This is a genomic window from Streptomyces sp. PA03-3a, from assembly GCF_033792735.1.
Taxonomy (GTDB): domain Bacteria; phylum Actinomycetota; class Actinomycetes; order Streptomycetales; family Streptomycetaceae; genus Actinacidiphila.
This window is the reverse complement of record NZ_JARAVM010000023.1, coordinates 56787-113288: the sequence shown is the minus strand read 5'-3', so window position 1 is coordinate 113288 and position 56502 is coordinate 56787. Positions and strand designations below refer to the sequence as shown.

The 56502-nt window shown below is 71.9% G+C and carries 55 protein-coding genes, 5 tRNA genes and 1 pseudogene (2 of these 61 running past the window's edge); 48 read left to right on the top strand and 13 right to left on the bottom strand.

The genetic code is table 11. The annotated features are described in order from the left end of the window. Window positions 1-1514, bottom strand: partial view of a nitrate- and nitrite sensing domain-containing protein gene (locus PV342_RS26285; RefSeq protein ID WP_500318819.1) — the 5' portion only. The gene continues 2017 nt to the left of window position 1, outside the view; only the first 1514 of its 3531 coding nucleotides appear in the window; the start codon lies at window positions 1512-1514; its stop codon lies off the left edge, out of view. A gap of 563 nt (window positions 1515-2077) precedes the next feature. On the opposite strand from PV342_RS26285, the gene PV342_RS26280 reads away from it, so the two are divergent. The 10 genes from PV342_RS26280 to PV342_RS26235 all read left to right on the top strand — a co-directional run bounded on the left by PV342_RS26280 (window position 2078) and on the right by PV342_RS26235 (window position 6903). Continuing rightward, a complete protein-coding gene (locus PV342_RS26280) occupies window positions 2078-2266 on the top strand; it encodes a hypothetical protein (protein WP_354795788.1) in 189 nt (62 codons plus the stop codon). Window positions 2267-2351: 85 nt separating this feature from the next. After that, entirely contained in the window at window positions 2352-3143 is a 792-nt protein-coding gene (locus PV342_RS26275) for a fumarylacetoacetate hydrolase family protein (RefSeq protein ID WP_329185548.1), read from the top strand. Further along, entirely contained in the window at window positions 3136-4620 is a 1485-nt protein-coding gene (gene gltX, locus PV342_RS26270) for a glutamate--tRNA ligase (protein WP_500318816.1), read from the top strand. The genes PV342_RS26275 and gltX overlap by 8 nt, the downstream gene beginning before the upstream one ends. Window positions 4621-4689: 69 nt before the next feature. Then, window positions 4690-5649 (top strand): pseudouridine synthase, encoded by a 960-nt coding sequence (locus PV342_RS26265; protein ID WP_400802344.1) that lies wholly within the window; start codon window positions 4690-4692, stop codon window positions 5647-5649. Between the two features lie 9 nt (window positions 5650-5658). Beyond that, window positions 5659-6378: an HAD family hydrolase gene (locus PV342_RS26260; protein ID WP_400802346.1), complete on the top strand. Its 720-nt coding sequence runs from the start codon at window positions 5659-5661 to the stop codon at window positions 6376-6378. Window positions 6379-6466: 88 nt separating this feature from the next. Next, window positions 6467-6538: transfer RNA gene (locus PV342_RS26255), tRNA-Gln, on the top strand. A gap of 17 nt (window positions 6539-6555) precedes the next feature. Beyond that, window positions 6556-6628: transfer RNA gene (locus tag PV342_RS26250), tRNA-Glu, on the top strand. 27 nt (window positions 6629-6655) lie between these two features. Beyond that, window positions 6656-6728, top strand: a tRNA-Glu gene (locus tag PV342_RS26245). 12 nt (window positions 6729-6740) lie between these two features. Then, window positions 6741-6812 (top strand) — tRNA-Gln (locus tag PV342_RS26240). 18 nt (window positions 6813-6830) lie between these two features. Beyond that, window positions 6831-6903, top strand: a tRNA-Glu gene (locus PV342_RS26235). A 77-nt stretch (window positions 6904-6980) separates the two neighbouring features. Here PV342_RS26235 and PV342_RS26230 read toward each other — a convergent pair. Further along, complete coding sequence (locus PV342_RS26230) at window positions 6981-7625, bottom strand: MerR family transcriptional regulator (protein ID WP_500318813.1); 645 nt, start codon at window positions 7623-7625, stop codon at window positions 6981-6983. Between the two features lie 82 nt (window positions 7626-7707). Here PV342_RS26230 and PV342_RS26225 point away from each other — a divergent pair, with 82 nt between their 5' ends. Next, entirely contained in the window at window positions 7708-8208 is a 501-nt protein-coding gene (locus tag PV342_RS26225; RefSeq protein ID WP_392613087.1) for a DUF4188 domain-containing protein, read from the top strand. Window positions 8209-8224: 16 nt separating this feature from the next. On the opposite strand, the gene ndgR is transcribed toward PV342_RS26225, so the two are convergent. Continuing rightward, complete coding sequence (gene ndgR / locus PV342_RS26220) at window positions 8225-8941, bottom strand: IclR family transcriptional regulator NdgR (RefSeq protein ID WP_500318810.1); 717 nt, start codon at window positions 8939-8941, stop codon at window positions 8225-8227. Between the two features lie 161 nt (window positions 8942-9102). Here ndgR and leuC point away from each other — a divergent pair, with 161 nt between their 5' ends. The 4 genes from leuC (at window position 9103) to PV342_RS26200 (ending at window position 12222) form a co-directional block, all read left to right on the top strand. After that, window positions 9103-10524, top strand: a complete 1422-nt coding sequence (leuC, locus tag PV342_RS26215; RefSeq protein WP_018562073.1) for a 3-isopropylmalate dehydratase large subunit — start codon at window positions 9103-9105, stop codon at window positions 10522-10524. A gap of 5 nt (window positions 10525-10529) precedes the next feature. Then, the gene (gene leuD / locus PV342_RS26210) at window positions 10530-11123 is read left to right on the top strand and encodes a 3-isopropylmalate dehydratase small subunit (protein WP_386994572.1); all 594 of its coding nucleotides are present in this window, start codon (window positions 10530-10532) and stop codon (window positions 11121-11123) included. 133 nt (window positions 11124-11256) lie between these two features. Further along, complete coding sequence (locus PV342_RS26205; protein ID WP_361012465.1) at window positions 11257-11490, top strand: SCO5555 family protein; 234 nt, start codon at window positions 11257-11259, stop codon at window positions 11488-11490. A 123-nt stretch (window positions 11491-11613) separates the two neighbouring features. Further along, window positions 11614-12222, top strand: coding sequence for an HU family DNA-binding protein (locus PV342_RS26200; protein WP_361012463.1), 609 nt, complete (start codon window positions 11614-11616; stop codon window positions 12220-12222). A gap of 73 nt (window positions 12223-12295) precedes the next feature. Here the strand turns inward: PV342_RS26200 and PV342_RS26195 are convergent, their stop codons facing one another. Both PV342_RS26195 and cofC read right to left on the bottom strand, forming a co-directional pair. After that, window positions 12296-12514 (bottom strand): hypothetical protein, encoded by a 219-nt coding sequence (locus PV342_RS26195; RefSeq protein ID WP_018562077.1) that lies wholly within the window; start codon window positions 12512-12514, stop codon window positions 12296-12298. A gap of 10 nt (window positions 12515-12524) precedes the next feature. After that, a complete protein-coding gene (gene cofC / locus PV342_RS26190) occupies window positions 12525-13238 on the bottom strand; it encodes a 2-phospho-L-lactate guanylyltransferase (RefSeq protein WP_400802508.1) in 714 nt (237 codons plus the stop codon). Window positions 13239-13528: 290 nt separating this feature from the next. On the opposite strand from cofC, the gene PV342_RS26185 reads away from it, so the two are divergent. The 3 genes from PV342_RS26185 to PV342_RS26175 are packed head-to-tail and all read left to right on the top strand — an operon-like array spanning window position 13529 to window position 16416. After that, on the top strand, window positions 13529-14254 hold the full coding sequence (locus PV342_RS26185; protein ID WP_500318807.1) for a lysophospholipid acyltransferase family protein: 726 nt from the start codon (window positions 13529-13531) through the stop codon (window positions 14252-14254). Next, complete coding sequence (locus PV342_RS26180; protein ID WP_018562080.1) at window positions 14251-15252, top strand: NAD(P)H-dependent glycerol-3-phosphate dehydrogenase; 1002 nt, start codon at window positions 14251-14253, stop codon at window positions 15250-15252. The genes PV342_RS26185 and PV342_RS26180 overlap by 4 nt, the downstream gene beginning before the upstream one ends. Before the next feature lie 27 nt (window positions 15253-15279). After that, entirely contained in the window at window positions 15280-16416 is a 1137-nt protein-coding gene (locus tag PV342_RS26175) for a D-alanine--D-alanine ligase family protein (protein WP_500318805.1), read from the top strand. A 34-nt stretch (window positions 16417-16450) separates the two neighbouring features. Here PV342_RS26175 and PV342_RS26170 read toward each other — a convergent pair whose 3' ends face one another. Together PV342_RS26170 and PV342_RS26165 are read right to left on the bottom strand one after the other, a co-directional pair. Further along, entirely contained in the window at window positions 16451-16915 is a 465-nt protein-coding gene (locus tag PV342_RS26170) for a DUF3515 domain-containing protein (protein ID WP_018562082.1), read from the bottom strand. Window positions 16916-16965: 50 nt separating this feature from the next. After that, window positions 16966-17199 carry an Lrp/AsnC family transcriptional regulator gene (locus PV342_RS26165; RefSeq protein ID WP_018562083.1) on the bottom strand — a complete coding sequence of 78 codons (234 nt, stop codon included), beginning with the start codon at window positions 17197-17199 and terminating at the stop codon, window positions 16966-16968. Window positions 17200-17354: 155 nt separating this feature from the next. Between PV342_RS26165 and PV342_RS26160 the strand changes: the two genes are divergently transcribed. Together PV342_RS26160 and thiD are read left to right on the top strand one after the other, a co-directional pair. Further along, window positions 17355-18314, top strand: a complete 960-nt coding sequence (locus PV342_RS26160) for a thiamine-phosphate kinase (protein WP_018562084.1) — start codon at window positions 17355-17357, stop codon at window positions 18312-18314. A 22-nt stretch (window positions 18315-18336) separates the two neighbouring features. Further along, window positions 18337-19125, top strand: a complete 789-nt coding sequence (gene thiD / locus PV342_RS26155) for a bifunctional hydroxymethylpyrimidine kinase/phosphomethylpyrimidine kinase (protein WP_500318803.1) — start codon at window positions 18337-18339, stop codon at window positions 19123-19125. Window positions 19126-19280: 155 nt separating this feature from the next. Here the strand turns inward: thiD and rpmB are convergent, their stop codons facing one another. Continuing rightward, a complete protein-coding gene (rpmB, locus tag PV342_RS26150; RefSeq protein ID WP_014628431.1) occupies window positions 19281-19466 on the bottom strand; it encodes a 50S ribosomal protein L28 in 186 nt (61 codons plus the stop codon). Window positions 19467-19735: 269 nt separating this feature from the next. On the opposite strand from rpmB, the gene PV342_RS26145 reads away from it, so the two are divergent. From PV342_RS26145 to PV342_RS26095, 11 genes are all read left to right on the top strand, one after another. Next, window positions 19736-21433 (top strand): DAK2 domain-containing protein, encoded by a 1698-nt coding sequence (locus PV342_RS26145; RefSeq protein WP_500318801.1) that lies wholly within the window; start codon window positions 19736-19738, stop codon window positions 21431-21433. A gap of 101 nt (window positions 21434-21534) precedes the next feature. Continuing rightward, window positions 21535-23733 (top strand): ATP-dependent DNA helicase RecG, encoded by a 2199-nt coding sequence (gene recG, locus PV342_RS26140; protein WP_037732671.1) that lies wholly within the window; start codon window positions 21535-21537, stop codon window positions 23731-23733. Between the two features lie 95 nt (window positions 23734-23828). Next, window positions 23829-24374 (top strand): hypothetical protein, encoded by a 546-nt coding sequence (locus PV342_RS26135; protein WP_500318799.1) that lies wholly within the window; start codon window positions 23829-23831, stop codon window positions 24372-24374. Window positions 24375-24443: 69 nt separating this feature from the next. Continuing rightward, window positions 24444-25025, top strand: a complete 582-nt coding sequence (gene rsmD / locus PV342_RS26130; protein WP_361011208.1) for a 16S rRNA (guanine(966)-N(2))-methyltransferase RsmD — start codon at window positions 24444-24446, stop codon at window positions 25023-25025. A gap of 35 nt (window positions 25026-25060) precedes the next feature. Next, a complete protein-coding gene (gene coaD / locus PV342_RS26125) occupies window positions 25061-25540 on the top strand; it encodes a pantetheine-phosphate adenylyltransferase (RefSeq protein WP_018562090.1) in 480 nt (159 codons plus the stop codon). Window positions 25541-25550: 10 nt separating this feature from the next. Beyond that, window positions 25551-26636, top strand: coding sequence for a F0F1 ATP synthase subunit B (locus tag PV342_RS26120; protein WP_400802361.1), 1086 nt, complete (start codon window positions 25551-25553; stop codon window positions 26634-26636). Window positions 26637-26814: 178 nt separating this feature from the next. Then, entirely contained in the window at window positions 26815-27354 is a 540-nt protein-coding gene (locus PV342_RS26115; protein ID WP_361011203.1) for a YceD family protein, read from the top strand. A 2-nt stretch (window positions 27355-27356) separates the two neighbouring features. After that, complete coding sequence (gene rpmF, locus PV342_RS26110) at window positions 27357-27530, top strand: 50S ribosomal protein L32 (RefSeq protein WP_026251550.1); 174 nt, start codon at window positions 27357-27359, stop codon at window positions 27528-27530. Window positions 27531-27549: 19 nt separating this feature from the next. Next, a complete protein-coding gene (gene rnc / locus PV342_RS26105) occupies window positions 27550-28299 on the top strand; it encodes a ribonuclease III (RefSeq protein ID WP_051102195.1) in 750 nt (249 codons plus the stop codon). Between the two features lie 94 nt (window positions 28300-28393). Then, window positions 28394-29293 (top strand): bifunctional DNA-formamidopyrimidine glycosylase/DNA-(apurinic or apyrimidinic site) lyase, encoded by a 900-nt coding sequence (mutM, locus tag PV342_RS26100; protein ID WP_396347420.1) that lies wholly within the window; start codon window positions 28394-28396, stop codon window positions 29291-29293. A gap of 88 nt (window positions 29294-29381) precedes the next feature. Further along, window positions 29382-30254, top strand: coding sequence for an aminoglycoside phosphotransferase family protein (locus PV342_RS26095; protein ID WP_500318798.1), 873 nt, complete (start codon window positions 29382-29384; stop codon window positions 30252-30254). 1471 nt (window positions 30255-31725) lie between these two features. Here PV342_RS26095 and PV342_RS26090 read toward each other — a convergent pair. Then, window positions 31726-32067 (bottom strand): UTRA domain-containing protein, encoded by a 342-nt coding sequence (locus PV342_RS26090; RefSeq protein ID WP_500318797.1) that lies wholly within the window; start codon window positions 32065-32067, stop codon window positions 31726-31728. A gap of 243 nt (window positions 32068-32310) precedes the next feature. Between PV342_RS26090 and PV342_RS26085 the strand changes: the two genes are divergently transcribed. Then, window positions 32311-32754, top strand: coding sequence for a site-specific integrase (locus tag PV342_RS26085; RefSeq protein WP_500318796.1), 444 nt, complete (start codon window positions 32311-32313; stop codon window positions 32752-32754). Between the two features lie 9 nt (window positions 32755-32763). Then, window positions 32764-33060: pseudogene (locus PV342_RS26080) on the top strand (tyrosine-type recombinase/integrase); the annotation flags it as partial. A gap of 23 nt (window positions 33061-33083) precedes the next feature. Here PV342_RS26080 and PV342_RS26075 read toward each other — a convergent pair. Further along, window positions 33084-33992 (bottom strand): CAP domain-containing protein, encoded by a 909-nt coding sequence (locus PV342_RS26075; RefSeq protein WP_500318795.1) that lies wholly within the window; start codon window positions 33990-33992, stop codon window positions 33084-33086. A gap of 124 nt (window positions 33993-34116) precedes the next feature. On the opposite strand from PV342_RS26075, the gene PV342_RS26070 reads away from it, so the two are divergent. The 3 genes from PV342_RS26070 to smc all read left to right on the top strand — a co-directional run bounded on the left by PV342_RS26070 (window position 34117) and on the right by smc (window position 38732). Continuing rightward, a complete protein-coding gene (locus PV342_RS26070; RefSeq protein ID WP_026251710.1) occupies window positions 34117-34398 on the top strand; it encodes an acylphosphatase in 282 nt (93 codons plus the stop codon). A gap of 412 nt (window positions 34399-34810) precedes the next feature. After that, entirely contained in the window at window positions 34811-34999 is a 189-nt protein-coding gene (locus PV342_RS26065) for a hypothetical protein (RefSeq protein WP_018562974.1), read from the top strand. Window positions 35000-35174: 175 nt separating this feature from the next. Continuing rightward, window positions 35175-38732, top strand: a complete 3558-nt coding sequence (smc, locus tag PV342_RS26060) for a chromosome segregation protein SMC (RefSeq protein ID WP_500318794.1) — start codon at window positions 35175-35177, stop codon at window positions 38730-38732. A gap of 19 nt (window positions 38733-38751) precedes the next feature. On the opposite strand, the gene PV342_RS26055 is transcribed toward smc, so the two are convergent. Next, entirely contained in the window at window positions 38752-39741 is a 990-nt protein-coding gene (locus PV342_RS26055; protein WP_400802378.1) for an LLM class flavin-dependent oxidoreductase, read from the bottom strand. A 100-nt stretch (window positions 39742-39841) separates the two neighbouring features. Between PV342_RS26055 and ftsY the strand changes: the two genes are divergently transcribed. After that, the gene (gene ftsY, locus PV342_RS26050) at window positions 39842-41068 is read left to right on the top strand and encodes a signal recognition particle-docking protein FtsY (RefSeq protein ID WP_018562971.1); all 1227 of its coding nucleotides are present in this window, start codon (window positions 39842-39844) and stop codon (window positions 41066-41068) included. Between the two features lie 76 nt (window positions 41069-41144). Here the strand turns inward: ftsY and PV342_RS26045 are convergent, their stop codons facing one another. Next, the gene (locus PV342_RS26045; RefSeq protein WP_400802380.1) at window positions 41145-41819 is read right to left on the bottom strand and encodes a bifunctional DNA primase/polymerase; all 675 of its coding nucleotides are present in this window, start codon (window positions 41817-41819) and stop codon (window positions 41145-41147) included. Window positions 41820-42052: 233 nt separating this feature from the next. On the opposite strand from PV342_RS26045, the gene nsdA reads away from it, so the two are divergent. The 7 genes from nsdA (at window position 42053) to ftsH (ending at window position 52406) form a co-directional block, all read left to right on the top strand. Continuing rightward, window positions 42053-43567: a transcriptional repressor NsdA gene (gene nsdA, locus PV342_RS26040; protein WP_400802382.1), complete on the top strand. Its 1515-nt coding sequence runs from the start codon at window positions 42053-42055 to the stop codon at window positions 43565-43567. Window positions 43568-43959: 392 nt separating this feature from the next. Further along, entirely contained in the window at window positions 43960-45318 is a 1359-nt protein-coding gene (locus PV342_RS26035) for an ammonium transporter (RefSeq protein ID WP_026251708.1), read from the top strand. Beyond that, window positions 45315-45653 (top strand): P-II family nitrogen regulator, encoded by a 339-nt coding sequence (locus PV342_RS26030; protein ID WP_018562967.1) that lies wholly within the window; start codon window positions 45315-45317, stop codon window positions 45651-45653. The genes PV342_RS26035 and PV342_RS26030 overlap by 4 nt, the downstream gene beginning before the upstream one ends. Window positions 45654-45744: 91 nt before the next feature. Beyond that, window positions 45745-48222, top strand: coding sequence for a [protein-PII] uridylyltransferase (locus PV342_RS26025; protein WP_500318793.1), 2478 nt, complete (start codon window positions 45745-45747; stop codon window positions 48220-48222). Window positions 48223-48306: 84 nt separating this feature from the next. After that, window positions 48307-49845 (top strand): signal recognition particle protein, encoded by a 1539-nt coding sequence (gene ffh, locus PV342_RS26020; protein WP_500318792.1) that lies wholly within the window; start codon window positions 48307-48309, stop codon window positions 49843-49845. 74 nt (window positions 49846-49919) lie between these two features. Then, window positions 49920-50435 carry a GNAT family N-acetyltransferase gene (locus tag PV342_RS26015; protein ID WP_329185508.1) on the top strand — a complete coding sequence of 172 codons (516 nt, stop codon included), beginning with the start codon at window positions 49920-49922 and terminating at the stop codon, window positions 50433-50435. A gap of 36 nt (window positions 50436-50471) precedes the next feature. Beyond that, window positions 50472-52406 (top strand): ATP-dependent zinc metalloprotease FtsH, encoded by a 1935-nt coding sequence (ftsH, locus tag PV342_RS26010; RefSeq protein ID WP_500318791.1) that lies wholly within the window; start codon window positions 50472-50474, stop codon window positions 52404-52406. Window positions 52407-52448: 42 nt separating this feature from the next. Here ftsH and PV342_RS26005 read toward each other — a convergent pair whose 3' ends face one another. Beyond that, the gene (locus tag PV342_RS26005) at window positions 52449-53288 is read right to left on the bottom strand and encodes a class I SAM-dependent methyltransferase (protein ID WP_329185506.1); all 840 of its coding nucleotides are present in this window, start codon (window positions 53286-53288) and stop codon (window positions 52449-52451) included. A gap of 217 nt (window positions 53289-53505) precedes the next feature. Between PV342_RS26005 and proS the strand changes: the two genes are divergently transcribed. From proS to PV342_RS25985, 4 genes are all read left to right on the top strand, one after another. Next, the gene (proS, locus tag PV342_RS26000) at window positions 53506-54918 is read left to right on the top strand and encodes a proline--tRNA ligase (protein WP_386994624.1); all 1413 of its coding nucleotides are present in this window, start codon (window positions 53506-53508) and stop codon (window positions 54916-54918) included. 190 nt (window positions 54919-55108) lie between these two features. Continuing rightward, a complete protein-coding gene (locus tag PV342_RS25995) occupies window positions 55109-55699 on the top strand; it encodes a hypothetical protein (protein ID WP_400802391.1) in 591 nt (196 codons plus the stop codon). A gap of 228 nt (window positions 55700-55927) precedes the next feature. After that, window positions 55928-56359, top strand: a complete 432-nt coding sequence (gene rpsP / locus PV342_RS25990) for a 30S ribosomal protein S16 (RefSeq protein ID WP_018562959.1) — start codon at window positions 55928-55930, stop codon at window positions 56357-56359. 2 nt (window positions 56360-56361) lie between these two features. Beyond that, window positions 56362-56502 carry the 5' portion of an RNA-binding protein gene (locus PV342_RS25985; RefSeq protein ID WP_018562958.1) on the top strand. 99 nt of this gene lie beyond the right edge of the window, so only the first 141 of its 240 coding nucleotides appear in the window; it begins with the start codon at window positions 56362-56364; the stop codon falls past the right edge of the window.

Sequence of the window (56502 nt, the reverse complement as noted above, 5' to 3'; positions counted from 1 at the left end):
TCGGCCTCGCGGGACTCCAGTTCGGAGATCAGGCTCAGCTGACGCTGGATCAGGCCCTGGCTGCGGCGCGAGAGGTTGGTGAACATCGCGTTGACGTTCCCTCGCAGCAGCGCCTGCTCGGCGGCGAGACGGACCGCCTCGCGGTGGACCTCGTCGAACGCGCGGGCCACCTGCCCGATTTCGTCGCGGGTGTGGATGCCGATCGACTCGACCGAGGTGTCGACGTCCTGCGGGTCGGACTCGGAGAGCTGCTTGACCAGCTCGGGCAGTCGCTTCTGGGCGACTTCCTGGGCGGTGTCCTGCAGCCGGCGCAGCGAGCGGACCATGGACCGGGCGACGACGAAGGCGCCGACGACCGAGATGCCGAGGACGAGGAGGATCAGGGCACCGCTGAGGATCGCCTCTTGCTGGGCCTCGTCCCGCAGCGTCAGGGCCTTCTGCTGCATCTGCTGCAGCAGGGTCTGCTCGATCTGGCCCATGACCTGGAGCTTGGTCTTGGCGTCGTCGTCCCAGTCCAGGTACGAGGTGCCCTTGAAGTTCTGGATGCTGGACTCGGAGGCCGTGATGCGTTCGACCTGGTCGTCGACCTTGGTGACGATGTCGTTGCCGCCGTTGAGGCCCTTGAGCAGGTCAGCGGCGTTCGCCCGGCCGTAGATCTGGCTGAACTGCTTCAGCTCCGTGTTCTCGGACCGGTGGACGCCCGAGAGGTAACGGAAGTCGGCGGAGCTGAGCTTGCGGTCGTCGGCGAGCGCGGCACTGACCACGGCGCGCTGGATGGAGTCGTACTCCTTGGCGGCCGAGAAGGCCGCCAGCGCGCGGGTGCTCGCGATCATGTCCGAGTTACCGGTCGCCTCGGCCAGTTCCTGGGAGAGGTCGATCAGCGACTGGATGATGTCGTTGTAGTCGCTGACGGTCTGCGAGATGTAGCCGTGATCCTCGTACGCACGCTCGCGGATGGAGTTCAGCTCTTGGAGGTTGCGGCCGATCACGGACAGCGAGGCGTTGACGCCCGTGAGGTCCGGCGAGACCTCGTTGGCGGCGGCGATGTAGGCCGTACGCGCCAGCTTGGTCTTCGCCTGGGATGCCTTGATGTTGTCGTCGTCAAGGTCCCTGGGCGTGCTGGACAGCGGCCCGGCCGAGGCGTCCCGCTCCTCCTGGAGCGCGGCGGCGAGCTTGGTCGCCTGCTCCGTGAGGTCGGTCAGCGAGGTCATGGCCTCCAGTTGCTGCACGTTCTCCAGCGAGCTCTGGATGCGAAGCGCACCCAGCGTGGTCGCGGCGACCACCGGCAGCGCGAGCAGCGACACCAGTCGAGTGCTGATGCGCCAGTTGCGCATGGCCATTCGAGAGCCGTGCTTCGGGCCGGTGCGCACACCGATTCCCGGCGTGACGTCGCTCTGCGCGCCCGCGGTTCCGGCGTCTGCGGTTTCATCCCGGCGGGCGGGACCGTGTTCGGCCCCACCGCGCTGCTCCGGGTCGCCCGCAGCGCCGCCATCCCTCTTGAAACGTCCCTGCACTAGCGTCGCAACCTCTGGACCAGGCGTCCCCCGCACGGGCGGCAGGACGGTGTCGAGTCTTCGGAGTACCGCCCCCCGGCGGATACCCATTGGCCGCCGCCGCTCGGCGATCGCACGCTCCCCCCTGCGCGCCGGCATCTGTTGATACGGCGGTCCGGGGAATTCCAGCACAGTGCCGGACGTGCAACAAGGGCCGACAGGTTTCGAGTGGAATACGTGACTCAGCGCGTCCGGTGGATCACGCGGTGTCGGTGTCCTTTCGGATTTCTTCCGGCAATACGGGCTTTCTCCAGGGGGGTTGGGGTTGCCCGTCCGGCGCCCGGCTGCTGCCAACCGGGGGTGAAGAGTCCGGATAGGCCGGGATGTCGGATTGAGGGGCATCGGCCGGGCGACCGATTCGCCCCGCTTGTCCCTGCCTTCGTGAGCAAAATCACAGGCCGTCAGTTGTATTGGGCATCCGGATCGGGGAACAGGCGCCGATAGATTGACGTTTGACACAGCCGTGTATTACGTCAACCGCGCCTTGCGGGGCGCCCGGTACAACACGAGGTTCTGACCGGCCCATGAAGACGACCATGATCATGCGACCCATAGCCAACCCGCGCCGCACCACCCTCGCGCACCTGACGGACGCCGAGGACACGCGGACCGCAGAGGTCGCGCCGGCCGTCGAGGGAGCGGAGGCCGTCGTGCTGCCCCGCCAGACCGCCAACCCCCGCCGCACCGTCCTGACGGAGCTGCCGACCGCCTGAGGCGCGGCTCGGCGGGCGGGGCCGGGAGCCACCCCCGGGATAACCTGGAGCGTCAGTCTCCGGCCAGTGAGGTGAGCTGCTTCCCGTGCGCATCGCCAGGTTCTCCATCGACGGCAATGTCGCCTTCGGCGTCGTCGAAGGCGACGAGTCCGTCCCGGACGGACTCGTCCTCGACATCATCAAGGGCATCCCGTTCGCCGAGTACGAGCGCTCCGGCACCAAGGTGCCGCTGAGCAAGGTCCGGCTGTTGCCGCCGGTGCTCCCCAGCAAGGTCGTCGCGATCGGCCGGAACTACGCCGAGCACGCCGCCGAGCTGGGCAACGAGGTGCCGGAGGTCCCGGTCGCCTTCTTCAAGCCGTCCACCTCGGTGATCGGCCCCGGCGACCCCATCGTGTACCCCTCCTTCTCACAGGAGGTGCACCACGAGGCCGAGCTCGCCGTCGTCATCGGCCGGATGTGCCGCGAGGTCCCGCGCGAGCGCGTCGCCGAGGTCGTCCTCGGCTACACCTGCGCCAACGACGTCACCGCGCGGGACGCCCAGAAGGCCGAGAAGCAGTGGGCGCGCGCCAAGGGCTTCGACTCCTCGTGCCCCATCGGCCCCTGGATCGAGACCGGCCTCGACCTCGCCGCCGCGAACGACCTCGCCGTCACCGCGACCGTCAACGGCGAACTGCGCCAGTCCGGCCGCACGAGCCAGATGATCCGCTCCATCGAGGACCTGATCGTCCACATCTCCGAGGCCATGACGCTGCTCCCGGGCGACGTCGTCCTCACCGGCACTCCGGCGGGCGTCGGCCCGCTCCACGTCGGCGACGAGGTCGCCGTCTCCATCGAAGGCATCGGCACTCTCACCAACAAGGTGATCAAGCGTGACTAGCGCAGCTCCCGTACGCGTACGTTTCTGCCCCTCGCCGACCGGCAACCCCCACGTGGGCCTGGTCCGCACCGCCCTGTTCAACTGGGCGTTCGCCCGGCACCACCAGGGCGCCCTGGTCTTCCGCATCGAGGACACCGACGCCGCCCGCGACTCCGAGGAGTCGTACGAGCAGCTGCTGCAGGCCATGCGCTGGCTCGGCTTCGACTGGGACGAGGGCCCCGAGGTCGGCGGCCCGCACGCGCCCTACCGGCAGTCGCAGCGCATGGACGTCTACAAGGACGTCGCCGCGAGGCTGCTGGAGTCCGGCCACGCGTACAAGTGCTACTGCACCACCGAGGAGCTCGACGAGCGCCGCGAGGCCGCCCGCGCCGCCGGCCGCCCCTCGGGTTACGACGGCCACTGCCGCGACCTCACCGCCGAGCAGGTCGACGCGTACGAGCGCGAGGGCCGCGAGCCCATCGTCCGCTTCCGCATGCCCGACGAGACGATCACCTTCACCGACCTGGTCCGCGGCGAGCTGACCTTCACGCCGGACAACGTCCCCGACTACGGCATCGTCCGGGCCAACGGCGCTCCGCTGTACACGCTGGTCAACCCGGTCGACGACGCGCTGATGGAGATCACGCACGTGCTGCGCGGCGAGGACCTGCTGTCCTCCACCCCGCGCCAGATCGCGCTCTACCGCGCGCTCGCCGAGATCGGCGTCGGCAACGGCACCACCCCCCACTTCGGCCACCTGCCGTACGTCATGGGAGAGGGCAACAAGAAGCTCTCCAAGCGCGACCCGCAGTCCTCCCTCAACCTCTACCGGGAGCGCGGCTTCCTCCCCGAGGGCCTGCTGAACTACCTGTCGCTGCTCGGCTGGTCGCTCTCCGCCGACCGCGACGTCTTCAGCGTCGAGGAGATGGTGGCCGCCTTCGACATCGACGCGGTCAACGCCAACCCGGCGCGCTTCGACCTGAAGAAGGCCGAGTCGATCAACGCCGACCACATCCGCATGCTGGACGTGAAGGCGTTCGTCGAGGCCTGCGGCCCGTGGCTGAAGGCCCCGTTCGCCCCCTGGGCGCCCGAGGCGTTCGACCAGGCCGCCTTCGAGGCGATCGCGCCGCACGCGCAGACCCGTCTGACCGTGCTCTCCGACATCACCGACAACGTCGACTTCCTCTTCCTCGACACGCCGGTGGAGGACGAGGCGTCCTGGCAGAAGGCGATGAAGGACCCGGCCGCCGCCTCGGCGCTGCTCGCCACCGCCCGGGAGAACCTGGCGGCCGCCGACTGGAACGCCGAGGCGCTGAAGGACGCCGTGCTCGCCGCCGGCGAGACCCACGGCCTCAAGCTCGGCAAGGCCCAGGCGCCGGTCCGGGTCGCCGTCACCGGCCGCACCGTCGGCCTGCCGCTCTTCGAGTCCCTCGAAGTGCTCGGCCGTGAGCGCACCCTGGCCCGCGTCGACGCCACCCTGGCGAAACTGGCCGGCTGACCGCGGTACGCCGATCCGCCCCGGGCACTCCGCCAGGAGCCCGGGGCGGCACGCTTCCCGGACGACGTCATGCGCCGCAGGACCCGGCCCCCGATCCCCCCGCTGCCCCAGCGCCGCGGGGTGGATCCCGTACGCGTGCGGCTGCCCGGCACCGGGACCTGGGCGACGGTCCGCGACCACCTGGTGGACCGCCTCGGCGCGGCGGTGCCCCCGGAGCGGGTGGACGCCATGTTCGCGGCGGGGGAGGTGCATGGGAGCGACGGCCCGCTCGCGCCTGACGCCGCCTTCCGCCCGGGCGGCCACGTCTGGTTCCACCGGGAGCTGCCGGAGGAGGTCCCGGTGCCCTTCGGCATCGAGGTGCTCCACCGGGACGAACGGCTGCTCGTCGTCGACAAGCCGCACTTCCTCGCCACCATGCCGCGCGGCGGCCACGTCGTGGAGACCGCGCTGAGCCGGCTGCGCCACGACCTCGCGCTGCCCGAGCTCAGCCCGGCCCACCGGCTCGACCGGCTGACCGCGGGCGTGGTGATGTTCGTGATCCGCCCCGAGCTGCGCGGCGCCTACCAGACGATCTTCCGCGACCGCCTGGTGCGCAAGGAGTACGAGGCCGTGGCCCGGCACGACCCCGCCCTGGCGCTGCCGCGCACGGTGGAGAGCCGGATCGTCAAGGAGCGCGGCGAGATGGCGGCGCGCGAGGTCCCCGGCGAGCCCAACGCCCGCAGCCACGTCGACCTGCTGGAGCACCGCGACGGGCTGGCCCGCTACCGGCTCCGCCCCGAGACCGGCCGCACCCACCAGTTGCGGGTGCACATGAACAGCCTGGGGGTGCCCATCCTCGGCGACCCCGTCTATCCGCACGTCCTGCCGCCGGCCGCGCCCGGCGACTTCACCCGCCCCCTGCGGCTGCTGGCCCGGGTGCTGGAGTTCGACGACCCCGTGACGGGCGACCGGCACCGTTTCGAGAGCCGCCGGACGCTGTTCACCCGCAGGCCGCCGGGCCCCGGCGCCCCGGACGGAGCACCGGGCTAGAGTCGGCATATGCCGATCCGCGCCGTGCTCTGGGACATCGACGACACGATCTTCGACTACTCGGGCGCCGAGCGGACCGGCGCGCTGCGTCATCTCGAGGCCGAGGGTCTGCTCGGTGCGTTCGGCGGCGAGGAGCGGGCGCTGGGTACCTGGCGCGAGGCGATGGAGACGCACTACGCGCGCTTCCTCACCGGGGAGCTGGACTTCACCGAGCACCGCAGGGAGCGTGCCCGGGCCTTCCTGGGGCCCTCGGTGAGCGACTCCGCGGCCGATGCCTGGTTCGCGGCCTACTACGTGCACTTCGAGGCCGCCTGGTCGGTCTTCCCCGACGTGGTGCCGGCGCTGGACGCCCTCACCCCCGGCTACCGGCACGGCCTGCTGTCCAACTCCAGCGCCGCCCACCAGGAGCGCAAGCTCACCCGGCTGGGGCTCCGCGACCGCTTCGAGTGCCTGGTGTGCTCGCTGGAACTGGGACACGCCAAGCCCGCCCCGGAGGCTTTCCTGGGAGCGTGCGAGGTCCTGGGGCTGCCGCCGGAGGAGGTCGCCTACGTCGGTGACAAGGCCGACACCGACGCGCGCGGCGCCGACGCGGCGGGCCTGTACGGGGTGTGGCTGGACCGTACGGGTTCCGTCACCGCGCCGGACCTGCGGCGGATCACCGGGCTCGCGGAGCTGCCCGCACTTCTGGCGGCGGATACTCGTTTTGGAGCCCCGTCACCGATCGGGTAATGTTCTTCCTGCGCCGCCCGGGCGGGCCGAAATGGCCGGTACGGGGAGCGCGGCCAAACAAAACCCCCCGCGGGGGGTTGAGTTTTGGTGGGGTATGGTGTAATTGGCAGCACGACTGATTCTGGTTCAGTTAGTCTAGGTTCGAGTCCTGGTACCCCAGCGCAGATCTTCTGCAAAGCCCCCGTTGTGTAGCGGCCTAGCACGCTGCCCTCTCAAGGCAGTAGCGCCGGTTCGAATCCGGTCGGGGGTACTGATCTCTCTCGCAGGGATCGCTAGGGCCCCCGTTGTGTAGCGGCCTAGCACGCCGCCCTCTCAAGGCGGTAGCGCCGGTTCGAATCCGGTCGGGGGTACTTGACACACCATGGGGTATGGTGTAATTGGCAGCACGAGTGATTCTGGTTCATTTAGTCTAGGTTCGAGTCCTGGTACCCCAGCGCATTTCCTCAAGGCTTGCCCCCGTTGTGTAGCGGCCTAGCACGCCGCCCTCTCAAGGCGGTAGCGCCGGTTCGAATCCGGTCGGGGGTACATCGAGGAGAGGCCCTCCGCTTCGGCGGGGGGCCTCTTCCGTTTTCCCCGTTCACCCCCGATCCGGGCGTTCGGGCTCACTCAACTCCGAAGCGGCGACGGGACTCCTCGGCCTCGGCGAGCCGGCGCAGGCTCAGCAGCACCGGCTCGTAGAGCACCGTGAGCGTCACGGCGGCGGCCGCCTGTTCCAGCGGGGTGTCGTAGGTCTCGACCAGATCCAGGTCGTGGACGGCCTGTTGGGCGGCGAGCCGTGCGTAGGGCGCCAAGTGCCGTGCGCTGCTGGGGTATCCGAGGCGGGTCAGGGCGGCGACCGCCGTGACGAGCATCCGGTACGCGGGGGAGGGGCCGTACCTCCCGCTGCCCTGGCTCCAGCCGAGTTCGGCCATCAGCCCGTCCACCTTGCGGCGGGCCGTCCCCGTTGCCGGGTCGTCCTCGTCGGGTTCCGGGCCGTGCGGCAGGGCGAAGGTGGCGGCGCCGAGCCGCGTGTGCTGGTTGAGCGACTCGTCCTCGACCGCGGCGAGCACCTCGCGGGCGGTGGCCACCGGCACCTTGCCGACCTGGATCAGCGCCCGGACGAACCGCAGCCGGCGCAGGTGCTCCTCCCCGTACTCGGACTGCGTGGCCGTGACGCGACGGCCCGGCGGGAGCAGGCCCTCGCGCAGGTAGTACTTGATCGTGGCCGTGGCCACGCCGCTGCGTTCACTCAGCTCCGCCAGTCGCATTCCCTTGCGCCCTCCCTTGGATAGTGGCACTATCCAAGCATGGATAGTGCCACTATCCAACATGACCGACAGGGGGCTCCTCATGTCCGCGCAGGTGATTCCGGGCCGCAACACCGCCGCCGCCGAGGGCGGCATCGTCGTGTTCCTCATCGGGATGCGGATCAACCGCTTCCTGGCGCTCGGCAGCTGGCTCCCGGTGTTCCGCGCCATGCCGCGCATGTTGCGCGAGCTGTCGCGGGACGAGGGGAGCGGGTTCCTGGGCCACCGGCTGCTGTTCGGCGGGCCCCGGGTGATCTACGTCGTCCAGTACTGGAAGTCCACGGAGCAGCTGTTCGCGTACGCGTCCCAGCAGGACAAGCAGCACCGGCCCGCGTGGGCGGCGTTCAACCGCCGCGCGCGGGCCGGCAAGGGCCGGGTGGGTTTCTGGCACGAGACCTACGCCGCGCCGGCGGGTGCCTACGAGTCCGTCTACGTCGACATGCCCGCCTTCGGACTGGGCGCCGCGACGGGCGTCGTCCCGGTGGGACGCCGCGGTGAGACGGCTGCGCAGCGGCTGAAGACGGGCGAAGGACGGGCGGCCTGAGGCCGGCGCTCCGGGCTCAGCCGGTGCGGCGCAGCGCCTCGGACAGGCGGCCGGCGGCGTCCACGACGGCCTGGGCGTGCATGCGCCCGGGGTGTCGGGTGAGCCGCTCGATGGGACCGGAGACGGACACCGCCGCCACTACGCGGTTGGACGGGCCGCGCACCGGGGCAGAGACGGAGGCCACACCAGGTTCGCGCTCGCCGATCGACTGGGCCCAGCCGCGGCGCCGCACGCCGGAGAGCGCGGTGGCGGTGAAGCGGGCCCCCTGCAGCCCCCGGTGGAGCCGCTCCGGCTCCTCCCAGGCGAGCAGGACCTGGGCGGCGGAACCGGCCTTCATCGGCAGCGTCGAGCCGACCGGGACGGTGTCCCGCAGTCCGGACAACCGCTCCGCGGCGGCCACGCAGATGCGCATGTCGCCCTGGCGGCGATAGAGCTGGGCGCTCTCGCCGGTCACGTCGCGCAGATGCGTGAGCACCGGCCCGGCGGTGGCCAGCAGGCGGTCCTCGCCCGCCGCGGCGGCCAGTTCGGACAGCCGCGGGCCGAGGATGAAGCGCCCCTGCATGTCGCGGGCCACCAGCCGGTGGTGCTCCAGGGCGACGGCGAGGCGGTGCGCGGTGGGGCGGGCGAGGCCCGTGGCGCCCACGAGACCGGCCAGGGTGGCCGGGCCGGACTCCAGTGCGCTGAGCACCAGAGCCGCCTTGTCGAGAACGCCGACGCCACTACTGTTGTCCATGCAACGATACTCGCGTCTCACTCTGTGAAACGCAAGTTCAATTTTCCGGTGAACGCGGCACGCTGGAATGCACAGGCCGCTGCGGCCACTCCCCACAAGGGAGCGGATACACAGGGCAACGACGAAACAGGCCGGCAGAGCGGCCGGTCGGAGGGAATGCGATGGCAAGGACACTCGCGGAAAAGGTCTGGGAGGATCACGTCGTACGGCGCGCCGAGGGCGAGCCCGACCTCCTCTTCATCGACCTTCACCTGCTCCACGAGGTCACCAGCCCGCAGGCCTTCGACGGTCTGCGGATGAACGGCCGCCCGGTGCGCCGGCTGGACCTCACCATCGCGACCGAGGACCACAACACCCCCACCCTCGACATCGACAAGCCGATCGCCGACCCGGTCTCGCGCACGCAGCTGGAGACGCTGCGCAAGAACTGCGCCGAGTTCGGGGTGCGGCTGCACCCGCTGGGCGACGTCGAGCAGGGAGTCGTGCACGTCGTCGGCCCGCAGCTGGGCCTCACCCAGCCGGGCATGACGGTCGTCTGCGGCGACAGCCACACCTCCACCCACGGCGCCTTCGGCGCGCTGGCGTTCGGCATCGGCACCAGCCAGGTCGAGCACGTGCTGGCCACCCAGACCCTGCCGCTGGCCCCGTTCAAGACCATGGCGATCACCGTCGACGGCGAACTGCCCGACGGCGTCACCGCCAAGGACCTGATCCTGGCGATCATCGCCAGGATCGGCACCGGCGGCGGTCAGGGCTACGTCATCGAGTACCGCGGCTCGGCCATCGAGAAGCTCTCGATGGAGGCCCGGATGACCATCTGCAACATGTCGATCGAGGCGGGCGCCCGGGCCGGCATGATCGCCCCCGACCGGACCACCTTCGACTACCTGCAGGGCCGCGCGCACGCCCCGCAGGGCGAGGACTGGGACGCCGCGGTCGCCTACTGGGAGACGCTCAGGACCGACGAGGACGCCGTCTTCGACCACGAGGTCGTCATCGACGCCGCCGCGCTGTCCCCGTTCGTCACCTGGGGCACCAACCCCGGCCAGGGCGCCCCGCTGAGCGCCTCCGTGCCGGACCCGGCGGGCTTCGAGGATCCCAGCGACCGCCTGGCCGCCGAGAAGGCGCTGGAGTACATGGCCCTGGAGCCCGGTACGCCGCTGCGTGAGGTGAAGGTCGACACCGTCTTCGTCGGCTCCTGCACCAACGGCCGCATCGAGGACCTGCGCTCCGCCGCCTCCGTCGTCAAGGGCCGCAAGATCGCCGACGGTGTGCGGATGCTGGTCGTCCCCGGATCGGTCCGGGTGGCGCTGCAGGCCGTGGAGGAGGGCCTGGACAAGGTCTTCAAGGAGGCCGGAGCCGAGTGGCGGCACGCGGGCTGCTCGATGTGCCTGGGCATGAACCCCGACCAACTGGCCCCCGGTGAGCGCTCCGCGTCCACCTCCAACCGCAACTTCGAGGGACGGCAGGGCAAGGGCGGCCGCACCCACCTGGTGTCGCCGCAGGTCGCGGCCGCGACCGCGGTCACCGGCCACCTCTCGTCCCCCGCCGATCTGCCCGGCGCAGCCGTCCTGGAGGCCTGAGAACGATGGAAGCTTTCACCACGCACACCGGCCGCGCCGTGCCGCTGCGCCGCAGCAACGCCGACACGGACCAGATCATCCCGGCGCACTGGCTGAAGAAGGTCACCCGCAACGGCTTCGAGGACGGCCTGTTCGAGGCCTGGCGCAAGGACCCCGAGTTCGTCCTCAACCGGCCCGAGCGCCAGGGGGCGACCGTCCTGGTCGCCGGCCCCGACTTCGGTACCGGCTCCTCCCGCGAGCACGCGGTGTGGGCCCTGCAGAACTACGGTTTCAAGGCCGTCATCTCCTCCCGCTTCGCCGACATCTTCCGCGGCAACTCGTTGAAGAACGGCCTGCTCACCGTGATCCTGCCGCAGGAGACGGTCGAGGAGCTCTGGCAGCTGACCGAGGCCGACCCGACGGCTGAGATCACCGTCGACCTCCAGGCCCGCGAGGTCCGCGCCGAAGGGATCACCGCCCCCTTCGAACTGGACGACAACGCCCGCTGGCGGCTGCTCAACGGCCTGGACGACATCAGCCTCACCCTGCAGAACGAGGCCGACATCGCCGCCTACGAGGCCGAGCGCCCCTCTTACAAGCCGCAGACCCTGCAGGTCTGAGAGGCCCGGCGGCCCTCGCGGCCGCCCGCCCGCCCACCTCCGCAGCGCCCCCCGCCCCCACCGGGCGGGGGGCGCTGCGGCGTGTTCGGCTCCACACCTCGTGACAACTCACCGCAGATGACACAATCGGCACATGGAACACGATGGCCAACTCGAGCTGTACGGGTTCCTCGCTGCCAGGTTGAAGCAGGCCCACACCCGGGTGGCGGGTCTGCAAGTGCCGGAGGACGTCAGGATGCAGTTGACCCGGCGGCTGCTCGTCATCACCGCTGCCGCGAAGCACGATCTCGCGGGTGCGGCAAGGCGTCTGGAGGAACTGATGAAGGACCTCGACGAAGGCCGATTCCCCGATCAAAGGCCTTCCTGAGTCCCGAGTTCGTTGCGGCACAAGGGTGATTCGCCCGTTTCGTATTTGATTTGCGGTATATATCCGCCTAGCGTGCGAAAAAGCCCGAACTTCATCGCCGGGCAAGTTTCCGAAGGGGAAGACGTGAACAAGGCGCAGCTCGTTGAAGCGATTGCCGACAAGCTCGGCGGCCGTCAGCAGGCCGCGGACGCGGTCGACGCCGTCCTGGACGCGATCGTCCGCGCGACGGTGAGCGGGGACCGGGTTTCGGTCACCGGCTTCGGCTCGTTCGAGAAGGTGGAGCGTCCCGCCCGCTACGCCCGCAACCCCCAGACCGGGGAGCGGGTCCGGGTCAAGAAGACCTCCGTCCCGCGCTTCCGCGCCGGTCAGGGCTTCAAGGACCTGGTCAGCGGGTCGAAGAAGCTCCCCAAGGCCGGAGAGGTCTCCGTCAAGAAGGCGCCCAAGGGCAGCCTGAGCGGAGGCGTCACCGCCAAGGCCACCACGAAGAAGGCGGCCGCGAAGAAGACCACCGCGAAGAAGGCCGCCACCAAGGCCGCCGCGGCCAAGAAGACCACCGCCGCCAAGACCACGGCCAAGAAGTCCACCGCGGCCCAGGCGACGACGGCGAAGAAGGCGACCGCCAAGAAGACCACGGCGAAGAAGGCGACCGCCAAGAAGACCGCCCCGGCCAAGAAGGCGCCCGCCAAGTCGGCGGCCCGGAAGACCGCCACCAAGCGGGCCGCGAAGCGGTAACGATTCGGCGGCCCCGCACACGCCGACGGGCCGGACACCCCGACTCAGGGGTGTCCGGCCCGTCGGCGTGTGCTCAGGCCCCCGGGTCGGGGAAGGTCTGCAGCGTCACGAACACCACCCGGCGCCCGTCCCCGCTGCCCTCGGTGCGGATGCGCACCCGCTGCCCGGGCCGCAGCAGCCGCAGGCCCCCGGCGTCGAACGCCGCCGCGTCGAACGGCAGCGGCGTCCCGTCGTCCAGCAGCACGCTGCCGGCGCGGGTCTCGGGGTCGTAGGTGTACGCGGTGGCCTGCATGGGCCTCAGCCTATCGGGCACCGCCGCCCGGGGCCGGTGCGCCCGCGGCCGGGCAGCCGGCGGGCCCGGGCCCCGCGGCCCCGTCCCGCGGCACCGCCCGAAGTGCGGGCCGCAGCAGCGCCCGCGTGTGCGGCCCGACCCCCAGCAGCAGGGCGGCGGCCAGGTCCTCCCCCGTATCCACGTCCCGGCGTACGGAGTCCACGTCCGGCAGGGCGATCTCATGGGCGCCGGAGGCCCGGTGGCGGGCCCGTGAGGGCCCCCCGAAGGCCGGCGCGAGGGCGGTCCCGGCGGTGGCCGCCAGCAGCGTGGTGCCGATTCCGGCCGCGTCGGCCAGAAACGACCGTCCTGGGCTCCGCGCGGCCGCGCGGAGCACCGCGGCCAGTTCGAGGGGCCGCAAGGCCGGGAGATCGGCGTTCAGGGCCGCCACGGCCGCCGCGGGGTGACGCCGCAGGACCGCGTCGGCGCCGTGCCGCAGCGCCGCGTTGAGGCCGGCGGCCGGGGAGTCGGCCTCGACGCGCGCCCCGAGGGCCGCCAGCACGGACCCGGCGAGCGGGTCATCGGTGACGACCGTCACATCTCGTACCGCCTCGCAGGCGAGTGCGGCGACCACCGTGTCCTGCGCGAAGGCCAGCGCCAGCCCCGGCCGCACGGGGCCGACGGCCTCCGCGAGGCGGCTCTTGGCGGCGGACAGCGGCTTCAGCGGGACGACGAGCGTCCATTCCACGGGTGGCGACACCGAACTATTGTGCTCGGGTCCCCCGGGGCCACCGCCACCCTGCCCCAACCCCCCTTCCCGGCGGCCCGCCTCCGGGTGCACGATCTCCCTGGTACGTGCTCGGGCCCTCCCGGTCCCGGCGCTTCCGCCGGGGCGTACCCCTGGGGCCTTCCGCCCTGGCGTTACGGTGGCCCTTCCGGCGACACTTGTGCGGCCGCACCGGCCGTACGGTGCCGCCGACCGCAGCAGGCCGCGATCCGGTGACCCCCGGGTCGGCGGCGGAACGAGGAGGAGTTCTGGTGTCCCGCCGCAGAATCGGCTTCTGGTACCGGCTCGCAGCCGTCATCGCCAAACCGCCGCTTGTCGTTCTTTTCAAGCGGGACTGGCGCGGAATGGAGCACATTCCGGGCCAGGGCGGATTCATCACGGCGGTCAACCACAACTCGTACCTCGACCCGCTGTCGTACGCGCATTTCCAGTACAACACCGGGCGGGTCCCCCGCTTCCTGGCGAAGGCGCCGCTGTTCAAGCCCGCCTTCGTCGGCGCCATACTGCGCGGCACCGGTCAGATCCCCGTCTACCGCGAGAGCACCGACGCCGCCAACGCCTTCCGGGCCGCGGTGGACGCCATCAACTCCGGCGAGTGCGTCGCCTTCTACCCGGAGGGCACGCTGACCCGCGACCCCGAGATGTGGCCGATGGTGGGCAAGACCGGCGTGGCACGGGTCGCGCTGATGACCAAGGCCCCCGTGATCCCGGTCGCCCAGTGGGGCGCCAACGAGGTCATGCCGCCCTACGCCACGGAGAAGAAGCTCCGCCTCTTCCCGCGCAGGACCCTGCGGGTCGTCGCCGGGCCGCCGGTGGACCTCTCGGCCTTCTACGGGCAGGAGGCCAACGCCGAGGTGCTCAGGGACGCCACCGACACCATCATGGCCGCGGTCAGCGAGCTGCTGGGCGAACTGCGCGGCCAGACCCCGCCCGCCGAGCGCTTCGACCCTCGCAAGCAGAAGGGGAACAGCAAGTGACGACGCGCTGCGCGGTCTACGGCGCGGGCTCCTGGGGAACCGCCTTCGCGATGGTGCTCGCCGACGCGGGCGCCCAGGTGACCATGTGGGGCCGACGCCCCGAGGTGGTCGAGGCGGTCAACAGCACGCGCAGCAACCCGTACTACCTGCCCGGGACCGAACTGCCCGAGACGATCACCGCCACCACCGACCCCGCCGAGGCGGCCCGGGACGCGGAGTTCGTGATCCTCTCCGTACCGTCGCAGACGCTCCGCGGCAACCTGGCCGAGTGGCAGTCGCTGCTGCCCCGCGACTCGGTGCTGGTCAGCCTGATGAAGGGCGTCGAACTCGGCACGGCCAAGCGGATGAGCGAGGTCATCGAGGAGGTCGCCAAGGCGGGCCCGGAGCGCGTCGCCGTGCTGTCCGGCCCCAACCTGGCCAAGGAGATCGCCGCACGGCAGCCCGCCGCCAGCGTCGTCGCCTGCCGCGACGAGGCCGTCGCCAAGCGGCTGCAGGCCGCCAGCCACACCGCCTACTTCCGGCCGTACACCAACACCGACGTGGTCGGCTGCGAACTCGGCGGCGCCGTGAAGAACGTGATCGGTTTGGCGGTCGGCATCGCGGACGGCATGGGCCTGGGTGACAACACCAAGGGCTCGCTGATCACGCGCGGACTGGCGGAGACCACCCGGCTCGGCATCGCGCTCGGCGCCGACCCGCTGACCTTCTCCGGCCTGGCGGGCCTGGGCGACCTCGTCGCGACCTGCTCCTCGCCGCTGTCCCGCAACCACACCTTCGGCTTCAACCTGGGCAAGGGCATGACGCTGCAGGAGACCATCGCCGTCACCCGGCAGACCGCCGAGGGCGTCAAGTCCTGCGAGTCGGTGCTCGACCTCGCCCGCCGGCACGGTGTCGACATGCCCATCACCGAGACCGTCGTCGACATCGTGCACAACGGCAAGCAGCCGGTCGTCGCGGTCAAGGAGCTGATGTCGCGCTCCGCCAAGTCGGAACGCTGACGTCCGGAACGGTAAGGTCAACGCGACATGAGCATTCAGCCTTCTTCCCGCAAGCCGCGCGTCGCCGTCGTCTTCGGCGGACGCAGCTCCGAGCACGCCATCTCGGTCCTCACCGCAGGCGCCGTACTGAGCGCGATCGACCGCGACAAGTACGACGTGCTGCCGATCGGGATCACCACCGACGGCCGTTGGGCGCTGACCGCCGACGACCCGTCCCGGATGGCGATCGCCGACCGCGCGCTGCCGAGCGTCGAGCAGCTCGCCGAGTCCTCCGACGGCACGGTGATGCTGCCGGTGGACCCGGCCAGCCGCGAGGTCGTCTACAGCGAGCCAGGCTCGGTGCCCAAGGCGCTGGGCGACGTCGACGTCGTCTTCCCCGTGCTGCACGGCCCCTACGGCGAGGACGGCACTCTCCAGGGCCTGCTGGAGCTCTCCGGTGTGCCCTACGTCGGCTCCGGCGTGCTCGCCTCGGCCGTCGGCATGGACAAGGAGTACATGAAGCGGGTCTTCATCTCCTTCGGCCTGCCGGTCGGCCCGTACGTGGTGATCCGCCCCCGCGAGTGGGAGAACGACCCCGCCGCGGCCCGCAAGGCGGTCGTGGACTTCGCGGCCGACCACGGCTGGCCGGTCTTCGTCAAGCCCGCACGCGCCGGGTCCTCGATGGGCATCAGCAAGGTCGACGACCTCGCGGGCCTGGACGAGGCGATCGAGGAGGCCCGCCGGCACGACCCCAAGGTGCTGGTGGAGTCGCTGCTGCGGGGCCGCGAGATCGAATGCGGCGTCCTGGAGTTCGAGGACGGCCCGCGCGCCTCCGTCCCCGCCGAGATCCCGCCGGTCACGACGCACGACTTCTACGACTTCGAGGCGAAGTACATCGACTCCGCCGAGGGCGTCGTCCCCGCCCCGCTGACCCCGGAGCAGACCGCCGAGGTGCAGCGGCTCGCCGTGGCCGCCTTCGACGCGGCCTCCTGCGAGGGGCTGGTCCGCGCGGACTTCTTCCTGCAGGACGACGGCGAGTTCGTGATCAACGAGATCAACACGATGCCCGGCTTCACGCCGATCTCCATGTACCCGCGCATGTGGCAGGAGAGCGGCGTCGGCTACGCGGAACTGGTGGACCGGCTGATCCAGGCCGCGCTGCGGCGCCCCACCGGCCTGCGCTGAGCCGCGAACGGCGAGCAGCGGTGCCCCGGGCCCGTCAGAGCTCGGAGGGGATCGTGGTCTCCACGGCGTGCCCGAGGTCGGTCAGCGGATTGACCTCGGGCTTGTAGCGGGCGGGTACGGTCACCTCGACGAAGGCCTTGCGGCCGGTCGTCGTGAAGCGGTAGCCGTCGCCGGTCTGCTCGACGAGCCAGCTCACCCCGTTGACCTCCACCGCCTCGGCGGTGGGGTTGTAGACCGGGTTGCCCGGGGTCAGCATCTCGGGTCGCGGCACGCCGCAGCGCAGCACCACCGTAGGATCCCCCCATCCGGCGGTGAGGTCGGAGACGGGGCTCACCGACCGCTTCGACAGTCCGTCGACCTTCCCCGGCAGCGCGTCGTGGAGGGCGCCGCACATCCGGGCGGCGGAGGCGGAGGGCGACGGCACGGCGACCCCGCCCGCGGCGGTGCCGGAGGCGGAAATCCAGACCGCCGCCGCGGACATGCACGCGACGGCGGACACGGAGACTAGCGCTACCCGGCGGTACATCACCCGCCGAGCCTACAGGGGGCCTACAGATGGACGACCGGACAGGTCAGGGTGCGGGTGATCCCCTCCACCTGCTGCACCTTCGCCACCACGAGGCGCCCCAGGTCGTCGACCGTATCGGCCTGGGCACGCACGATCACGTCGTACGGGCCGGTGACGTCCTCGGCCTGGATGACCCCCGAAATCTTGGAGATCACCTCAGCTACTGCCGAGGCCTTTCCCACCTCGGTCTGGATCAGAATGTACGCCTGTACCACGGAACCTCCAGGGCGGCTACGAGGATCATGTGGGAGGGAACGTCACGGTACCGCGTCGCCGCATGCCGCGGGGAGACCCGCGCGGTACCGGTCGCGCCGAAGCCGCCGCACAAGCGCACACAGAAGGGGACCAGCCAGGTGAAGGGGACAGTCAGATGAAGGGCACCGTGGGCGAACTGGGGGAGTTCGGGCTCATCAGGGAGTTGACCGCCCGGCTCACCTCCAGCCCCGCCGTCCGGCTCGGACCGGGTGACGACGCCGCCGTGGTCGCCGCCCCGGACCGGCGGGTGGTGGCCACCACCGACGCGCTCGTGGAGGGGCGGCACTTCCGCCGCGACTGGTCCACCGCCTACGACGTGGGCCGCAAGGCCGCCGCGCAGAACCTCGCGGACATCGCCGCCATGGGCGCCGTGCCGACCGCCGTGCTGCTCGCCCTGGTCGTCCCGGCGGACCTGCCGGTGACCTGGCCGGTCGAGCTGATGGACGGCATCCGGGACGAGTGCCAGGTGGCCGGCGCGGCCGTGGTCGGCGGTGACGTCGTCCGCGGTGACACGATCATGGTCTCCATCACCGCGCTGGGCGACCTGCGCGACCGCGAACCCATCACCCGATCCGGTGCCCGCCCCGGCGACGTCGTCGCCGTCACCGGCTGGCTCGGCTGGTCCGCCGCGGGACTCGCCGTCCTCTCCCGGGGGTTCCGCTCCCCGCGCGCCTTCGTCGAGGCCCACCGCCGCCCCGAACCGCCGTACCACGCGGGTCCCGCCGCCGCGGAACTCGGCGCGACGGCCATGACGGACGTGAGCGACGGGCTCGTCGCCGACCTCGGCCACATCGCCGCCGCGAGCGGCGTCGCCATCGACCTGTCCTCCGCGGACATCGACATCCCGGCGCAGATGGCCGACATCGGGCAGGCCGTCGGGGTCGACCCGCTGCACTGGGTGCTGACCGGGGGAGAGGACCACGCGATAGTCGCCGCCTTCCCCCCGGAGACGAAACTGCCCGCCCGCTGGCGGGTCATCGGCCGGGTGGTGAAGGCCACCACGGCGCCCCAGGTCACCGTGGACGGCGCCCCCTGGGACAAGGCGGGCGGCTGGGACCACTTCGGGGCCGAGTGAAGGCGCCGACTAGATTCGCGGTATGACGATCCCACCACGCGTGCTCACCGTCGCCGGTTCCGACTCCGGCGGCGGCGCGGGCATCCAGGCCGACCTGAAGACCATGCTCGCCCTCGGCGTCCACGGGATGAGCGTGGTCACGGCCGTCACGGCGCAGAACTCGCTGGGTGTCCAGGGTGCCTGGGAACTCCCGGTGGAGGCCGTGCGGGCCCAGTTCCGCAGTGTCGTGGACGACATCGGCGTCCAGGCGGTCAAGACCGGGATGCTCTCCTCGGCCGGGCTCGTCTCCGCCGTCGCCGAACTCCTCGCCCCGCTCGACGTCCCGGTGGTCGTCGACCCCGTCGGCGTCTCCAAGCACGGCGACCCGCTGCTCGCCGCGGACGCCGTCGAGGTCGTCCGGACGCGGCTGCTGCCGCTGGCCACCGTCGCCACCCCCAACCTGGACGAAGTGCGCCAGATCACGGGAGTCGTCGTGGACGGCGAGCCGGCCATGCGCGAGGCCGCGGCGGCCGTCCTCGAGTGCGGCCCCCGCTGGGTCCTGATCAAGGGCGGCCACCTGAGCGGCGACGCCGTCGACCTGCTCACGGACGGCAGCAGCGAGCACTGGCTGCGCGCGCCGCGCCATGACAACCGCCACACCCACGGCACCGGCTGCACGCTGGCGTCCGCCGTCGCCTCGTTTTTGGCGCGGGGGATGGACGTCCCGGAGGCGGCCCACGCGGCCAAGGAGTACGTCACCGGAGCCATCGAGGCGGGCTTCCCTCTCGGCGGCGGCATCGGCCCCGTGGACCACGCCTGGCAGCAGCGCTGACGAAGACCGGCGCATCCCGGCGCATCCCGGCGGATCGCAGCGGAACCCGGTGGGATCCGCCGGGATCCGATGGAAGAGCACACCAGAAAGCCGGTCCACCACGAGGGTGGACCGGCTCAAGTAGCCGCAAAGGCTGCGCTACGACGTCCTATGCGTCAGCGCGCGACCTTGCCGGCCTTGATGCACGAGGTGCAGACGTTGAGGCGCTTCGGCGTCCGACCGACCACAGCACGCACCGTCTGGATGTTGGGGTTCCAACGACGGCGAGTACGGCGGTGCGAGTGCGAGATGTTGTTGCCGAAGCCCGGCCCCTTGCCGCAGACGTCGCAGTTGGCAGCCACGGGTCACTCCAAAGACTTCAGATGCACTAACGGATAAATCCCGGCGGCGCCCGACATTCGTCCAAGTGCATGAAGGAAGAGCCGGTGGTGCCGAGGGACGGCCCGGGACAGCCCCGGGCAACCGGAGCAGCATACTACGTCCGCTCCTGTCCCTCGAAATTACCATGGTCAGCGGTACGGGGCGGTCCCCCGGAGGGCCCCGGCCCTCAGTACGCTGCGTGCGGACACCTCCCCACCCCAGGTCCCCGGCCGCCCCGCAGGAGGAACACGTGCCGCCGACGCTCGACCCTCCCGCGGTCCGCGCATGGTGCCGGCTGTCCCTCCAGGCGCTCGGGCGGGCACGCGAGGAGATCGACGCGATCAACGTCTACCCCGTCGCCGACGGGGACACCGGAACGAACCTCTTCCTGACCGTGGAGTCCGCCGCCCAGTCCGTGGACGCGGTCTTCGAGGGCCACGCCGCCTCGGGCGGCACCCCGGACCTCACCTCGTGCCTGCGCTCCATGGCGCACGGCGCGCTCATCGGCGCGCGGGGCAACTCCGGGACGATCCTCGCCCAACTGCTGCGCGGCATGGCCGAGGTCCTCGCCGAGGACGCCGGCGACCTGCGGCCCGCCCTGCGCCGGGCCGCGGAGTCCGCGTACCAGGCGGTGGCGCACCCGGTCGAGGGCACGATGCTGACCGTCGCCACGGCGGCCGCGGAGGCCGCCTCCGCGGTGAACGGCGACGTCCACGAGGTCTCCCGGGCCGCGTACGAGGCGGCGCGCCTCGCGCTGGCGGCGACCCCGCGGCAACTGGCCGTCCTCGGCGACGCCGGGGTCGTCGACGCCGGCGGCCGCGGCCTCGTCGCCGTCCTGGGCGCCCTCGCCGACGCGGTCTCCGGCCAGACCCCCATGGGCCCGCTCGACGACGTCCTGCGGGTGCCGCTGCCCCGGAGCGCGTCCCAGGTCGTGCCCTACGGCTGCGCGACCGGCGAGGACGGCACGGAGGGCGGCGACCCGCACGCGGTGCCCGGCGGGCCGGGCTTCGAGGTGATCTACCTCCTGGAGGCGCCCGACCGCGCCGTACCCGCGCTGCGCACCCGGCTGGACCGGCTCGGCGACTCCCTGGTGGTCGTCGGCGGGGACGGGCTGTGGAACGTCCACGTCCACGTCGACGACGTGGGCGCCGCCATCGAGGCCGGGATCGAGGCCGGACGGCCGTACCGCATCAAGGTCACGCACTTCGGCGACCAGGCGCGGGCGCTGGAGCAGGGCCGCCGCGGGACGACGGGCCCGCACGGGGCGGGTGAGCGGGGCGAACGCGCGCTGCGCGCCGTCGTCGCCGTGGTGCGCGGCGACGGCCTCGCCGGACTCTGCGCGCAGGCCGGCGCCACCGTGGTCGCCGTACGGCCCGGGGAGCCGCCCGCCAGCGGCGACATCGCCGAGGCCATCCGCCGCGCGCACGCCGACGAGGTCGTCCTGCTGCCCAACGAGGTCGAACTGCGGCACGCGGTGGGCGCCGCGGCCGAACAGGCGCGCGCGGAGGGCGTCCGCGTGGCCCTCATCCCCACCCGGTCCGCGGTCCAGGGCATCGCCGCCCTCGCCGTCCACGAGCCGACCCGGCGCTTCGACGAGGACGTCGTCGCCATGACCTCCGCGGCCGGCGCCACCCGCTACGCCGAACTCGCCGTCGCGGAGGCCCGGTCCTGGACCATGGCCGGCGTCTGCCAGGCCGGGGACGTCCTCGGCCTCATCGACGGGGACGTCGCGGTGATCGGCGGCAACCTCGTGGAGACCGGGATCATCGTCCTGGACCGCATGCTCGCGGCGGGCGGGGAGATGGTCACGCTCGTCATCGGGGCCCACGCGCCCGCGGATCTGGCGGACCGGCTCGAAGCGCACGTCCGCGACAGCCATCTCGCGGTCGACACGGTCGTCTACGACGGCGGCCAGGAGACGTGCCCGCTCCTGATCGGCGTCGAGTAGCCCCGTCGCCGCCGCGGGGCGACCGGAGGCGGGCGCAACGCACCCGCGCACGAGGACGACCGGTCCCCGCATTGTCGGCTCCGTGCGCAAAGATGGACGCGATGTCTGCTGCCCTTGACGAACCGCTCGCGAAATCCGTCGGCGGCCGCACCGCAAAGGTGTTCGCCGACCACCTCGACCTGCGCACGGTCGGTGACCTGCTGCACCACTACCCGCGCCGCTACGCGGAACGCGGCGAGCTGACCCGCCTGTCCGACCTCCCGCTCGACGAGCACGTCACCGTCGTCGCCCGCGTCGCCAAGGCGACGAAGAAGACGTACGGCCCGGGCAAGGCGCGCCTGGAGGTGGTCGTCACGGACGGTAGCGGCTCGCTGACCCTGGTCTTCTTCGGCCGGGGGGTGTTCAAGCCCGAGCACGACCTCCTCCCGGGTCGGCGCGGCATGTTCGCCGGCAAGGTCTCCGTGTTCAACCGTGCCCTGCAACTGGCGCATCCCGAGTACCAGTTGCTGGACGCCGAGGACGGCAAGGAGGCCGTGGACGCCTTCGCGGGCCGGCTGATCCCGATCTATCCGGCGTGCAAGCAGGTCAACTCCTGGACGATCGCCAAGACCGTGGACACGGTGCTGACCTCCCTGGGGGCCACGCAGTGGTCCGGCACGGGAGAGCCGCTGCCCGCCGCGCTGCGGGAGTCGCGCGGGCTCGCGCCGCTGCCGGAGGCGCTGGAGAAGATCCACCGGCCGCGGTCCAAGGCGGACATCATGATCGCCAAGGAGCGCCTCAAGTGGGACGAGGCGTTCGTGCTGCAGGTGGCCCTCGCGCGGCGCCGTGCCGCGGACGACGCCCTGCCCGCCGTGCCGCGTGCGCCGGCGGAGGACGGCCTGCTGAGGGCCTTCGACGCGCGGCTTCCGTTCACGCTCACCGAGGGCCAGCAGAAGGTGTCGGCGGAGATCTTCGCGGACCTGGCGACGGACCACCCGATGCACCGGCTGCTGCAGGGCGAGGTGGGTTCCGGCAAGACGATGGTGGCGCTGCGCGCCATGCTCGGGGTGGTCGACGCGGGCGGCCAGGCCGCGATGCTGGCGCCCACGGAGGTGCTGGCGCAGCAGCACCACCGGTCGATCACGGAGATGATGGGCGACCTCGCCGAGGGCGGCATGCTCGGCGGCTCGGACCTGGGCACGAAGATCGTGCTGCTGACGGGTTCCATGGGGGCGGCCGCCCGCCGCCAGGCGCTGCTGGACCTGGTGACCGGCGAGGCCGGGATCGTCGTGGGCACGCACGCGCTGATCGAGGACAAGGTGCAGTTCCACGACCTGGGTCTGGTCGTGGTGGACGAGCAGCACCGCTTCGGCGTCGAGCAGCGCGACGCGCTGCGGGGCAAGGCCAAGCAGCCGCCGCACCTGCTGGTGATGACGGCGACGCCGATCCCGCGGACCGTGGCGATGACGGTCTTCGGCGACCTGGAGACCTCCGTGCTGGACCAGTTGCCGGCGGGCCGTTCGCCGATCGCCACGCACGTCGTGCCCGCCAAGGACAAACCGCACTTCCTCTCGCGCGCCTGGGAGCGGGTGCGCGAGGAGGCCGAGAACGGGCACCAGGCGTACGTGGTGTGCCCGCGGATCGGCGACTCGGACGACGAAGCGGACGCGCAGAAGAAGAAGTCCGCGGAGGACGAGGCGGAGCGGCGGCCGCCGCTGGCCGTGCTGGAGACCGCCGAGCAGCTCGTCAAGGGGCCGCTGGCCGGGTTGCGGGTGGAGGTGCTGCACGGGCGGATGCAGCCGGAGGCGAAGGACGACGTGATGCGCCGCTTCGCCGCGGGCGAGGTCGACGTCCTGGTGGCGACCACGGTGATCGAGGTGGGCGTCAACGTGCCGAACGCCACCGCCATGGTGATCCTGGACGCGGACCGCTTCGGCGTCTCGCAGCTGCACCAGTTGCGCGGCCGGGTCGGCCGCGGCTCGGCGGCGGGTCTGTGCCTGCTGGTGTCCGAGATGCCGGAGGCGACCTCGGCCCGCGCCCGGCTGGACGCCGTGGCCGGGACACTGGACGGCTTCGAGCTGTCCCGCATCGACCTGGAACAGCGGCGCGAGGGCGACGTGCTGGGGCAGGCCCAGTCCGGGACGCGCTCGTCGCTGCGCATGCTGACGGTGATCGACGACGAGGACGTGATCGCGGCCGCCCGCGAGGAGGCCACCTCGCTGGTCGCCGCGGACCCCGAACTGGCGGGCCAGCCGGACCTGCGCAGCGCGCTGGAGAGCCTGGTGGACGCGGACCGGGAGCAGTATCTCGACAAGGGCTGACGGACCGTCATTGTCAGTGCCCCCTGGGAGAATGGACACAGTCCGCGCCGATCCGCTCGGGAATCGGCGTAGTTGGACCTTTGGGGGCTGATTTCATGTCGTTCCGTCATCTCAACGAACTGCCGCTCGGTGAGAAGGTCTTCCGGATCGAGCTCTCCAGCGACGACGACACCACCGTCACCCTGACCCTGGCCGGCTGGTCCGAGGACGACCCGGACACCCTCCTCGCCTCCGGCACGCTCACGCTGCCGCTGACCGACGTCCCGTCCCTGCGCATCGCCCTCAACCGCGCCCTGCGGGCCCTCGCGCTCGTGGCCGACGTCTCCGAGCCCATCCCCGACCGCGACGTGCTGCGCGAGCTGTTCCCGGGGCACGGCGCCCCCTGGGTGCCGCAGCACGAGGAGGAACTGCTGCGCCGGTTCCACGACGGCGAGTCCATCGCCCGCATAGCCGCGCGCTTCGGCCGCACGCCCGACTCCGTCCGGACGAAGCTGCGTGAGCTCGGTCACGACCCGCGCCGCCCCGAGCACTGCCCGCCCGACGGCTGCCTGTCCTGGTCGCGCTATGCCTCGCCGGCGCTCGTGGGGGGCCTGGCGGGGTCACCCCTGCCGGAGGCCGGGGGCGAGCGGGGCCGGGACTGACCTACGTATCGTGGGGGAGCGGCGCCGCGCAGGCGCCGTTCCCCCGCCCACGAGACGAGTGAGCCGAAGATGACCCGCGTGATCGCCGGAGCCGCCGGTGGCCGCCGCCTGGCCGTGCCGCCGGGTAACGGAACCCGACCCACCTCGGACCGGGCGAAGGAGGGGCTGTTCTCCACCTGGGAGTCGCTGCGCGGCGCCCTGCACGGGGCGCGGGTGATCGACCTGTACGGGGGATCGGGCGCCGTCGGACTGGAGGCGCTGTCGCGCGGCGCGGCGCACGTGCTGCTGGTCGAGTCCGACCCGCGGGCCGCGGGGGTCATCCGGGAGAACGTCCGCGTCCTCAAGATGCCCGGCGCCGAGGTGCGGGCCGGCAAGGCCGAGAAGGTGATCGCGGGAGAGCCCCCGGCGGAGCCGTACGACCTGGTGTTCCTGGACCCGCCGTACGCCGTCACGGACGACGAGCTGCGCGAGATCCTGCTCACACTCCGTACGCGGGGCTGGCTCGACGCGGACGCCGTCGCCACCGTGGAAAGGAGCACCCGAGGCGGGGAATTCCGCTGGCCCGAGGGGTACGAAGGGATCAGGGCCCGTCGGTACGGCGAAGGGACGCTTTGGTACGGTCGCGCCGCCGACGTTACTGACGCGTCATGAACCACCCGCAGAACCCTCAGAGCGAGGAGTCACCGTTGCGCCGCGCAGTCTGTCCCGGGTCCTTCGACCCCGTCACCAATGGACACCTCGACATCATCGCCCGAGCCTCGCGTCTGTACGACGAGGTCTACGTGGCCGTGATGATCAACAAGTCGAAGAAGGGCCTTTTCTCGATCGAGGAGCGCATCGCCCTCATCGAGGAGGTCACCGCCGAGTACGGCAACGTGCGCGTGGAGGCCTTCCACGGCCTGCTGGTGGACTTCTGCAAGCAGCGCGACATCCCCGCGATCGTGAAGGGCCTGCGCGCGGTCAGCGACTTCGACTACGAGCTGCAGATGGCCCAGATGAACAACGGGCTGTCCGGCGTGGAGACCCTGTTCGTCCCCACCAACCCCACCTACAGCTTCCTGTCCTCCAGTCTCGTCAAGGAGGTGGCGCAATGGGGCGGCGACGTCGCCCACTTGCTGCCCCCCGTCGTGCTGGAGGCCCTCAAGAAGAAGCTCGCGCAGCAGTAGAGTCTGGGACGTGGACGTCCAGAAGAAGCTCGACGAGATCGTGGCCGCCGTGGAGGCCGCCCGGTCCATGCCGATGTCGGCCTCCTGCGTGGTCAACCGTGCCGAGCTGCTCGACATGCTCGAAGACGTGCGGTCGGCGCTGCCCGACTCGCTCTCCCAGGCCCAGCAGCTGCTGGGCGGGCGGGAGCAGATGGTCGAGGAGGCCCGGGCCGAGGCCGACCGGATCATCGGGGCCGCGCACGCGGAACGCGGTTCGCTGATCTCCGACACCGAGATCGCCCGCCGCTCACAGCAGGAGGCCGAGCGCATCGTCACGGAGGCGCAGCGCGAGGCCACCGAGATCCGGGCCGAGGCCGACGACTACGTCGACAGCAAGCTCGCCAACTTCGAGGTCGTGCTGACCAAGACCATCGGCTCGGTGGACCGCGGCCGCGAGAAGCTGCTGGGCCACGGCCCGGCCCTCGACGAGAACGGCTACCCGTACGAGGACGACGACGCGCCGGAGCGCAGCGGCGACCCGGAGACGCTGCGCCGCCGCGCCGACGAATACGTGGACGCCAAGCTGGGTGCCTTCGAGGCGGTCCTCAGCAAGACCCTGGAGGCCGTCGGACGGGGGCGCCTGAAGCTGACCGGCCACCGCCCCGTCGACGAGCTCGGCGCCGGCCTGGCCCACGACGCGGACGGCGAGGGCCACGTCCCCGGGCAGTCCGACGCCGAGTACCTCGCGGGCCTGGCCGCCCCCGTGGCCCCCGGCGACTACCAGTACGACCCGAACGCCGTGCAGCAGCCCGACTACGGCTACCAGCAGCCGGACCCGTACCAGCAGCAGGGCCCGCAGTCGGACCCGTACCAGCAGCAGGGCCAGTACGCCGACCCGTACGCCGCGCAGCCGCAGCAGGCCTACTACGACCCGAACTACGGCTGGCAGCAGCCGCAGCAGCCGCAGCAGACCGGCTACGAGCAGCAGCAGCAGTACATGCCGCAGCAGCACCAGCAGGGTCAGGGCGCGGCGCTGGACGAGACGAGCTTCTTCGACACCAGCATGATCGACCTGAACCGGCTGCGGGAGCTGGAGCAGGAGCGCGGTTTGGGCTGAGCCCGGGGGACCGGTATCCTGATCCCTCAGCCGTGTGATCCCCGGCGCTTTGGCGTGCCCGCCGTCGCACCGAAGGGCACGCGCCGAACCGAAGAAAGCAGGAGCCCTGAACACCCGCCTCGACCACCGCAACCCGCTCGTGTTCGACACGCACGAGCTGGGTCGTCGTCCTGGGGCGATGAAGAAGGTCTCCCGCTCGGTGCCGGCCCCCAAGGACATGGGCATCGAGGTCATCGGTGTCCGCGAGGGTGCGGAGATCACGCTGGACCTCCGCCTGGAGTCGGTGATGGAGGGGGTGCTCGTCACGGGCACCGCCCGCGCACCGCTCTCGGGGGAGTGCGTAAGGTGTCTGGAGCCGGTCGAGCGCGAGCTCGAGACGGACTTCCAGGAGTTGTACTCCTACCCCGACGCCGACACCCGGACCGGTGGGCACCATGGTGCCGCCGACGCCGGTGACGACGCCGAGGAGGAGGACACTCTCTTCCTCGAGGGCGACCTGTTCGACCTCGAGCCCGTGCTGCGTGACGCGGTGGTTCTCGAACTGCCGCTGCAGCCGGTGTGCCAGGACGACTGTTCCGGCCTGTGCCCCGATTGCGGGGTACGGCTGGCGGACGACCCGGACCACCACCACGAGGTCACCGACATCCGTTGGGCGGCCCTGCAGGAAATCCAGCTGAGCGGTGCCGAGGACGGCGCCGACGAGAACCAGGAGAAGTAGCCGTGGCTGTTCCCAAGCGGAAGATGTCGCGCAGCAACACGCGCCACCGCCGTTCGCAGTGGAAGGCTGCGCCCGTGAGCCTGGTGGCGTGCGAGCGCTGCCACGAGCCGAAGCAGCAGCACATCGCGTGCCCGAGCTGCGGCACCTACAACCGTCGTCAGGTCCTCGAGGTCTGATCGGCGGGTGAGGGGCTCCATGTCGTCAGACGGCGCAACGTCGACGGACGCCGGTAAGGCAGCCTCGTCCCCCGCGGTTCTGGAAGGGCGGCTCGGGTACACACTCGAACCCGCCCTTCTGGTGCGTGCGCTGACCCACCGCTCGTACGCGTACGAGAACGGTGGTCTGCCCACCAACGAGCGCCTGGAGTTCCTCGGGGACTCCGTGCTCGGCCTGGTGGTCACGGACACGCTCTACCGCACCCACCCGGACCTTCCGGAGGGCACGCTCGCCAAGCTGCGGGCCGCGGTGGTCAACTCGCGCGCCCTGGCCGGTGTCGGCCGCGGCCTCGACCTGGGCAGCTTCATCCGCCTCGGCCGGGGCGAAGAGGGCACGGGCGGCCGGGACAAGGCGTCGATCCTCGCGGACACCCTCGAGGCGGTGATCGGCGCGGTCTACCTGGACCAGGGCCTGGACGCCGCGTCGGAGCTGGTGCACCGGCTCTTCGATCCGCTGATCGAGAGGTCGTCCAACCTCGGTGCGGGACTGGACTGGAAGACCAGCCTCCAGGAACTCACCGCGGGCGAGGGCCTCGGTGTCCCGGAGTACGTGGTCTCCGAGACCGGACCCGACCACGAGAAGACCTTCACGGCTGCCGCCCGCGTCGGTGGTGTCGAGTACGGCACCGGCACCGGCCGCAGCAAGAAGGAAGCAGAGCAGCAGGCCGCCGAGTCGGCTTGGCGCGACATCCGCGCCACGCGCGACGCGAACGGCACTGTCGCTGGCTGAACCCGTCAGGCCCGTCCGGCCGGCCCCCGAGGCCGCCCGGGCGGGCCTTGCGGTTCCCCGGGCGGGGAACCGCCGTCCGAGAGGAGCGCACCGAGTGCCCGAGCTGCCCGAGGTCGAAGTCGTACGCCGCGGCCTGGACCGCTGGGTGAGCGGGCGCACGGTCGCCCGGGCCGAGGTGCTGCACCCCCGTTCCGTGCGTCGCCACCTCGCCGGCGGCGCGGACTTCGCCGCCCGGCTGGAGGCGCAGACCTTCGGCCCCGCCCTGCGCCGCGGCAAGTACCTGTGGCTGCCGCTCCAGGACTCCCCGCTGGCCCTCCTCGGCCACCTCGGCATGAGCGGCCAGCTGCTCGTCCAGCCGGAGGACGCGCCCGCCGAGACCCACCTGCGGATCCGGATCCGCTTCGAGGACGATCTCGGGACGGAGCTGCGCTTCGTCGACCAGCGCACCTTCGGCGGCCTGTCGCTGCACGAGTGCGTACCCGGCGACCCCGAGCGGCTGCCGGTCCCCCTCTCGCACATCGCCCGCGACCCCCTCGACCCCCGCTTCGACGACGCGGCCTTCCACACCGCGCTGCGCCGCCGCCGCACCACGATCAAGCGGGCACTGCTGGACCAGTCCCTGATCAGCGGGGTCGGCAACATCTACGCCGATGAGGCGCTGTGGCGCACCAGGCTGCACTACGAGCGGCCGACCGCCACCCTGACCCGGCCGGTCACCACCGAGCTGCTCACCCACATCCGCGAGGTCATGACCGACGCCCTCGCCGCCGGCGGCACGAGCTTCGACAGCCTGTACGTCAACGTCAACGGCGAGTCCGGCTACTTCGACCGCTCCCTGGACGCCTACGGCCGCGAGGACGAGCCCTGCCGCCGCTGCGGCACGCCGATCCGCCGCCGCCCCTGGATGAACCGCTCGAGCTACTTCTGCCCGCGCTGTCAGCGACCGCCGCGCGGCCCGGCCGGCACGACCGTTCTCGCCGTCCGCTCGTCGTAACGGCGCGCGGCCGCCGTCGCACGGGGACGACGCAGCCGCCGCCGTGAACCTCCGGCGCGGGCGGGGCCGTGCGGCGCACAATGGGCGGATGCCTCTCGACGGCCCACCCTCCCCGCCCGCCGCCACGTATCCCGAGACCGCTGAGCCGCAGCCGGAGATCCCCCTGATCGGCGGTGACGTGACCGAGGGCGTCGTCCGCGTCGGCGACACGGTCCGCCGCCCGACCGGCCCGCACAGCCCTCTGGTGCACGCCCTGCTACGGCACCTGGAGGACGTCGGATTCCCCGGCGCCCCGCGCCTCCTCGGCATCGACGCGGCCGGGCGCGAGGTGCTGACCTACGTCACGGGCGAGGTCGCCGGACGTCCGCGTCCGGCCTGGATCGCCGACGAGGACCGCCTCGTCTCGGTCGGCCGTCTGGTCCGCGCCTACGACGAAGCGGCCGCCGGCTTCACCCCGCCCGACGGCGTCGGGCCCCCCTCCGGCCCGGTTTCGCACCCGGACATGCCTCCCGCGCCCACCCATCCCGCCGAGGTGGTCGGGCACATGGACTTCACGCCCGACAACATCGTCTTCCGGGACGGCCGGGCCGCCGCGCTCATCGACTTCGACCTGGCCAGGCCCGTCCCCAGGGTCGAGGAGATCCACAACGCGATGCTCTACTGGGCCCCCATCGGCGACCCCGCCGACGCCGACCCCCACCTGCGCGACGTCCACGTCCCCCGCCGCTGCCGCCTGCTCGCCGACGTGTACGGCATGTCCGGCACCGATCGCGGCCGCCTGCTGGAGGTCGCCGTGCTGCGGACCCGCCGCGCGTGGTTCTCCATGAAGCGCATGGCCGAGACCGAGGGCGGCGGCTGGGCCCGCATGTGGCAGGAGGGCGTCGGCGACCAGATCAAACGCCGCGAGGCCTGGCTGGAGCGCCACGGCTCCTCGATCGAGGCGGCACTCACCGCGCCGTAGCGCCGGGGGAGCGCCGCGAGCGGCCGGACAGGGCCGCGTACACGTCGAGTGCCGCCCCGGCCGCCCACCTGAGGAAGCGCACCGAGCCCCTCACCAACGACACCGCCGCTTCGTCCACCGCGCACCCCCACCCAGCCGGAATCCGTGGCCGGCAGTTGCGGCCCCACCCACCTCTACGTCCGCGGAGCCGCCCCCGTTCAACGCGGCGCCGACGGCCGGTGACTGCCTCAGTGGCCGAAGAAGTGATCCGGGGGTCTGCTGACCTGGGGCCGCCTAGGCGATCAACGCTGTGACCTGCGATCGAGTGGTCAACGGTTGTCAGCGTTGGTCGTCGTTGCGCGCCCGGACGGCCCAGAGACGGCCCGGCCGCGCGCCAGTGCCGTCTCGGGTCCGTGCAGTCTTGAACCTGTGGCCGCTTCCTTATCAGGTCGATCAACGGGCACCCGGCACCTGGTTGATCCGCACCCGTGGTGTGCCTACGTGCCGCCTGAGCCCGGCGGGATTCGCCGACGATCGGCCGTGTTGGTGTCAGCGATGGATGTCATCGTGAGCAGCGGCCTTGACACGCTCTTGTTAGCCGCGTCCTCGCCGTGCCCACTGTCGCAGCCTGCTGATGGCGCGTTCTTTGGGGAGGCGAGTTGCCGGAAATTCACCGGGGCTCGTCATGAACGCCGTCAGAGGGGTCCATCGCTTGCGTCCGTTGCGAGCTGCCCACCTCACCGCGGGGAAGTCGGTGATTTCCGAGATGCGATCCCGGTCGATTACCCGCGTGCGCAGGTAGCCGCGGACCATCATCCGTGAGTGTTCGTACGTCACGCCGAGTCGATATCCTCGCACTGCAAGTACAGCGAACCCGATCACGGCCAAACTGCCGACGAGCCGCAGCACTCCGCGGTCGGCTTGCGCTGTGTACGCGATGCTGACAACCGCCGGAACGACTCCGAGGATGCTGTTTCCCAGGCGGTTAAGGGTCGACGGTGATAGGTCCATGACGTTCCTCGGGTGGTCGCATCTACCGGCGCAGCCTACAGTCGGTGGTTCGCCCGGCGTCATGAGCACCAGTTTGGAAGACTGAGGCTGTGGGCTCGGACTGAGCTGGACCGACGCTGATGTGGATGGACCGGTGCGGCAGCCCGAGGTTCTCCGTGAGTCACTGCAAGTCCCTGCCCCATCTGGCACGTGCGTGGCACGACCAGAGGGAAGCGACCCGCACGGAAGGGTCTGGGCCCAGGTCTACGATGCCGACTGGTCGGAGCGATTCCAGGGAGAGTCCAGTGAAGGTCCCCACGGCCTTGATCGGTAGTCAGGTAGACCGCACCTCATTCGACGGGAGCGTGGGCGCGGCCGGACGCCGGAGCCGCGCGCCCGGCGGAGCGTGAGCGACGCCGGGTGTCTTGATGAGGTAGGGAAACCTGTAACTGATCCGGCTATGCCGGTCTACTCCAAGTCGTAGTCGGCGGCCAGCTCGCGGTCAGCGCCCATGAAGCCGCGGGCGTACTCCATCACCTGTCCGTGCTGGTCCCAGTAGTGGTTGGCAATGGTCGGCGCGAAGCGTCCCGGCTTCGACTTCGAGGAGCTGCGCGACGTCCTCGGGCACGGGCCTGACCGACACCACGTCCGGGCGCTTGATCGCCCTGCGCCCGGTGCGGTCCTCGATCAGGCCGAAGGTCATCTTCGGGAGGGGTCCGGTCGAGATCAGCTCGGCGGCTGCCTCCGCCATTTCGCCGGGCACCCAGGACGTAGAGAGTGCGATCACTCCGTCGTCGTCCAGGTACTTGCGGCGCCGCTGGACGACGGGCGTGCCCTCGTCCACCTCCAGCGCGTCGGCTACCCCACGACGGCGGCCACACCCAGCCAGACCACCGACCCGGCGACGCGCGCCTCAGTCGAGATGAGACGTCGCCTCCACGCAGTGCCATACCTGGGCTCGCGTCCGCTGGCCTCGTTCCAGCCCTCGCAAATCAGGCTGTGGGTGCGCGCTCTGGAAAACACGGGCCTTGCGGCGGCATACCGGCGTGGGACCTTCGCTCACGTATCAACCGTCCTTTCTGCCGCCGTGGAGGATCGGATCATCCGCGAGAACCCGTGCCGGTCTCGTTCTGTCAAAGCTCCCCGCCTTGATCCGCAGAAGGTCAAGCCATGGGACAACCGGGTGGAGGCAGTCCGGGGCGAGCTGCCCGACCGTTACCACGCGATGATCGAACCGGCTGCTGGATGCGGTCTGCGGCAAGGTGCGGTCTTCGGCCTGGCTGTGGAAGAGGTCGACTTCCGCAGCGGTGTCGTCCGTGTGATCCGACAGGTGAAGCTCTTACGCGGGCAGCGTGTCTTCGCCCCGCCCAAGGGCGGCAAGATCCGGGATGTGCCCCTGCCGGGGTCGGTCGCCTTCGCGCTGGCCGACCACATGAGGCGCCATCCGCCGGTCGAGATCACGCTGCCGTGGAAGACCCCTGAAGGATCTCCCGTGACGGCCACGCTGATCTTCACCAGTGCAGGGGGATAGGCCCTCGATCGGAACCGCTTCAACCATTGGGTCTGGCGCCCCGCCCTACGCGCGGCCGGCGTGCCCTCGGGGAGGGAGAACGGCATGCACGCGCTGCGCCACTTCTACGCCTCCGTGCTCCTGGACGCGGGGGAGAACATCAAGGCCCTGAGCGAGTACCTCGGCCATCACGACCCCGGCTTCACGCTCCGGACGTACACGCACCTGATGCCCGCGAGCGACACACGCACGAGGGCCGCCGTCGATCGCGTATTCGGCTACAAGCCTGCGACCGACGACGGCCCGGAGACGGCCCGAGCCGTCTGACAGCTATCTGACCTGCGGCTTTCTCAGTAGCCGAAGTCCTGCGTCCACCAGGGGCCGCCCTCGCCGAGGACCGCTCCGACGCCGATCTTCTTGAAGTCGCAGTTGAGGATGTTGGCGCGGTGCCCCTCGCTGTTCATCCAGGCGTCCATGACCTCCTCGGGCGTGGCCTGGCCGCGGGCGATGTTCTCGCCGCCGAGGTTCTTGATGCCCGCCTGGGCGGCGCGGTCCCAGGGGTCGTCGCCGTCGGGGTCGGAGTGGTCGAAGAAGCCCCGGGCGGCCATGTCGGCGCTGAAGTCGGAGGCGAGCTCGGAGAGCTTCTTGTCGGCGTGCAGCGGCTGGCAGCCGGCGGTGGCCCGGACGGTGTTCACCAGGGCCAGGACGGAGGTCTCGACGACGCTCTGGTCGCCGTCCTGCACCTCCTCGCCGCCGCCCGGCACGAGGGTGGCCGCGGGCGGGGACGGGACGTCGGTGGGCGTGGCGGACGCCGAGGGCTGCGGCGCGGCGGGAGTTGCCGCGTTCCGCTCCGGGGCCGAGGCCGGGGCGGAGGGGGTCGGCGTCGCCGCGGTCGCGGGCGCCGACGGGGCCGCGGGCGGCGCGGTGGTACGGGCGTCGCCGCGGCTGGCGGGGGCCGAGGTGTCGCGGTCGGCGGGTACGGCGCCGACGTCCTGCGGGCTCGCGGTGTTCGGCAGCCCGGCGGCCTGGACCTGACCGGGAGCGTCGTCGTGGTACGCGAACCCCCCGGAACCGTCCGGCGAGGGCAGCAGCCCGCTGGAGACGCCGATCGCGCCGACCGCCAGCGCGGCGGACGAGGCCAGCAGCCCGGTGCGCACCGGGTTCTGCTTGCGCCGCCGGGCCCTGTTGGTCTGCCCGCGGTGGCGCGGCGCCTCCGAGAACGGCGCCGGCTCGGAGGCTGTACGGCTGTGGCGGCCCATCCGATGCAGTCCTTTATGTCGGCGGTGTTCACCCGAACGGGTGAGTCCTGTTGCGGCGCGACTGTACCGAAAGACAGGCGGGGCCGGTGTGAACCCTGTGCAACTGGGGGGTTAGCGTGCTTCCATGAACGACGCTGTCCGACTGACGGCCTGGGTGCGAGGTCGAGTACACCAAGTGGGTTTCCGCTGGTGGACGCGGGCGAACGCACTGGAGATCGGTGGGCTCGACGGCTATGTGAGCAATCTCTCGGACGGGCGCGTGCAGATCGTGGCCGAAGGGGACCGGTCGCACTGCGACCGGCTGCTCGACTGGCTGCGGACCGGCGACACGCCCGGACGCGTCGACGGCGTCACCGAGATCTGGGGCGAGCCGCGCGGTGGCTATGAGGGCTTCGCGATCCGCTGAGCCACCGTCCGGCGCACCGCGCCGTCCTCGCAGGTGAGGGGCGAGGTCACAGATCGCCGGCAATCTCACCTGGCAAGAGCGCCAAGGAGGTTGCCATTTCGCGCACCGCGTGGAAGGCTGCCGACATCGAGGACGCGGTGATCTTCGGGGAGTGATTGACGGCCCCGTCCTCCAGCCACGCGGGACGCCCGCGGCGCCTCTCTCGCGCCGTGTTTTCTTAGGCGTACCCGACGAGCGGGCTGTGATCGTGTTGACCGTCCAACCATTTGGTGAGACGCTGGAAGCCCCGCGCACCGCAGCTGTAGGCATGGCAAAGGGCAGCTTCGGCGCACACGGCGCGGGTGCCTATAACCCCTCACAAACGACCCACACCGCTCCCCGGTCGGTCACTCAGCGTGGAGGACCATCCATCATGGCAAAGGCGCTTCTCGGTTACGTCGGCGGCCCCGACCCTCGACTCCTCGCCGAGATGCGAAGGCTGCAGCAGCGCGTCCAGGACCTGGAAACCGAACTCGTACGGATCCAGGCCGAGAACGACACGCTGGCCGCCGCCTCGCGCGAGCTCGTCGACGTACCTCACGCGGAGCCGGTTCTCGCCTGATCCGGCCTTTCGGCCGATCAAGTGGAAACGACTCCGTTTGGGAATGTGCAAGGGACGCCCCGGCGTCCCTTCGTCGTTTTCCGCCCCGTTGCCCTCCCATGATCTCCGCCCTTGCATTGCATGTGCCCCCCGCATTCCTCGGTGAAACCGAGAGCGGGAGGTAGAGTCCAGCGGCGTGCACCTCAAGAGCCTGACCCTGCGCGGGTTCAAGTCATTCGCCTCGGCGACGACGCTGCGGTTCGAACCCGGGATCACCTGCGTCGTCGGCCCGAACGGTTCCGGCAAGTCCAACGTCGTGGACGCGCTGTCCTGGGTCATGGGCGAACAGGGCGCCAAGTCGCTGCGCGGCGGCAAGATGGAGGACGTCATCTTCGCCGGCACGACGGGGCGGCCGCCGCTCGGCCGTGCCGAGGTGTCGCTCACGATCGACAACGGCGACGGTGCCCTCCCGATCGAATACGCCGAGGTCACCATCACGCGGATCATGTTCCGCAATGGCGGCAGCGAATACCAGATCAACGGGGACACCTGCCGGTTGCTGGACATCCAGGAACTGCTCTCCGACTCCGGTATCGGCCGCGAAATGCACGTCATCGTCGGTCAGGGACAACTGGATTCGGTCCTGCACGCGGATCCGATGGGCCGCCGCGCCTTCATCGAGGAGGCGGCCGGCGTCCTCAAGCACCGCAAGCGCAAGGAAAAGGCGCTGCGCAAGCTGGACGCCATGCAGGCCAACCTGGCCCGCGTCCAGGACCTGACCGGTGAGCTGCGACGCCAGCTCAAGCCGCTGGGACGGCAGGCACAGGTGGCGCGCCGGGCGGTGGTCATCCAGGCGGACCTGCGCGACGCCCGGCTGCGGCTGCTCGCCGACGACCTGGTCACCCTGCGGGAGGCACTGCGCGCCGAGGTCGCCGACGAGGCGGCGCTCAAGGAGCGCCGCGACGCCGTCGAGACGGACCTCGCCGCCGCCGTGCAACGGGAGGCGCGGCTGGAGGAGCAGGTCAGGGAGCTGGCCCCGCGGCTGGCCGACGCCCGTGCCACCTGGTACGGGCTGTCGCAGCTGGCCGAGCGGGTCCGGGGCACCATCGGCCTGGCCGAGCAGCGCGTACGGCACGCCACCGCCCAGCCCGCGGAGGAACGGCGCGGCCGAGACCCGGAGGAGATGGAGCGCGAGGCAGCCCGCATCCGCGAACAGGAGGCGGAACTCACCGACGCGCTGGAGGCCGCGCAGCGCGCCCTGGACGACACGGTCGACCACCGCGCGGAACTGGAACGCCGCCTGGCCGAGGAGGACAAGGCCCTCAAGGCCGCCGCCCGCGCCATCGCCGACCGCCGCGAGGGGCTGGCCCGGCTGCAGGGCCAGGTCAACGCCGCCCGCTCCAAGGCCGGATCCGCCGAGGCCGAGATCGGCCGGCTGACCGCCGCCCGCGACGAGGCGCGTGAGCGCGCCGAGTCCGCGCAGGAGGAGTACGAGGAACTCCGCGCCCGGGTCGAGGACCTGGACGCCGACGACTCCGAGCTCGACGAGCGCCTCGAGGCCGCCAAGGACGAGCAGGCCCGCGCCGACGATGCCCACTCCGCCGCCCGCGAGGCCGCCACCGCCGCCGAGCGCCGGCGTGCCGCCCTCGCCGCCCGACACGACGCCCTCGCACTCGGCCTGCGCCGCAAGGACGGCACCGGAGCCCTGCTCGCCGCGGGCGACCGCCTGTCCGGGCTGCTCGGTCCCGCCGCCGAACTCCTCACCGTCGCCCCGGGCCACGAGGTGCCGGTGGCCGCCGCGCTGGGCGCCGCCGCCGACGCCGTGGCCGTATCCGGACCGTCGGCAGCCGCCGAGGCGCTGCGGCTGCTGCGCAAGGACGACGCGGGCCGCGCCGCGCTGCTCGTCGCCGGTGACTCCGTCCCGCAGGAGGCCGCCGAGGTGCCCGCGGGCGTGCGTGCGGCGGCCGCGCTCGTCGGCGGTCCCGACGAACTGCTCCCGGCCGTGCGCCGTCTGCTGCGGGACTACGTCGTCGTGGAGAGCCTCGCCGACGCCGAGTCACTGGTCGCCGCCCACCCGCGGCTGACCGCGGTGACCGCGGAAGGCGACGTCTTCGGCGCCCACTTCGCCCACGGCGGCTCGGCCGGAGCCCCCAGCCTGCTGGAGGTCCAGGCAGCCGTCGACGAGGCCGCCGCGGAGCTGGAGGCCCTGGCCGGGCGCTGCGAGGCGCTCGCGGAGGAGCAGGCGGCGGCCAGGGAACGCAGGTCGGCCGCCGCCCGGGTGGTGGACGAGCTGACGCAGCGTCGCCGGGCCGCGGAGAAGGAGAAGTCGGCCGTGGCCCAGCAGCTGGGCCGGCTGGGCGGGCAGGCGCGTGCCGCCGCGGGGGAGGCGGAACGTTCTGCCGCCGCCGTGGGCCGCGCCGAGGAGTCGCTGGCCGCCGCCATAGAGGAGTTCGAGGAGCTCTCCTTCCGGCTGAGCGAGGCGGAGGCCGCCCCCGCGGACGAGGAGCCGGACACTTCCGTGCGGGACCGGCTCGCCGCCGACGGCGCCAACGCCCGCCAGACGGAGATGGAGGCGCGGCTCCAGGTCCGTACCCACGAGGAGCGGGTCAAGGGCCTGGCCGGCCGCGCCGACGGCCTGGACCGCGCCGCCCGCGCCGAGCGCGAGGCCAGGGCGCGGGCCGCCCGCCGCAAGGCACGTCTGGAGTACGAGGCGCAGGTCGCCTCCGCGGTGCTGAAGGGCGCGCAGGGCCTGCTGGCGTACGTCCAGGTCTCGCTCGGGCGTGCGGACGAGGAGCGGGGAGCGGCCGAGCGGGCCAAGGCCGAGCGCGAGGCGGAGCTGGACACCGCCCGCCGCCGGGGCCGGGAGCTGAAGTCCGAACTGGACCGGCTGACCGACTCCGTCCACAAGGGCGAGGTGCTCGGCGCGGAGAAGAGGATGAGGACCGAGCAACTGGAGAGCAAGGCGCTGGAGGAGTACGGCGTCGAGCCCGCGGGCCTGGTCGCGGAGTACGGGCCGGACCAGCTCGTGCCGCCGTCCCCGCCCGCCGAGGGCGAGGAGCTGCCGGAGGACCCGGAGCATCCGCGCAACAGGCCGCGCCCCTACCACCGGGGCGAGCAGGAGAAGCGGCTGAAGGCCGCGGAGAAGGCGTACCAGCAGTTGGGCAAGGTCAACCCGCTGGCGCTGGAGGAGTTCGCGGCGCTGGAGGAGCGGCACAAGTTCCTCTCGGAGCAGCTGGAGGACCTGAGGAAGACCCGGGCCGACCTCCTCCAGGTGATCAAGGAGGTCGACGAGCGGGTCGAGCAGGTCTTCACCTCCGCCTACCACGACACCGCGCGGGAGTTCGAGGGCGTGTTCTCCCGGCTCTTCCCCGGCGGCGACGGCCGGCTGATCCTGACGGACCCCGAGAACATGCTGACCACCGGTGTGGAGGTGGAGGCCCGCCCGCCGGGCAAGAAGGTCAAGCGGTTGTCGCTGCTGTCGGGCGGCGAGCGCTCGCTGACCGCGGTGGCGCTGCTGGTGTCGATCTTCAAGGCCAGGCCGAGCCCGTTCTACGTGATGGACGAGGTCGAGGCCGCGCTGGACGACACCAACCTGCAGCGGCTCATCGGCATCATGCGGGAGCTGCAGGAGAGCTCCCAGCTGATCGTCATCACCCACCAGAAGCGGACCATGGAGGTCGCCGACGCGCTGTACGGCGTGTCCATGCAGGGCGACGGCGTGTCGAAGGTCATCAGCCAGCGCCTCACGTCCTGACCGGCCCGTCCGGGCCGCGTCAGTCCTTGAGCCGGGGCAGCACCTGCTGCGCGAACAGGCGCAGGCTCCGCCAGCCCTCCTCCACCGGCATCCCCCCGCACAGCGGGTGCAGCACGAGGGCGGCGGCCGGGTCGGTGCTCGCCTCCGCGTAGGCGACGCACTCGTCGGGGGTGACCACGCGGTAGACCCCCTCGCGGCGCAGTTCCTCCGGGGAGGCCGCCGTGGAGCGCACCGCGGAGCGGATGCCGGCGGACTGCCACGAGGCGTAGGTGGCAGCCTCGTGGAACAGGTGCCGCCCGTACTCGGCCCAGGCGCGGTCGGGGTCCTCGGACAGGTGGAGCAGCGGCACCTGCGGCGGGGGCATCAGGCACCAGCCCACCGTGCCGTGCTCGGCGAGCTGCTCCCGGTAGTAGGCCTCCAGCTCCGGCAGGTGGGCGCTGGGGAAGAACGGCAGTCCGAACCGCGCCGCCCGGCGCGCCGCGGCGCGCGAGCTGCCGCCGACGATCAGCAGCGGGTGCGGGGAGCTGTGGGGGCGGGGTGTGACGCGCACGGTCCGGCCGCGGAAGACGAAGGGCTCACCGGTCCAGGCCTTCAGGAGCGTGTCCAGCAGTTCGTCCTGGAGGGCGCCGCGCCGGTGCCAGTCGACCCCGAGGGCCGCGTACTCCTCGGGGCGGTAGCCGATGCCGGCGACGGTGACCAGCCGTCCGCCTCCGACGTGGTCGAGCACCGCGAGGTCCTCCGCCAGCCGCAGCGGGTCGTACAGCGGCCCGATCAGGGCGGAGACGGTGACCGCGATCCTGCGGGTCGCGCCGAGGACGGCCCCCGCGAAGGTGAGCGGCGAGGGCAGCCAGCCGTCGGGGGAGCCGTGGTGCTCCTCGGTCTGGACGGTGGCGACGCCGTGCTCGTCGGCGTACGCGGCCATTTCCAGGGCCGCCCGGTAGCGGTGGCCGAGCGCCCCGGGCGAGGCCGCGGGGTCGACGAGGTTGAAGCGTACGACAGTGGCGGGCATGCGCCGACGTTAGCTGACGAATCGTCAGATGAACAGAGTCGCGGACGCCCGCCGGGTGGCTCCCGGGAGGGCGGGCCGCGTGACCGATACTGGACGGGTTATGGAAACCGTCATTCTTGCCGTAGTCATCGCCCTGGTCGTGATCCTGGCGGCCGGCGGGCTGGTGGTGGGCAGCCGCCGCAGGAAGCAGCTGCCCCCCGCGCCGCCCACCGAGCAGCCGACGATCACCGCGCCTCCCGCCGAACCGCACATCGGCGACGAGGCCGAGGCCCCGCGGGACGAACCCCGCCGGACCATCGAAGAGGTCGAGCTCCCCGAGTCGGAAGACGCCTCCGCAGGCGGCGTCCTCGTCGAGGAGCGCCCGGCCGCCCCCGAGATCGAGCGGCCCGAGCCCACCGCCGGCCGTCTGGTGCGGCTGCGCTCGCGCCTCTCGCGCTCGCAGAACGCGCTCGGCAAGGGGCTGCTCACCCTGCTCTCGCGCGAGCACCTCGACGAGGACACCTGGGAGGAGGTCGAGGACACCCTGCTCACCGCGGACGTCGGTGTCGCCCCCACCCAGGAGCTGGTGGAGCGGCTGCGCACCCGGGTGAAGGTGCTCGGCACGCGCAGCCCCGCGGACCTACGGCAGCTGCTGCGCGAGGAACTGCTCACCCTGGTCCGCACGGACCTGGACCGTACGCTCCACACGGACGGGCTGCCGAACGCGGACGGTGCCGACCAGCCGGCGGTGCTGATGGTCGTCGGCGTCAACGGCACCGGCAAGACCACCACCACCGGCAAACTCGCCCGGGTCCTGGTGGCCGACGGCCGCAGCGTCGTGCTGGGCGCCGCCGACACCTTCCGCGCCGCGGCCGCGGACCAGCTGCAGACCTGGGGCGAGCGGGTCGGCGCCCGCACCGTGCGCGGGCCCGAGGGCGGCGACCCGGCGTCGGTCGCCTTCGACGCGGTCAAGGAGGGCATCGCCGAGGGCGCGGACGTCGTGCTCATCGACACCGCCGGCCGGCTGCACACCAAGACCGGCCTGATGGACGAGCTCGGCAAGGTCAAGCGCGTCGTCGAGAAGCACGGCCCGGTGGACGAGGTCCTGCTCGTCCTGGACGCCACGACGGGCCAGAACGGCCTGGTGCAGGCCCGGGTCTTCGCCGAGGTCGTCGACATCACCGGCATCGTGCTCACCAAGCTCGACGGCACCGCCAAGGGCGGCATCGTCGTCGCCGTCCAGCGCGAGCTGGGCGTCCCGGTCAAGCTGATCGGCCTGGGTGAGGGAGCGGACGACCTCGCGCCGTTCGAGCCCGAGGCCTTCGTGGACGCGCTGATCGGCTCGTAGCCGGCGGCATCCGCGGACGGGCAGCGGAGCAACGGACAAGGGGCGCACTCCCGGGAGTGCGCCCCTTCTCCGTTGCTCACGCGTAGGCGCGGTCCCGGTGGCAGACGTACGCCAGCGTGCCGAGCAGCAGCCGGGCCTCCGGGGGCTGGCGGGCGGCGTCCAGCGCCGGCGGCCGCAGCCAGCGGACCGGGCCGAGGCCGCCGAGGTCGGAGGGGGGAGCGGTCACATGGTCGCCCGGCCCGAGGCAGCGCAGGTCGAGGTCGGCGTCGTCCCAGCCCATGCGGTACAGCAGATGCGGGAGCTCGGCGGCGGCACCCGGCGCGACGAAGAACTGCGCCCGGCCGTCCGGGGTGGCGACGACCGGGCCGAGACGCAGCCCCATCCGCTCCAGGCGCACCAGAGCGCGCACGCCGGATCGTTCCGCCACGTCGATCACGTCGAAGGTGCGCCCCACGGGAAGCATCAGCGCCGCGCCCGGCACGCGCTCCCAGGCGGCCGCGGCCTCCTCGAGGGTCGCCCCGGCCGGCACCTCGCCGGCGAACTCCAGCGGGTGGGCGCCCGGCGCCTCGCACCCCGGGTCGCCGCAGGAGCACTGCCCGCCCCCGCGCGTGGCGCGCGCACCCGGCGCCACCGCCCATCCGCACAACCCGGTGTACTCCGCCACGGTGGTGCACGCCGAGGCGTGCGTCCGGCGGCGCGCGCCGGAGCGGATGTGTCGCATCTCCCGCATGCTGCCGATCGTGAAGCCCATGACACCCCCAACGGGTCGCAGTTGCCGATGGTTACGCCCGTGCCTGATCGGCATGTGTCAAGTGAATCGCTCCGCGTCCACATGTAGTTCATTCGAAGGGGTGGCGAATGGTGGCGTTTTCGCTGGAGGCATCGCCGGATGGGTGATCGTAGGATTACTTTCGGTTTGCAAGCCCCGGAAGTGTGCGGGCCGGCGGGTATGCCGGAGGCAAGACTCGTAGGACACTGAGGCGCATGGGGGCCAGGCAGGCAACGGCCCACATCCCCGGTGGTGTTGGGCGACGGAATGGGGGCGTCACGGTGGGCGGCACACAGGACAAGCAGCCCAACGCGCAGTTGACCTCTTGGTTTGTGCGCAGTGGCTGGTCCAAGGGCGAACTCGCCCGCCAGGTGAACCGCAGAGCGCGCCAGATGGGGGCGCTGCACGTCAGCACGGACACCTCGCGGGTGCGCCGCTGGCTGGACGGCGAGCAGCCGCGGGAACCGATCCCGCGCATCCTGTCCGAGCTGTTCTCCGAACGCTTCGGCACCGTCGTCCCGGTGGAGGACCTGGGGCTGCGTCCCGCCCACCAGCCGCCCGCCTCGACCGGAGTGGACCTGCCGTGGGCGGGGCCGCAGACGGTCCAGATGATCAACGAGTTCTCCCGCAGCGACCTGATGCTCGGCCGCCGCGGCTTCCTCGGGACCTCCCTGGCGCTGGCCGCCGGCCCCGCCCTCGTCGAGCCGATGCAGCGCTGGCTGGTGCCCACCCCCGCCTCCGGCGCCGACGTCCCGCCGCCGCGCGACTCCCGCGCCAGGGCCCGGCTCTCCGAGCCCGAACTGGAGCTGCTGGAGGCCACCACGGTGATGTTCCGGCAGTGGGACAACCAGTGCGGCGGCGGCCTGCGCCGCAAGGCGGTGGTGGGCCAGCTGCACGAGGTCACCGACCTGCTCCAGGAGTCCCATCCGCAGTCCGTTGCCAAGCGGCTCTACCGCGTCACCGCCGAGCTCGCGGCGCTCGCCGGCTGGATGTCGTACGACGTCGGCCTGCACCCCACCGCGCAGAAGTACCTGGTCCTGGCCCTGCACGCGGCCAAGGAGGCCGACGACCGCCCGCTGGGCGCCTTCGTCCTGTCGAGCATGAGCCGCCAGATGATCCACCTGGACCGCCCCGACGACGCACTGGAACTCATCCACCTGGCGCAGTACGGCAGCAGGGACAGCGCGAGCGCCACCACCCAGGCGATGCTGTACGCGATGGAGGCCCGTGCCTACGCCAACATGGGGCAGGTCAGCAAGTGCCACCGCGCCGTGCGGATGGCGGAGGACTCCTACACCGACTCCCGGCCCGCCGAGGATCCGGACTGGATCAGCTTCTTCAACGAGGCCGAGCTCAACGCCGAGAACGCCCACTCCTACCGGGACCTGGCCTACGTGGCCGGCCGCAGCCCCACGTACGCCTCACTGGCCCACCCGGTGATGCAGCGGGCCGTCGACCTCTTCGCGCGGGACAGCGTCCACCAGCGCGCCTACGCCCTCAACCTGATCGGCATGGCCACCGTGCACCTGCTGCAGCGCAGCCCGGAGGAGGCAGCGGGCCTCACCGTCCAGGCGATCGACGTCGCCAAGCACGTGCGCTCCGAGCGGGTGAACACCCGCATCCGCAAGACCGCCGACAGCGCCCTGCGCGACTTCGGCCAGGTCGCCGAGGTCGCCCAGCTCAGCGAGCGCCTCGCCGCCGACCTCCCCGAGGTCGCCGAGACCGCCTGACCGGCGGTCCGCCCCTCACCCCGGCCGCGGCCGGCCATCCCGACAGCCCGACTCGGCTCCCCCATGCCAGGTCAACCGGGTGGCTCGCCGCGGCCGGTCCTCGTTCACCGGCGCGCCCCTTCGACGGCGTGGCGAGGTTTGTACACCCCGGCCCGCGCGGCACGTATACAGCTCGGCGGCCCGTCCGAGGGGTCGCGGCGTCATCACGGCGGCGTCATGGCGGCGCCCGCTGGGGCGGCGGTTCATCGCGACGTAACACGGACGACTTCTTCGTCACGGTGACGAAACACCCGATGGCGTCGACGGAAACCCGGCTGGGACAACCTCATGGCGAAAACCGGCCCACCGAGCCCGCATCCCGCACGGGCCGTTCGGATGACGAGGAGACGCCGATGGCAGCAGGCTTTTTGACGCTTGCCGCAGACACGCCCACGCTCGACAGCGGTAGCACGGCGTTCATGCTGCTGAGCGCGGCACTGGTGCTCGTGATGACCCCCGGCCTGGCCTTCTTCTACGGGGGCATGGTCCGGGTCAAGAGCGTCCTGAACATGCTGATGATGAGCTTCATCGCCATCGGCATCGTCACGGTGCTCTGGACGCTCTACGGCTTCAGCGTCGCGTTCGACTCCGGGAACGCCTTCTTCGGCGGCTTCGAGTGGGCCGGCATGCGCAACATCGGGATCGCCCAGCTGTGGGACGGCTACACCATCCCGGTGTACGTCTTCGCCGTCTTCCAGCTGATGTTCGCGATCATCACACCCGCCCTGATCAGCGGTGCCCTGGCGGACCGGGTGAAGTTCACCGCCTGGTCGCTCTTCGTGGCCCTGTGGGCGACGGTCGTGTACTTCCCGGTCGCCCACATGGTCTGGGCGTCCGACGGCTTCCTGTTCACCCGCGGCGTGATCGACTTCGCCGGCGGAACCGCGGTGCACATCAACGCCGGTGCCGCGGCGCTCGGCGTGATCCTCGTCATCCGCAAGCGCGTGGGCTTCAAGAAGGACCCGTTCCGGCCGCACAACCTGCCGCTGGTCATGCTCGGCGCCGGTCTGCTGTGGTTCGGCTGGTTCGGCTTCAACGCCGGCTCCTGGCTCGCCTCCGACGGCGTCGCGGCCGTGGCCTTCACCAACACCCAGGTCGCCACCGCCTCCGCGATGCTCGGCTGGCTCGCCTACGAGAAGATCAAGCACGGCTCCTTCACCACCCTGGGCGCCGCCTCCGGCGCCGTCGCCGGCCTGGTCGCCATCACCCCGGCCTGCGGCTCGGTCAGCCCGCTCGGCGCCATCGCCGTCGGTGTCATCGCCGGTGTGGGCTGCGCCGCCGCGGTCGGCCTGAAGTACCGGTTCGGCTTCGACGACTCCCTCGACGTGGTCGGCGTCCACATGGTGGGCGGCATCATCGGCTCGCTGCTCATCGGCTTCTTCGCCACCGGCGGGGTCGGCCAGACGGCCAAGGGCGTGTTCTACGGCGGCGGCTTCGACCAGCTGTGGAAGCAGTTCCTCGGCGTCGGTGTGGTCCTGGCCTACTCGCTGGTCGCGTCGGCGATCCTTGCCAAGCTCATCGACCTGGTGATCGGATTCACCGTCAGCGAGGACACCGAGGTCGCGGGCATCGACCAGGCCGAGCACGCGGAGACCGGCTACGACTTCGCGGGCGTGGCCGGCGCGGTCCGCTCCGCCCTCTCCTCCCTGGACAGCAGCAGTGGCACCGGCACCCAGGTGACCGACGCCCCGTCGAAGAAGGTGGACGCGTGAAGCTCATCACCGCGGTCGTGAAGCCGCACCGGCTGGACGAGATCAAGGAGGCCCTGCAGGCCTTCGGCGTCCAGGGTCTGACGGTCACCGAGGCCAGCGGCTACGGCCGCCAGCGGGGTCACACCGAGGTGTACCGCGGCGCCGAGTACACCGTCGACCTCGTGCCCAAGATCCGCATCGAGGTGCTCGTCGAGGACGGCGACGCCGACCAGCTGATCGACGTCATCGTCAAGGCGGCCCGCACCGGCAAGATCGGTGACGGCAAGGTCTGGAGCATCCCGGTCGAGACCGCCGTACGGGTCCGGACCGGGGAGCGCGGCCCGGACGCACTCTGAGGACGCGGGGGCGCGGCCGGGACTCCGGCCGCGCCCCTTCGCACCACCGAAACCGAGCAGTTCCACCGCACGGCCTGCGACTGGAGACAGTGTGACGGAGAACGTCGACGCGAAAGCCCACGACGGACACGCCCCTGCAGGCTATGCGGCGGCCCGGCTGGCCCTGCTGAACGGCGAGGGGCCGTCCGGGCCGCCGCGGCGCAAGACGCTGGCCGCCCTCACCGACACATGGCTGGCCGACCTCGCCCGCGGCGCGGCCGACCGGACCGGGACCAGGGGCTGGTCACTGGTCGCCGTCGGCGGCTACGGCAGGGGCGAGCTTTCCCCGCGCAGCGATCTCGACCTGCTGCTGCTCCACGACGGCTCCGCCGGGGCCGCGGACGTCGCCGGCCTCGCCGACGGGATCTGGTACCCGGTCTGGGACCTGGGCGTCGCCCTCGACCACTCCGTCCGCACCCCGGCCGAGGCCCGCAAGACCGCCGCCGACGACCTCAAGGTCCAGCTCGGCCTCCTCGACGCCCGCCACATCGCCGGGGACACCGCCCTCACCGCGTCGCTGCGCACCGCCGTCCTCGCCGACTGGCGCAACCAGGCCCCCAAGCGCCTCCCGGCGCTCCACGAGCTGTGCCTGGAACGCGCCGAACGCCACGGCGAGCTCTCGTACCTGCTGGAGCCGGACCTCAAGGAGGCCCGCGGCGGACTGCGCGACGCCACCGCCCTGCGCGCCGTCGCCGCCTCCTGGCTCGCCGACGCGCCCCGCGAGGGCCTGGAGGACGCCCGCACCCGGCTGCTCGACGCCCGGGACGCCCTCCACCTGGTGACCGGGCGCGCCACCGACCGGCTGGCCCTTCAGGAGCAGGACCAGGTGGCCGGCGCACTCGGCCTGCTGGACGCCGACGCGCTGCTGCGCCAGGTGTACGAGGCCGCCCGGACCGTCGGCTACGCCTTCGACGTCACCTGGCGCGAGGTCGGCCGGGTCCTGCGCTCCCGCCAGTCGCGGCCCCGCAGGCGCGGGCTGCTCGGCCGCTCCCGTCCCGAGCAGGGCAACCCGCCCGAGCGCACCCCGCTCGCCGAGGGCGTCGTGGAGCACGAGGGCGAGGCCGTCCTCGCGCTCACGGCCAGGCCCGAGCGCGACCCGGTGCTGCCGCTGCGCGCAGCGGCGGCAGCGGCCGAGCACGGCGTACCGCTGTCGCTGCACGCGGTCCGACGGCTGGGCGTGGCCCAGGCGACCCGGCCGCTGCCGGTGCCGTGGCCCGCCGAGGCCCGCGAACAGCTCGTCACGCTGCTGGGCGCGGGGGAGTCCACGGTGCCGGTGTGGGAGGCCCTGGAGGCCGAGGGCATGATCACCCGGCTGCTCCCCGACTGGGAGCGGGTCCGCTGCCGCCCGCAGCGCAACGCCGTGCACATCTGGACCGTCGACCGGCACCTCGTCGAGTGCGCCGTGCGCGCCTCGCGCCTGACCCGCCGGGTCGGCCGTCCCGACCTCCTGCTCATCGCCGCCCTGCTGCACGACATCGGCAAGGGCTGGCCCGGCGACCACTCCGAGGCCGGCGAGGTCATCGCCCGCGACGTCGCGGCCCGCTTCGGCTTCGGCCGCGCCGACGTGGAGACGCTGGCCCTGCTCGTCCGCCACCACCTGCTGCTGATCGAGACCGCGACCCGGCGCGACCTGGACGACCCCGCCACCGTGCAGAGTGTCGCCGACGCCGTCCGCGACACCGAGACGCTGGAACTGCTGCACGCGCTGACCGAGGCGGACGCCCTCGCCACCGGTCCCGCGGCCTGGAGCGCGTGGCGGTCCTCACTCGTCGGCGACCTGGTCAAGCGGGTCGCCGCCGTCCTGGCGAGCGGGGCGGTGCCCGAGCCGGCCGACCCCGAGCCCACCGCCGAGGAGGAGCGCCTGGCCGTCGAGGCGGCGCGCACTGGGGGCCCTGTCATCGCGCTGCGCGCCCACGCCGAACCCGACCCCGACGGGACGGCCACGCGGACCGCCGACGACGAACCCGAGCCCGTCGGGGTGGAGCTGCTGCTCGCCGTTCCCGACCGCCCAGGGCTGCTCGCCGCGGCGGCGGGCGTGCTCGCCCTGCACCGGCTCACCGTCCGCGCCGCCGACCTGCGCACGGTCGACCCCATCGGCGACGGCCCGGTGACCCTCCTGCGCTGGCGGGTGGCCGCCCAGTACGGCTCGCTGCCCGAGGCGGCACGGCTGCGCAACGACTTCGCCCGGGCCTTCGCCGGCTCCCTCGACATCGAGTCGCGGCTGGCGGAGCGCGAGTCCGCCCATCCCCGCCGCCGCGGGGTCACGTCCCCGCCGCCCCGGGTCACCGTCGCCCCCGGCAGCTCCACCGCCGCCACCGTCATCGAGGTCCGCGCCCACGACGCCCCGGGGCTGCTGCACCGCATCGGCAGGGCCCTGGAGGCCACCGGCGTGAACGTCCGGTCCGCCCGCATCAGTACGCTCGGCGCCAACGCGGTGGACGCGTTCTACGTCACCGACACCGCCGGCGCTCCGCTCCCCGACGTACGCGCGGCCGAGGTCGCCGACCAGGTGGAGCGGGCCCTGCGCTGACGCGGTGGAGACCATTCACGGGCCGGGCGGATACCCTTGAGGACGACCTATCACCCGCCCCCGACCTGAGGATCCGCGACCGACGTGTTCGACACCCTTTCCGACCGCCTCGCAGCGACGTTCAAGAACCTCCGGGGCAAGGGCCGCCTCTCCGAGGCGGACATCGACGCCACGGCGCGCGAGATCCGTATCGCGCTGCTGGAGGCGGATGTCGCGCTGCCGGTGGTCCGTGCCTTCATCAAGCAGGTCAAGGAGCGGGCGAGTGGGGCCGAGGTGTCCCAGGCCCTCAATCCCGCCCAGCAGGTCATCAAGATCGTCAACGACGAGCTGATCGGCATCCTCGGCGGTGAGACCCGCCGGCTGCGCTTCGCCAAGCAGCCGCCGACCGTCATCATGCTCGCCGGTCTGCAGGGCGCCGGCAAGACGACCCTGGCGGGCAAGCTCGGCCGCTGGCTGGCGAGCCAGGGCCACGCCCCGCTGCTGGTCGCCGCCGACCTCCAGCGCCCCAACGCCGTCAACCAGCTCCAGGTCGTCGCGGAGCGGGCGGGCGTCGCGGTCTACGCGCCGGAGCCCGGCAACGGCGTGGGCGACCCGGTCCAGGTCGCCAAGGACTCCCTCGAGCACGCCCACACCAAGCAGTACGACGTCGTGGTCGTCGACACCGCCGGCCGCCTCGGTATCGACGCCGAGATGATGCAGCAGGCCGCGGACATCCGCGACGCCGTGCGGCCCGACGAGATCCTCTTCGTCGTTGACGCCATGATCGGCCAGGACGCGGTCAACACCGCCGAGGCCTTCCGCGACGGCGTCGGCTTCGACGGCGTCGTGCTCTCCAAGCTCGACGGCGACGCCCGCGGTGGTGCCGCGCTCTCCATCGCGCACGTCACCGGCCGCCAGATCATGTTCGCCTCCAACGGCGAGAAGCTGGACGACTTCGACGCCTTCCACCCCGACCGGATGGCCTCGCGCATCCTGGGCATGGGTGACGTCCTCAGCCTGATCGAGAAGGCCGAGCAGACCTTCAGCCAGGCCGAGGCCCAGAAGATGGCCGAGAAGCTGGCCAAGGGCCCCAAGGAGTTCACCCTCGACGACTTCCTCCAGCAGATGGAGCAGGTCCGCAAGATGGGCTCGATCTCCAAGCTGCTCGGCATGCTCCCGGGCATGGGCCAGATCAAGGACCAGATCAACAACCTCGACGAGCGCGACGTGGACCGCACGGCCGCGATCATCAAGTCGATGACCCCGGGCGAGCGCCACGACCCCACGATCATCAACGGCTCCCGCCGCGCCCGCATCGCGCGCGGTTCCGGTGTGGACGTCAGCGCCGTGAAGAGCCTGGTGGAGCGGTTCTTCGAGGCCCGCAAGATGATGTCGCGGATGGCCCAGGGCGGCATCCCCGGAATGCCCGGCATGCCGGGCCTGGGCGGCGGCGCCCGCCAGAAGAAGCAGCAGAAGAAGGCCAAGGGCAAGCGCCAGAGCGGCAACCCGCTCAAGCGCGCCGAGCAGGAGAAGGCCGACGCCGCCCGCCGCGAGCAGCAGGCCGGAGGCGCCTTCGGGATGCCGGCGGCCCAGGAGGGCCAGAACTTCGAACTGCCCGACGAGTTCAAGAAGTTCATGGGCTGATCCGGTCCCGTTTCCGTACGGCGGCGGCGCTTCCCGGGAGGGAGGAGCCGCCGCCGCGCGTGCATCATGGACCCATGCGCGTACACATCCGTGCCCCGGAGCCGGCCGACGCTCCCGCGTACCGGGAGGCGGTGCTGCGTTCCGCCGAGCACGTCGGCCGGTGGAACCCGGTCGAACCGGACGGGCTGCCCGAACTGCTGCGGCGCCAGGGGCCCGTGCTGCGGACGTTCCTGATCCTCGACGAGGACACCGGCGGGATCGTCGGCAAGTGCAACGTGGCCAACATCGTCATGGGGCGCTTCCGCAACGCCAGCCTGGGCTACGACAGCTATGTGCCCTTCGCCGGGACCGGACGGATGAGCGAGGGCCTGCGGCTGGTCGTCGACCGCTGCTTCGCCCGCGAGCCGCAGGGACTGGGCCTGCACCGGCTGGAGATCAACGTGCAGCCGGAGAACGAACGGTCCGTCGCCATGGCCAGAAGACTCGGCTTCCGGCACGAGGGCTTCACCCCCCGCATGCTCTACCTGAACGACGCCTGGCGCGACCACGAGCGCTTCGCGCTCACCGTCGAGGAGTGGCCCGGGGCCTGAGGGGCGCCGGAGCGGCGCTGTCCTTATGGTCGGGGTATGGGCAATCCCGTACCGCCCCGGCAGAATCCGGACGACCCATGGCGGACGGAGGGCGCGCCGCCCTCCTCGCCCACCCGGCGACGGCGCCGCATGGGCGGCTGGGGCGGCATGATCCTGACGGCGCTCGTCGTCTTCCTCATCACCGACCTCGTGCTCTCGCTCTTCACCGGGTCCCGGTCGACCACGATCTCGTACACCGAGTTCGGCCGGCAGCTCGCCGCGGACAACATCTCGAAGATCTACTCCAAGGGCGACTCCATCGAGGGGCAGCTCAAGCGGAAGCAGGACGTGCCCGGGGCGGACGAGGGCACGTTCATGCAGTTCAAGACCCAGCGGCCGGTCTTCGCCGACGACGACCTGTGGGCGACCCTGACGAAGAACAAGGTCACCGTCACCGCCGAACCCGTCGTCCAGCAGCGCGGACTGCTCTACAACCTGCTGCTCTCGCTCGCGCCGGTGCTGCTGCTGGTCGTGCTGTGGCTCTACGTCTCCCGCCGGATGAGCAAGCTCGCGGGCGGGCTCGGCGGCCTGGGCGGCATCGGCCGCAGGGCCCCGCCGCGGCCGGTCGTCCCCGAGCTGGGCCGCCGCACCACCTTCGCCGACGTGGCGGGCATCGACGAGGTCGAGGCCGAGCTCAACGAGGTCGTCGACTTCCTCAAGCGCCCGCAGGCCTACCGGGCGCTCGGGGCGCGGATGCCGCGCGGCGTGCTGCTGGCCGGACCCCCCGGCACCGGCAAGACGCTGCTCGCCCGGGCCGTGGCCGGCGAGGCCGACGTGCCGTTCTTCTCCGCCTCCGCCTCCGAGTTCATCGAGATGATCGTGGGCGTCGGCGCCGGGCGGGTGCGCGAGCTGTTCGCCGAGGCCCGCAAGGTCGCCCCGGCGATCATCTTCATCGACGAGATCGACACCATCGGGCGCGCCCGCGGCGCCGCGGGCGGCATCGGCGGCCATGACGAGCGGGAGCAGACCCTCAACCAGATCCTCACCGAGATGGACGGCTTCTCCGGCTCAGAGGGCGTCGTCGTCATCGCCGCCACCAACCGGCCCGACGTCCTGGACCCGGCCCTGACCCGTCCCGGCCGCTTCGACCGCGTCGTCCACGTCAGCCCGCCCGACCGTACGGGCCGCGAGGCCATCCTCGGCATCCATCTGCGCCAGGTCCCCCTGGAGAGCGGCATCGACCTGACCGCCGTGGCCCGTGCCACGCCCGGGATGACGGGCGCGGAACTGGCCAACCTCGCCAACGAGGCGGCGCTGCTCGCCGTCAAGCGCGACAAGTCCGCCGTCGGGCAGGGCGAGCTCTCCGACGCACTCGAGAAGGTGCAGCTGGGCGCGGCACGCCCGCTTGTCATACCCGCCGAGGAGCGCCGCCGCACCGCCTACCACGAGTCCGGGCACGCCCTGCTCGGCATGCTGCACCCGGGCGCCGACCCCGTACGCAAGATCACCATCGTGCCGCGCGGCCGCGCCCTCGGCGTCACCCTCTCCACCCCCGACTCCGACCGCTACGCGTACACCGAGGAGTACCTGCGCGGCCGGATCATCGGCGCGCTCGGCGGCATGGCCGCCGAGCACGTCGTCTTCGGGGTGGTCACCACCGGCGCCGAGAACGACCTGGAGCAGGTCACCAACGTCGTCCGGGGCATGGTCGGCCGCTGGGGCATGAGCGAGAAGGTCGGCCCGCTCTCCGCGATCCCGGCCGACTCCCAGCAGCCCTACGGACTGTCCGCCGCCCCCGCCACCCTCGACGTGATCGACGCCGAGATGCGCCGGATCGTCGACGAGTGCTACGGGACGGCGTGCCGGCTGCTCAGCCGGCACCGCGAGCAACTGGACGCCCTCGCGGAGCGGCTGCTGGAGGCGGAGACGCTGGAGGAGGGCGAGGCCTACGAGGCGGCGGGCATCCCGCGGCTCGCGAAGGCCGCCGAGTGACCGCCGTGTGATCGCGGCCGCGTGCGCGCGGGCACGTCCCGGCTACACCCGGGCCACCAGGTACCGGAACACGTTCTCCATCCGGACCGTGCCGTCGGCGCGCCGGTACGCGTGCAGCGCCTCGCGCAGTTCCTTGCGCACCTGGTCCTCGTCCGTGGCCGCCACGGCCGCGTCGAAGAGCCCGGTCGACACCAGGCCGCGTACCGCGCTGTCCATGTCGGGGTAGCCGAAGGGGCAGGACACCCGTCCCGAGCCGTCCGGGCGCAGCCCCGCGTCCCGCGCCAGGTCCTCCAGATCGTCCCGGCCGCTGAGCCGGACCGCGGCCGCCGCGGCGGCGGTGGCGTCGCGCGGCTCGGCCAGCCGGGCCGCGACCCGCAGCACCCGCCCGGTGGCGCAGCGCTCGGGCGGCCCCCAGCCGGCCAGCACGACCGGGCTGCCCCGCTCCGCCAGGCCCGCCGCGGCCCTGAGCGCCGGGACCAGCTCACCGCGTGCCGTCCCCGGATCGAGGGCGGTCACCACCGTGAACGGCGCCCCCTCCGTGCCGGACACATCCTGCGGGCCGCCCGGCACGAGCCGGGTGCGCCCGTCAGACCGTACCGGCGTGCCCCACTGCGGCTCGGGCAGCAGCCGCTGCCGGGCCAGCGCGAGCCGCCGTTCGTCCGGATCGCATCCCGTGACCGCCGCGCCCCGGGCCGAGGCCATCAGCAGCGCGAGTCCCGATCCGCACCCGATGCCGAGCAGCCGGGTGCGGGGGCCGACCTCCAATCGCTCGTGCACCGCCTCGTAGAGCGGTACGAGCATCCGCTCCTGGATCTCCGCCCAGTCACGCGCCCTGCCGTCGGTCCGGTGTGTTCGTGGGTGCCGTGCGAGCGTAGGTGTCATCGAGCGCCCCAATCAGCCGCGTCGCTGTCTCGCCGAAAGCCTTCCTCGTACGCCCCCCGGTTACGCCGCGCACCGTCGCCGTCACGCCGCGCATGCCCCCGGAGCCAGCCAACTCCCCTTCCGGGCCGTAGTCCAGAGGTTTGAAGGTGAGGATTGGGCCGATTCCCGGACCCCGCCGATTCACGTCCGGCGCCGCTGTCCCCGTACCATCTGCGGCATGGCAAAGGCTCCCGTACTCACACCCCAGGCGGACGACTTCCCGCGCTGGTACCAGGACCTGATCAACAAGGCCGAGCTGGCCGACAACGGCCCGGTGCGCGGCACCATGGTCATCCGGCCGTACGGGTACTCGCTGTGGGAGCGGATGCAGCAGGAGATGGACGCGCGGATCAAGGAGGCGGGCGCCCAGAACGCGTACTTCCCGCTCTTCATCCCGCAGTCCTACCTGACCAGGGAGGCCGAGCACGTCGAGGGCTTCGCGCCGGAGCTGGCCGTGGTCACCCACGGCGGCGGCAAGGAGCTGGAGGAGCCGGTCGTCGTCCGGCCCACCTCCGAGACGATCATCAACGAATACTTCTCCAAGTGGGTGCAGAGCTACCGCGACCTGCCGCTGCTCATCAACCAGTGGGCCAACGTGGTCCGTTGGGAGATGCGCTCGCGGCTCTTCCTCCGCACGAGTGAGTTCCTGTGGCAGGAGGGCCACACCGCGCACGCCACCTACGAGGACGCCCGCGAGTACGCCGCGATGATCCACCGCGACGTGTACGGCGACTTCATGACCGAGGTCCTCGGAATCGACGTCGTCCTCGGCCGCAAGACCGCCCGCGAGCGCTTCGCCGGCGCCATCAACACCCTCACCCTCGAGGGCATGATGGGCGATGGCAAGGCGCTCCAGCTGGGCACCAGTCACGAGCTGGGCACCAACTTCGCCAAGGCCTTCAACACCTCCTACCTCTCGAAGGAGGGGCAGCAGGAGCTGGTCTGGCAGACCTCCTGGGGTGTGTCGACCCGCATGGTCGGCGGCCTGATCATGTCCCACGGCGACGACAACGGACTGCGTGTGCCGCCGCGGCTGGCCCCGGTGCAGGCCGTCGTCCTGGCGATCAAGGGCGACGACGCGGTCGTCGCCAAGGTCCGCGAGATCGGCGACCGGCTCAAGGCCGCGGGCCTTCGCGTCCAGGTCGACGTGCGCACCGACACCCCCTTCGGCCGGCGCGCCGTCGACTGGGAGCTCAAGGGCGTCCCCGTCCGCGTCGAGGTTGGCCCGCGCGACCTGGAGAACGGCACCGCGATGCTCGCCCGCCGCATCCCCGGGGGCAAGGAGCCGGTGGCGATCGACGAGCTGGCCGCGCTGCTGCCCAAGGTGCTGGAGGAGGACCAGGCCACCCTGCTGCGCCAGTCCCGCGAGCGCCGCGAGTCCCGCACCGTGGACGTCAGGACGATCGCCGAGGCCGCCGAGGCCGCGGCCACCGGCTGGGGCCGCATCCCGTGGGCGGACCTGGGCCCGGAGGGCGAGGCCAAGCTGGCCGAGCAGGGCGTGTCCGTGCGCTGCCTCCTCACCGAGGACGGCGCTGTTCCGGAAGCGGACGACGCGCCGGGTACCGTCGCGCTCGTCGCGCGGGCATACTGACCGTCAACTGACTGAAAAGCGACGTACGTAATCGGCAGTACGTCCATGCTTGAGGCGGGTGCGTGACTTCTCCACTGTCCTCCGCACCCGCCCTCAGCCGTACGCATCATCCGGAACTGACTAGTACGTGCAAAATATTTGGGATGGCCCGGTATCGGAACACAGGGCACCCCCGGCTCGTTGTCACGACGTGAGCACGACACCACCAGTCCTCGCCGCCGAGCTGGCAGTCGCATGGGCCGACATTCAACGGCACCATCCCGAACTGCCCGACCTGGCCGCCCCCGAGTCCCTGATCGGAGAGTCCTCGTCCGCGTGCGGCACGGAGCTCTCCTTCGAGCGCCTGCTGCACGAGGCCGTCCACGGAGTCGCCGCCGCACGCGGCGTCCGGGACACCTCGCGGGCAGGTCGCTACCACAACCGTCGATTCCTGGCCATCGCCGACGAGCTCGGCCTGGACCACTCCGAGGAGCCGCACCCCAGCAGCGGCTTCTCCCTGGTCCAGATGCGCCAGGACACCAAGAAGCGCTACCGGGCGACGATCGACCGCCTGCAGCGCGCGCTCAGAGCGCACACCGCGGCGACCGCCGCCGACACCGCCCGCAGTTTCCGCGGGCCCGCCGCCCGGCACGGGTCCTCGGGCGGAGGCGTACGGGTGAAGGCGGTCTGCGACTGCGGACGCAACGTCCGGGTCGTGCCGTCCGTGCTCGCGCAGGCGCCGATCGTCTGCGGGGCGTGCGGTACGCCGTTCCGGATTCCGGAGGCCGCGGCGGTCGCGTGAGCGCCCGCCGCGGCACGGGGGCGGTGCCGTACGGGGGGACAGCGCCGGTGGGGTCACCGGCGTGCGGTGGCATGCCCGCCGTATGGCAGAATGGTCAGCTGAGCACTCGGCAGCCGTGCAGGACCCCTCTCTCCTTCGGCTGACGCGTCCGTCGGGCAAACCGGCTCCACAACCCCACGTGGTGGTCTGTTCTGCCCAACCACGTCAACACCAGGAGAACCCACTCCCGTGGCAGTCAAGATCAAGCTGAAGCGTCTGGGCAAGATCCGTTCGCCTCACTACCGCATCGTCGTCGCCGACTCCCGTACCCGCCGTGACGGCCGGGCCATCGAGGAGATCGGTCTGTACCACCCGGTCCAGAACCCGTCGCGCATCGAGGTCAACGCCGATCGCGTCGCGTACTGGCTGGGTGTCGGCGCGCAGCCGACCGAGCCCGTGCTCGCCATCCTGAAGAAGACCGGCGACTGGCAGAAGTTCAAGGGCGAGCCTGCCCCGGCCCCGCTCCTGGTCGCCGAGCCCAAGGCCGACAAGCGCGCCCTCTTCGAGGCCGCTGCCAAGGACGCCGGTGACGAGCCCAAGGGTGAGGCCATCACCCAGAAGGCCAAGAAGTCCGACAAGAAGGACGAGGCCGCCGAGGCGGCCGAGTCGACCGAGGCCTGATCGTGCTCGAGGAGGCCCTCGAGCACCTGGTCAAGGGCATCGTCGACAATCCCGACGAGGTGCAGGTCGCCGCGCGCACCCTGCGTCGCGGGAAGGTCCTCGAGGTCCGGGTGCACCCCGACGACCTCGGCAAGGTGATCGGC

Coding starts and splice junctions, on each gene's coding strand:
- PV342_RS26280 (WP_354795788.1), top strand. CDS start 2,078: ATGAAGACGACCATGATCATGCGACCCATAGCCAACCCGCGCCGCACC.
- PV342_RS26265 (WP_400802344.1), top strand. CDS start 4,690: ATGCGCCGCAGGACCCGGCCCCCGATCCCCCCGCTGCCCCAGCGCCGC.
- PV342_RS26260 (WP_400802346.1), top strand. CDS start 5,659: ATGCCGATCCGCGCCGTGCTCTGGGACATCGACGACACGATCTTCGAC.
- PV342_RS26230 (WP_500318813.1), bottom strand. CDS start 7,625: ATGCGACTGGCGGAGCTGAGTGAACGCAGCGGCGTGGCCACGGCCACG.
- PV342_RS26225 (WP_392613087.1), top strand. CDS start 7,708: ATGTCCGCGCAGGTGATTCCGGGCCGCAACACCGCCGCCGCCGAGGGC.
- ndgR (WP_500318810.1), bottom strand. CDS start 8,941: ATGGACAACAGTAGTGGCGTCGGCGTTCTCGACAAGGCGGCTCTGGTG.
- leuC (WP_018562073.1), top strand. CDS start 9,103: ATGGCAAGGACACTCGCGGAAAAGGTCTGGGAGGATCACGTCGTACGG.
- leuD (WP_386994572.1), top strand. CDS start 10,530: ATGGAAGCTTTCACCACGCACACCGGCCGCGCCGTGCCGCTGCGCCGC.
- PV342_RS26205 (WP_361012465.1), top strand. CDS start 11,257: ATGGAACACGATGGCCAACTCGAGCTGTACGGGTTCCTCGCTGCCAGG.
- PV342_RS26195 (WP_018562077.1), bottom strand. CDS start 12,514: ATGCAGGCCACCGCGTACACCTACGACCCCGAGACCCGCGCCGGCAGC.
- PV342_RS26175 (WP_500318805.1), top strand. CDS start 15,280: ATGAGCATTCAGCCTTCTTCCCGCAAGCCGCGCGTCGCCGTCGTCTTC.
- PV342_RS26160 (WP_018562084.1), top strand. CDS start 17,355: ATGAAGGGCACCGTGGGCGAACTGGGGGAGTTCGGGCTCATCAGGGAG.
- thiD (WP_500318803.1), top strand. CDS start 18,337: ATGACGATCCCACCACGCGTGCTCACCGTCGCCGGTTCCGACTCCGGC.
- recG (WP_037732671.1), top strand. CDS start 21,535: ATGTCTGCTGCCCTTGACGAACCGCTCGCGAAATCCGTCGGCGGCCGC.
- PV342_RS26135 (WP_500318799.1), top strand. CDS start 23,829: ATGTCGTTCCGTCATCTCAACGAACTGCCGCTCGGTGAGAAGGTCTTC.
- rsmD (WP_361011208.1), top strand. CDS start 24,444: ATGACCCGCGTGATCGCCGGAGCCGCCGGTGGCCGCCGCCTGGCCGTG.
- PV342_RS26115 (WP_361011203.1), top strand. CDS start 26,815: ATGAAGAAGGTCTCCCGCTCGGTGCCGGCCCCCAAGGACATGGGCATC.
- rnc (WP_051102195.1), top strand. CDS start 27,550: ATGTCGTCAGACGGCGCAACGTCGACGGACGCCGGTAAGGCAGCCTCG.
- PV342_RS26095 (WP_500318798.1), top strand. CDS start 29,382: ATGCCTCTCGACGGCCCACCCTCCCCGCCCGCCGCCACGTATCCCGAG.
- PV342_RS26075 (WP_500318795.1), bottom strand. CDS start 33,992: ATGGGCCGCCACAGCCGTACAGCCTCCGAGCCGGCGCCGTTCTCGGAG.
- PV342_RS26070 (WP_026251710.1), top strand. CDS start 34,117: ATGAACGACGCTGTCCGACTGACGGCCTGGGTGCGAGGTCGAGTACAC.
- PV342_RS26065 (WP_018562974.1), top strand. CDS start 34,811: ATGGCAAAGGCGCTTCTCGGTTACGTCGGCGGCCCCGACCCTCGACTC.
- PV342_RS26055 (WP_400802378.1), bottom strand. CDS start 39,741: ATGCCCGCCACTGTCGTACGCTTCAACCTCGTCGACCCCGCGGCCTCG.
- ftsY (WP_018562971.1), top strand. CDS start 39,842: ATGGAAACCGTCATTCTTGCCGTAGTCATCGCCCTGGTCGTGATCCTG.
- PV342_RS26045 (WP_400802380.1), bottom strand. CDS start 41,819: ATGGGCTTCACGATCGGCAGCATGCGGGAGATGCGACACATCCGCTCC.
- nsdA (WP_400802382.1), top strand. CDS start 42,053: ATGGGGGCCAGGCAGGCAACGGCCCACATCCCCGGTGGTGTTGGGCGA.
- PV342_RS26035 (WP_026251708.1), top strand. CDS start 43,960: ATGGCAGCAGGCTTTTTGACGCTTGCCGCAGACACGCCCACGCTCGAC.
- PV342_RS26015 (WP_329185508.1), top strand. CDS start 49,920: ATGCGCGTACACATCCGTGCCCCGGAGCCGGCCGACGCTCCCGCGTAC.
- ftsH (WP_500318791.1), top strand. CDS start 50,472: ATGGGCAATCCCGTACCGCCCCGGCAGAATCCGGACGACCCATGGCGG.
- PV342_RS26005 (WP_329185506.1), bottom strand. CDS start 53,288: ATGACACCTACGCTCGCACGGCACCCACGAACACACCGGACCGACGGC.
- proS (WP_386994624.1), top strand. CDS start 53,506: ATGGCAAAGGCTCCCGTACTCACACCCCAGGCGGACGACTTCCCGCGC.